Here is a 57,671-nt window from a genome sequence, read left to right as displayed (position 1 = left end):
GCCGATCCCTCCCCTGTGATGAACGATTCGGGTGTCGCACCCGTGGTGGCCGGGATCGGCGCCGAAGAACCGAGCAGTCCGGTCGATCTTTCCGCCGCCGTCGACGTGCTGGACACCGCGCGATCGGTCACGGTGCTCTGCCACGTCCAACCCGATGCCGACACCATCGGCAGCGGGCTGGCGCTGGCGCAGGTATTGCACCGGCGCGGGGTGCCGGTGCGAGTGTCCTTCGCGGAACCGGCGGAGGTGCCGGTCTCCATGCGCTCACTGCCTGGTATCGAACTCCTGGTGCCGCCGGATCGGGTGCCCGCCGAGGTCGACGTGCTGGTGGCCGTGGACTGCGGCAGCGTGGGTCGCCTCGGAACGTTGCGCGATCGCCTCGCCGGTGCCCGGGTGAGCCTGGTGCTCGATCACCACCGCTCCAACACCCGCTTCGGCACCGTCAATGTCATCGACGAATCCGCGGAATCCACAGCGGGTTTGGTGGTTCGTGTGCTGGATGCCTGGGGCGAATCCATCGATCGCCCCATCGCGCACTGTCTCTTCGCGGGACTGGTCACCGATACCGGTTCCTTCAAATGGCCGCGCCCCGGCTCGCATACCCTCGCCGAACGTCTGCTGGCCACCGGTATCGACGGCGCCGCCATCACCCGCACCCTGATGGACACCCATCCCTTCGCCTGGCTGCCCATGCTCTCCAAGGTCCTCGGTTCCGCCCGCCTGGAGCCCGCGGCCGCCGGTGGCGCGGGCCTGGTCTACGCCTTCGTCCGGCGCGACGACACCGCGGGCGTCCGCTCGGAGGAGGTGGAGAGCGTGGTCGATATCGTCCGTACCACCGCCGAGGCCGACATCGCCGCCGTCTTCAAGGAATCCCGCACCACCCCCGACCTCTGGACGGTCTCGCTGCGCTCGCATGCCCGCCCCGACGGCACCCCGGGCGTCGATGTCGCCCGCATCGCCACCACCCTCGGCGGCGGTGGTCACCGCTATGCGGCGGGCTACACCACCTCCGGCACCCCGGACCAACTCGTGGCCACCCTGCTCGCCGAACTCGGCTGATCCACACGACGATCCATGCCGTCGCGCCTGCCCGGTGGCGATGAGCCGGTTCGCCGACAGTGAGGATCGTCACTGCGTGTCGTGCCGCGGTGGCGCCCCCTGGATCCGCCGGGTGGGGAATATCGCCGTGATCGGGGGCGAGCGGCCGACCATCGCATCCGGTGTCCACTGTCGGGGAGCGCGCCGCGCGGCCACGTTGTTACCCGATGGTTCTTGACAGCGGCGGTCGTAAGGCGGACGCTGAGATAGTTACTAAAGCTAAGTTAATTGTGACATGTCCCGTCCGCCCCGTGCGGACGTACTGAATCCGGCAATTGTGCAGGAGGTTGGTCATGCTCGATGATGCACGCGTCGAACGGCGTGAACGGCGAATCGCGGACGCACTGGCCGATGATCAGGTGCGCGCGGCGGTGGCGGATGCCGCCGTGAGCGAGGCGGTGCGCCGGGTGGAGGTGCGACTCGCGAGGATCGTCGACGCGGTGATGTCGGGGTACGGGGACCGGGCGGCCCTGGCGTGGCGGCGGTCGGAGCTCGTCGACGGGGCGGTGCGGCTGCTGCCCGAATACTCGACCATGACCTATCGCGAACTGTGGCGACGAGCCGGCGCGGTCGCGGCCGAATGGGGCGCTGATGCCGAATCTCCGGTCCGCGCAGGTGATTTCGTATGCACGCTGGGCTTCACCAGCCCAGACTACACGGTGGTGGATCTGGCACTGGTCCGGCTGGCCGCGGTGGCGGTGCCGCTCCAGGCCAGCGCCTCGGTGGCTCAGTGGCGGTCGATCATGGCCGAGACCGAGCCGCGGATGCTGGCGACCAGTGCCGAAACGCTCCCGGCCGCGGTCGAAGCCGTCCTCGGCGGATTCGCGCCGCGCCGGGTACTCGTCTTCGACTACCGGCCCGAGCTCGAGGCGCACCGGTCGGCCGTCGACTCGGCGCGCGAGCGGCTGGCCGAGGTGGGCTGCCGGGTCGCCACCGTGGCCGATGCCGTCGACCGCGGGGCGAGTCTCCCCGCACCCCTGTGCATTCCGTCCGACCGTGACCGGCTCGCCCTGCTCATCTACACCTCCGGCAGCACCGGCGCGCCCAAAGGCGCCATGTACACCGACCGGCTCGCAGCAGGTTTGTGGTTGTCGGCGAACGACATTCGAGTACCTGCCCTCACCATGAACTACATGCCGCTCAGCCATGTCGCGGGCCGGATGTCCCTCTACGGCACGCTGATGCGCGGCGGCACGGCCTATTTCGCCGCCGCCAGCGATATGTCCACCCTCCTGGACGATTTCGGTCTGGCGCGGCCCACCGAACTGTTTCTGGTGCCGCGCGTGTGCGAGCTGCTCCATCAGCGCTATCAGAGCGAGTTGGACCGGCGGGTGCTCGCGGGCGACGATGCCGAGACCGCTGCCACCGACGTGAAAGCGGAACTGCGGGAACGAGTGCTGGGCGGGCGCTACCTCACGGCGCTGTCGGGGAGTGCGCCGCTGGCCGCCGAGATGAAGACCTTCATGGAATCGTTGCTGGACGATGAGCTGCACGATGGCTACGGCTCCACCGAGGCGGGTGGCAGCGTGCTGCTGGACAACCGCATCAAGCGGCCTCCCGTACTCGACTACCGGCTCGTCGACGTCCCCGAACTGGGCTACTTCCGCACCGACAAGCCGCACCCCCGTGGGGAATTGCTGCTGAAGACCGAAAGCATGTTTCCGGGCTACTACAAGCGCCCGGAGATCACCGCCGAGATGTTCGACGCGGACGGCTTCTACCGCACCGGTGACGTGGTGGCCGAACTCGGCCCGGATCAGCTGGTGTACGTGGACCGCCGCAACAATGTGCTGAAGCTGTCGCAGGGCGAGTTCGTCACCGTGGCCGCCCTGGAGGCCGTGTACGCGACGAGTCCGCTGATCCGGCAGATCTTCGTGTACGGCTCGAGCGAACGCGCGTACCTGCTGGCCGTGGTGGTGCCGACGGACGCGGTGCTGGCGCTGCCGCCCGCGCGGGCGCGCGCCGAGGTGAGCGAATCGCTACAGCGCATCGCCAAGGAATCCGGTTTGCGGCCGTACGAGATCCCGCGCGACGTCATCATCGAATCCGAGCCGTTCACCATCGACAACGGTTTGCTGTCGGGCATCGGAAAGCTGCTGCGGCCCAAGCTGAAAGAGCATTACGGCGAACGCCTGGAACAGCTGTACGCCGAGCTGGCCGAGCAGCGTGAGGACGAACTGACGGCCCTGCGGCGCGGGGCACACGACCGCCCGATCCTGGACACCGTGACCCGCGCCGCCGGAGCCGTGCTCGACCTCGCCGCCGGGGAGGTGTCGCCCGACGCCCACTTCGCCGACCTGGGCGGCGATTCCCTGTCCGCACTGTCCTTCTCGACTCTGCTGCGCGACATCTTCGGGGTGGAGGTGCCGGTCGGCTTCATCGTCGGCCCCGCCACCGATCTGGCCCGGATCGCCGAATACCTGGTAAGCGAACGCGATTCCGGCAGTCGTCCGACCGCCGCCACGGTGCACGGCGACGACGGCCTGCTGCGGGCCGACGATCTCGCCCTGGAGGCATTCCTCGATCCGGCGACCCTGGACGCGGCCGCGCATCTGCCGAGCGCGCTGGAGCCGCCGCGCACAGTTCTGCTGACCGGCGCCAACGGCTACCTCGGCCGCTTCCTCGCCCTGGAATGGCTACAGCGCCTGGACGCCTCGGGCGGTACTCTGATCTGCCTGATCCGCGGCAGCGACGCCGACAGCGCTCGGCGCCGTCTCGACGCGGTCTTCGCCACTGGTGATCCGGAGCTGGAAGCCCACTACCGCGAACTCGCCGAGCGGCGGCTGCGTGTCCTGCCCGGCGATATCGGAGAACCGAATCTCGGTCTGAGCGAACAGGAGTGGCGCGATCTGGCCGAGACAGTGGACCTGATCGTGCATCCGGCCGCCCTGGTCAACCACGTGCTGCCCTACGCCCAGTTGTTCGGCCCCAATGTGGTCGGTACCGCCGAGGTGATCCGTCTCGCGCTCACCTCCCGGCTGAAGCCGGTCACCTACCTGTCCACCGTGGCGGTGTCCGCCGGTATCGACCCGGAGACCTTCACCGAGGACGGCGATATCCGCGAGATCAGCCCCGTACGCCGGCTCGACGACGGCTACGCCAATGGTTACGGCAACAGCAAATGGGCCGGTGAGGTGCTGTTGCGCAATGCGCACGACCGCTTCGGTCTCCCGGTGGCGGTCTTCCGCTCCGACATGATCCTGGCCCACAGCCGCTACGCCGGACAACTCAACGTGCCCGACATGTTCACCCGCCTGCTGCTGAGCGTGCTGGCGACCGGCCTGGCCCCCGGCTCCTTCCACGATGCCCACGGCGAGCGCCACCGCGCCCACTACGACGGTCTCCCAGCCGATTTCACCGCCGCGGCCGTCACCACCCTGGGCAGCCGGGTGACCAGCGGCTACGAGACCTACGACGTGCTCAACCCGCACGACGACGGGATCTCCCTGGACACCTTCGTCGACTGGCTCATCGAGGCGGGCCACCCCATCGACCGCATCGACGACTACGCCGAGTGGTTCGCCCGCTTCGATACCGCCCTACGCGCCCTCCCCGAACCCCAACGCCAACACTCGCTGCTACCCCTGCTGCACGCCTACCGTCGCCCCACCCCGCCCCTGCGCGGAGCCGCCCTCCCCGCCAAGCACTTCCGCGCCGCCGTGCAGCAGGCGAAACTCGGCCCGGACGGGGATATCCCGCACCTCACGCGGGAGCTGATCGAGAAGTACGCGAGCGACCTGCGGTTACTGGGGTTGCTCGCTTGAGGCGGGGTCTCAGTCGCGTCCGGTGCGGGCCGCGAGTGCCTGCCGTATGAGGGCGCGGGCGGCGTCACCTGTTACCGACTGGCCCGCCAGCACGTCGAAGGCCCGGCCGTACTGGGCTATCTCACGGGGCTGGGTGATGGTCAGTTCGGCGGACACGGTTTCGACCATGACCCGGACGTTGTCGAACATGGCGAAGTTCGTCATCGACACCCGATAGGGCGAAGTGGCAGGCACGATGCCGAGTACGACCCTGGGCATACCGAGCACAGCCGACAATCGGTCGAGCTGGCCGATCATCGTCTGATCGGTGCCCACGGTCGTCCGTAGCGCCTGCTCCGCGATGACGAAATTGAATCTGTGTTTCCGGCGGTACAGGATCTGCTGGCGTTCCATTCGTTTGGCGACGCCTTCGTCGATATCGTCGGGTACCTGTTGGAATTCGACGACGCTCCGCAGTACCGCTTCGGCGTACTCCGCTGTTTGCAGCAGCCCCGGAACAAGGAATGGGTGGTAGACCCGAATGATCTCGGTCTCGGCTTCCAGCTTGATCGAAGCCTGTTGTCTGCGTCTGGTGCCGGTGCCGAGGACGCGTCTCCATTCGAGCCATGCGGCATCGATGTTCCGCAGGGTGGCTATCAGGTCAGGTATCTGCCCTTCCGCCCCGGTAAGAACGCACCACGTTCGGATGTCGTCGTCGGTGGGCTTGGTCTTGCCGTACTCGATCTTCGAGACCTTGGTCTGATGCCAGCCGGCTCGGCGGGCGAGTTCGGTGCCGGTGACACCCGCTTCCTGGCGAAGCTCCCGGAGCCGAACCCCGAGAGCTTCCTTTTCCTGTTCGAGCGAATCGGTCACGCCTCGACATACTCCGACAGGGGAACAGTCAGCGACCAGACCCGTTCTTTGACACCTCGGATGTAGGAGACGATCCGAGGATCGGTGGTCACGGCCCCACCGACCCAACGTCCGTTCGTGCCGGGCTCGAATACCGTGAACGCCACGACCGAGTCATCGAACATCCACCAATCGTCAATGGTCAGCTCGGCGGGAGCGATCAGATGCCGAGACAGGTAGCGAACGTCCTCGCCTGCCTCGACATTGAGACGGGCAACGTGTTTCGCGTACCGGGTGTAGTCGTTGTGTGGCACCGTGACCACCCGTGCGCGATTAATGGCCACCCCTCGACCGGTGGTCTCCCGCACGTGGCTCAACCACGGCTGGAACCATCCATAGTCGTCGGGTTCGCCGGTGAGGAACCGGACGAGTGGTGGATAGTCCGCAGGGTAGTAGTCGTCCCGCACCTCCAGGTGGAAGGCTTCCCGCTCGGTCCGCCGGAACAGGTCGTAGAACGCTTCACCTTGTGCCAGCAGCATTTCCGTAGAAAGTCCTTCCTAGCTTGGCGACCTCGACACAGGTCTCGTCGGGGTAGATGTTCAGCTGGCCCAGCACGTCTCGGTCGGTGACAGATGCGCCGGACAGCACGAAGGTCCCGCGACCGGTATCGGTCATGGTCGCCCCGAGGAACGTGTCCGGCAGTGCGAAGCCGAGCAGTAGATGCGGGATCTCGACGGTGCCCGGTGTGTCGGTCCGCCACCCTTGGACAACGTAGGTGCCCTCATCCGTGGCGTACAGCGAGGGACATCCGCCACCTTCGGTGCCGCCTTTGCCGAGAAACTGTAACCGCATGGGTGAACCCCCAATCCGTTGAGCGATTCATGCTCGTATCTGTTCGATGATCCCTCGGAAGTCTCGGCTTCGTAGCTGGATAGAAGATATGAGCATTTTCGAGCATGAAGCTGGACCTGCGTCGTCGACGGTTCCTAGCCTCGAGTCCGTCGATCACTAATCGGACAAGGGGAGCGCAATGGCGAGGCGGACGTGGCTCGGCGAGTTCCCTGGCGGCGTGCTCGAGATCAACGCCTACGACGATGACCCCGCCGATGGGCATCCGGGGGTGTATCCGGAGGTCTACGGCCCCGCCGACGACACCCAGCGGGGAGACGAGATGCGGTACCGGCCTACGGCAATCGGGTATCTGCGCACCGACGTGTCGGGGGCGGCGCGGTTCCAGGACGAAGCCCTGATCCGCGAGCTGGCCACCCGGCTCGGCTACGACTTCGCCGACATGATCGTCTACGACCCGAAGTTCGGCCGACCACCGCTGGCCCGGCTGAAGGCCCAAGCCGGGCGGGTGGGCGCGCGGGCCGTCATAGCGCCCGGTGTCGAGCATTTCGAGGGCGGGCAGGTGCCCGCATCGCTGACCGAACGATTGGACGTCATCACCGTATGGCCGGAGGCCAGGTACGAGCGTCGACCGGTACCACCGTTGCCGACACTGCCGCCAAGCAAGGTGAATGGGGCCTAGTGCGCATTCTCGCCCTGTGGGGGAGGGAATTCCGGCATTCGGGATCTGAATATTTGCAGTTCAGGGACACCGACACCGACACCGACACCGACACCGAGCCCGAGGGATTGCTCGCCGAGGGCGCGATCTCGGCCACCCACACCCGCGCGGTCATGCGGGTGATGAACCGGCTGCCCGACGCCATCGACACCGCCACCCGCGCCGTGGCCGAACAGCAGCTCGCCGACGCCACCCGCATGCTGGCCCCCGAACAGGTAACCCACGTCGGAGACCGGCTGCTGGGCTTCCTCGACCCCGACAATCCACACGGGTGGGCCACCGAGACAGTCCCGGCCGGATCCGCGTTGGCCGGACGCACCCAATGGCGGCCACCAGTCGAGATCGACCCGCACCGCACTCCCCAGGTCAACCACCTCCACCACCCCGAACACATCCTGGCCGAAAGCCTGAAACGCTACCGCGCCGAACTCACCCGCCTCCGCAACTAGCAGTCGCACCGCGGCGATGTGCGAACACCCACCATTTCGGAGCACCTTGCGGGCCCGCCGTAATACCCTGTGCTGCCCCGGGCGCTCGCACTCGTTCCCGACACTCGGGCAACCTCACTCACACTGTCGGCGCCGAGACTGTCCCTTCGCCCCACTGGGCAGGCTTCTGCCCGTAGTTGAGCGTGCCTGGTGTCGGGACGACGGCGTCGAGCAGCTCACCGTGCCATCGCTGTTCGGCGGCAGCGACTTTCGGCATGCCGGTCCGCCCGTGCCTCCCGGCGCGGGCTCCCGCACGGATTGTCGGTGCGCTTCGAGAGGATGCTCGCGAACGTTGTCGGACAAAGGAGATGGGATGACGGACAACACTTTACGAGCGATCGGCGAGCTCATGGGTTCGGTGCCGTCGGCGGGTTCATTCGCCGCGCAGCACACCGGGTCGGCGGAGAACCTCGTGATCGAGGTGGAGGGGGTGGGGCGGCTCGAGTTGCCGGTGACGCCGAACCAGGCGCGGCGACTGTGCGAGGTCGCGCGTCCGGCGCGGTACGGCCTGCGCGAGCAGACCCTGCTGGACGCGAATGTGCGTGACACATGGGAGGTTCCGCGGGAGCGGGTGGCGATCGACGAAGGGCGGTGGCACAAGACGTTGCTGCCCCTGCTGGCCACCCTGCGGGCCGAGCTGGGCCTGGTCCCGGACTGCGAGTTGGCTGCGGAACTGCATTCGATGCTGGTTTATGAACCGGGGCAGTTCTTTCAGCGTCACCAGGATTCGGAGAAGACCGAGGGCATGATCGGCACATTGGTGGTGACACTGCCTTCGGCGTTCACCGGAGGGGAACTCGTGATCGATCAGCAGGGGGCGCGGGTCGTCGACCGAGGTTCGCCGGAGCGACTGTCCGTCGTCGCGTTCTACAGCGACTGTGAGCACGAGGTGCTACCGGTAGCCGCCGGATACCGAATCACGTTGACCTACAACCTGATGGCGAAGGGACGTACCGGACCCGAAAGCACCGATTTCGCTCGGCATCCGTCGGTCGCGCTGCTGGCCGAGCAACTGCGCGCGCATTTCACCACACCGATCGAATCGGCGGCGAGTTCCTTCCGTCGGTCGACGCCACGGCCACCCCGTCAACTCGTCTATCTGATGGACCATCAGTACTCTCAGAACGGTTTCGGGTGGGACCGACTCAAGGGCAGCGACGTGGGCCGAACCGGAATGTTGCTCGCGGCGGCCGAGATCGCGGGATACGACACGGCGCTGGCGCTGGCGGAGGTCGAGGAATGTTATGAGGAAGAGGATTACACCACCTCGATGTTGATCTATCGGCAGCGCTGGGAACGCGTTGCCGACGGGTGGAAATGCGTCGAAAGTTCCGAGGTGGATTTCGATGACGAGGGGGAAATGATCGACCCGGTGCCCGACGATCCCGCGCGTATTCCGGTTCGTTCCGACCTGCCCTTGCAGCCGAACTCGGACGAGCTCGGTGAACTGCGTTTCTCCGACCTCAGGTTGACGTGGCTGATCGATCGGTCGGGAGCTGCCGGTAAGCCTGACGCGGCACGGGTCCAGGACGAGGAGTTGTGCACGGGCGCGACAACATCGGCGCTGGAGCCCTTCGCGTCGGAGTTGGAGGGGTACATGGGCAACGAAGGAAACAACGCTAATTTCTGGTATCGGCGCGCGGCGATCGTCGTCCGGCCGGGCAGGGCTGACCTGTAGTTCATACTGCCGGTGCCCGGTGACGAAGCTGTGGGACCCGGGGCGCCGGAATACCGCCAGGCGGTACGCGGTCTGCCGTTCCGCAAGCAGATGCTCGTGGGGTCGAACTTCATCGCCTTCTTCTTCGGGCCGATCTATTTCTTCGTTCTCGGTCTCTGGAGGAAGAACCTCTCGCTGCTCGGAATCTGGGTCGGGGTCGTTGTCGCGATCATCGCACTGGAAGCGATCATGGAGACAACGGTGCCCGACCTGGTTGCCCGAGGTGTCGGTTTCGGTATGGCCGCGCTGTACATGTCGACCGCGAACTACGCCTATTACCTGCAGCGCACGCGTGGGATCCAGGGGTGGAACCCCTTCGAGGGGATGGGCAAGCGCGCGCCGTAGCCGTTCGTCGGCCCGTCCACGTGCTCTTTTCCGGGTGCCGGTGAGACGGCATCAGAACCGCGCCTTGTCATCTCTCACCGGAGGTGCTGTTCTGTGGCAGTCTGGCCGCGTGCGTGAGAGTGAAAAGGCCGGGCATGAAAGCGGAGTCGCTGCGATCATCGAGAGGATCGCGGTCAACAACGGGGGAGCCTTCGGGGTGGAGGTTGCCGTCGGGAGAAGGGTTGAGGTTCGACCTTCGACGCAGCGGATGGCTCAGCCCGCCCGAGTATTCTTCCTCTGTTCGGTGTTCATCGCTGTTCTGCTGGCGGTCCTCCTATGCGTGGGAGTGACTTTCTTCGGGTTCCTGGTCTTCCTCTTCTAGCGGCACGGTTCGCCAGTTCCGGATCGGTACACGGGATACCGTTTCGGTCGGTGAATGGCCACACGGCACATCTCGCCAGGGTGGCTTCGAGCCGGGCCTGCGGGCTTGCCGCGGCCGTGCTCGGAGTGTGTCGGCGGCGTGTGCGATCGTGATCGAATGCGCGAGGGTGATGGCGAAGTGGCCGAGGAGTCGGAGACCGTGGCGCGGAGTGAGGCGAATACGGTGACGACCGCGTACCCGGATCGGGGCGCGGATGCCGTTGATGCGGGACCGCGGCGGATTCTCGGAATCGCCGTGCCGACGCTCGGGGTGCTGGCGGCGGAACCGCTGTACCTGCTGTTCGATATGGCCGTCGTGGGGCGGTTGGGGGCGTTGGCGTTGGCCGGGCTGGCGGTGGGCGGTCTGGTGCTGGCGCAGGTGTCGGCGCAGTTGACGTTTCTGAGTTACGGCACCACGGCGCGGGCGGCGCGGCGGCATGGTGCGGGGGATGAGCGCGGCGCCGTGGGGGAGGGGGTGCAGGCCAGTTGGGTCGCGGTCGGGGTGGGGTTGGCGATCGTCGTGGTCGTGCAGGCGCTGGCGGGGCCGGTGGCTCGCGTCATCGCGGGTGGGTCGGAGATCGCGGACGAGGCGCTGCCGTGGCTGCGCGTGGCCCTGTTCGGGGTGCCGTTGATCCTGCTCTCCATGGCGGGGAACGGATGGATGCGCGGGGTGCAGCAGACGCGGCGGCCGCTGCTGTATGTGGTTGCGGGGCTGGCATTGTCGGCCGTGCTGTGTCCGGTGCTGGTGCACGGGCTGCTGGGTGCGCCGCGCCTGGAGTTGACGGGTTCGGCCGTCGCCAATCTGCTCGGGCAGCTCGTGACCGGCGGGCTGTTCGTGCGCGCGCTGTTGCGCGCCCGGGTGCCGCTGGCCCCGCGGCCCGACATCATGAAGGCACAGCTGGTGCTGGGCCGCGACCTCATCGCCCGCAGCCTGGCCTTCCAAGCCTGCTTCGTCTCGGCGGCGGCGGTGGCGGCCCGGTTCGGCGCGGCCTCGGTGGCCGCGCACCAGCTGGTGCTGCAACTGTGGAATTTCCTGGCGCTGACCTTGGATTCCCTGGCCATCGCGGCACAGACGCTGGTGGGCGCGGCGCTGGGCGCGAACAATGCCCGGGGCGCGCAGGGCCTCGCGCGCCGGATCACCGGCTGGTCCACCATCTTCGCGGTGCTGCTGGCGGTGGTGTTCGCACTGGGGCACACCGTGATTCCACTGCTGTTCACCGATGATGCCGGCGTGCTCGACCGCACCCACGTGGTGTGGTGGTTCTTCGTCGCCATCATTCCGGTGGCGGGTGTGGTCTTCGCCCTGGACGGCGTGCTGTTGGGTGCGGGCGATGCCGCCTTCCTCCGCAATGCCACCCTCGGTTCGGCCCTGCTCGGCTTCCTGCCGGTCATCTGGCTGTCGCTGGCCTTCGATTGGGGGATCGCCGGAATCTGGTGGGGCCTGGTCGCTTTCATGGTGCTGCGCCTGATCGCGGTGTCGTGGCGGGCACTGTCGGGCCGGTGGGCGCGAACTGGCGCGGAGGTTCCGCACCGGTAGACATCCCCGAGCCGACGGCCGGTCAGCTCGGGGGTGCCTACCTGGGCGGGAAACGGCCCTACTGGCCGTCGAGTTGCTTCACTACGTCCCGGTAGGCGTTCGGTACCGTGACTTCGATCAGGTGATTCTGCGCCTGCTCAACCGTCCAGCCGAGCTCGCCGTCTTTCCGCTTGTCTTCCCGAGCGAGATCATTGTCCAGGTTGATGTCGAACATCATCATCAGATCGCGCTTCCTGTCGAGCACGAAGACCGTGATCATCCGACCGGCCACGTAGGCTTTGATGAACGTCGCCTCGTCCCAGGGGCCTTCGATCGTACGATCTTCCACGTCCTCGTCGTCGTCCCTGATCAGATTCCGGCGCAACTGGATCTGCTCGTCGTAGCGTCCGGTAGGGGTTTGGTATTCCCGGTCGGCATAACGTTCGTCGACCTGTGAGGCGGTGGCGAGCCCGAACGAGATGTCGCCGTCGATCTTGCGGGCATACGAGTCGTCCCCCTTGCCGTCGTCGACCCAGATGACCGACCCGGCGCACGGCCTGACGCCACCGGTCAGCTCACCACCGCGGCTGTTGGGTTCCTTTCGGAACCGGTCGTAGTCCAAGAACTCCACGAACTCCTGCAAATGCTCGCCGAGCACCTCACACGGGTCCAGGCTTTTCGGGCTCCGGGACGACGCGGTGCTCGGTCCGCCGCCGGGGATATTCGATCCATCGGCCACGACCTGCCTGTCGCCACAGGCCACCGTCGCCATGATCATGGCGGCAGCGAGCGGCACGACCCTGAGCTGCCGAAGTGTGGTCCGAGTTCCCCGCATGTCTGTCCTCCCATATCTGTGACACGTCGCCTGCGCGTTAGCTGTTCGCGCAGGCGGCGAGATCGTGACATGCGTTCCAGATATAGACAAAATGGACATTGTTGTGTGGGGTGCGGTGTGCCTCCGGTTAATCCCGCTGTTCCAGGTTGGCGGCCACCTCGGCCTGCCAGGCACGGTTGGCGTGCGTGGTGTCGACCTCGAATTCGAAGCGCTGCGTCATCTCCGGCGTCACATCGGCGACATCCACGTAGAACTGTTCGTACCAGCGGCGGTGCTGGTACACCGGCCCGTCCTCCTGGGTGAGCAGCGGGTTGTCGATGCGGGTCTTGTGTTTCCAGATCTCCACGTCCTGGAGGAAGCCGACGCCGAAGCTCTTGGCGAACGCCTTCGCCAGCTTGTCGGCCTTCTCCGGCGGCAGCCCAGGAATCCGCTGCACGCTCACCCCGTACTGGAGGACGAAGGAGTCCTGACTCACCGGATAGTGGCAGTTGATCAGCACCGCCTCGACGGTGTAGTCCTCGAAGTCGTTGTGCAGATAGTTGATCATGTACGCCGGCCCGTAATACGAAGCCTCCGAACGCAAGAGCGCCATCTGCGAGTAGTTCGATCCGGTGGCCATATCGGGCCGCCCCTTGGAGCGCAGAAACTGCGTCGCCACATGCCCTTCGAACACGTTCTTGAAGTACACCGGATACGCGTAGTGGATATAGAAGAAGTGCGCCATATCCACGTTGTTGTCGACGATTTCGCGGCAGTGCGAGCCCTCGATGAGCATGGAGTTCCAACTCCAGTCGCTCCACAGGTCGGACTCGATGCCCTCGATGTGGGGTATGGCGACCTCGGGCGGCGGCGGATTGCCCTCCGGGTCGTTCCACACGAACAGCTGCCCGTTCTCCTCGCAGGTGGTCCACGACCGCGTGCGCGCCAGCGGCGGTACCCGGCGCGCGTAAGGGATTGCGGCACAGCGCCCGTCGCCGCGCCAGCGCCAGTCGTGGAACGGGCAGGCGATATCGTCGCCCTTGACGCTGCCGTAGGAGAGGTCCGCGCCCATATGGCGGCAGTAGCCGTCCAGCACGTGCAGCTCACCCTTGCTGTCCGCCCAGACGACGAGCTTCCCGCCGAACGCCTGGATCGCGTGGGGTTGACCGTCGCGGAAGGTCTCCGCCAGTCCGAGGCAGTGCCATCCGCGCGCGTAGCGGGTCATCGGCTGCCCCACATCGATGGACCGATAGGTCTGGCTTCGAGTGTGCGCCATGAGCCGAGGTTAGGCGCCTCGGCGCAAAATTGCAACCTGTTCTAGTTTTGCGTCGTGGCTCCGGAGCGGTGCCGCCGCACCACCACCCGTGCCGGACGCACCGACCGCTCCGCCACCAGCAGCCCCGGCTGCACCACCGCGTCGACGGTGCGGTCCGCCGCCGGATCGTCGGTGGCCGTCACCTCGGCGGCCTCCATGGTCAGCGCGTCGAACACCGCCCCGGGTTCGGGCGCCACCAGCCGCCCACCGCGCCCGGTGAGCAGCCGCTCCACCCGCCCCGCGAAGGTCTCGAACGCGGCCCGCTCGGTCTCGGATCCCGCCGTGTCCGCGAGCGTCCGAGCGTCGCCGTAGAGCGCGAACAGCTCCACCACCAGCGGCAGATCCGCCCCGGCGCGCTCCCGCTGCGCCCTGGCCTTGGCCTCGTCGACCAATCGCTCGATGGTGCCCGCCTGTCGGGCGATCACCCGGGCGAGATCGTCCACGCGCTCGAGCACCCGCTCGGTCAGGTGGTCGGTCACCGGCGCGGACACGCCCGGTCCGGGTTCGGTATCGGTCGTCGCGTCGGTCTCGGATCGTCCAGCGGCTGCGGCGGATTCGGTCACCGGCAAACTGTATCGCCGCTGTCGGATTTCGGCTGCTACGATCGCCAGCCATGGGGGTCTTCGGCATAGACCTGGGCACGACGAATTCCGCTATCGCGCGTATCGACGCGGATGGTCGCCCAGAGGTTCTGGTTGGGTTGAACGGTGAACCGACGGTCCCCTCGGTGGTCCTGTTCGCCTCCGCCCACGACCACGTGGTCGGTGAGGGCGCGCGACGGCAGGCCCGACTGGATCCGGAGCATGTGTGCGCGCTGGTGAAGCGCCGGATGGGCGATGCGGACTGGCGGTTCATGGCGCACGGGCAGGCGTGGTCCGCGCCCGCGGTGTCCTCGCTGATCCTCAAGAGCCTCGCGGCCGACGCGGAATTCGCGGGGGCGCAGCCGGTGCAGCGGGTGGTCGTCACCGTGCCCGCGTACTTCGGCGACGAGGAACGCCGCGCCACCATGCAGGCCGGAAGTTACGCCGGATTCGACGTGGCGGGCGTGCTCTCCGAACCCATCGCGGCCGCACTGTCCTACGGTTTCGGGCGGCTCGACGGCAGCCTCGATGTCGGCAAGGGCGACACCCGCGAAACCGTCCTCGTCTACGACCTCGGCGGCGGCACCTTCGACGCCACCGTCATCGAACTGGCCGACCGGCGCATTTCCGTGCTCGCGGTGGAGGGCGACCATCAGCTGGGCGGCGCGGACTGGGACGAGCGCATCGCACTGCACCTGTCGCAGCGGTTCTGCGCGGAGCATCCGGAGGCCGAGGATCCCCTGGATGATTCGGCCGGATCGCAGATGCTGGTGCTGGCCGCCGAACGCGCCAAACACGAATTGAGCGAGGCCGAGAGCACCGAGGTGGTGGTCGCCCACGACGGGGTCCGCGCGGTCGTCACGCTCACCCGCGCCGAGATGGAGGCCATGACCGCCTCGCTCATGCGCCGCACCCTCGACCTCACCAAGGCGTGCCTGGCCGCGGCCGGGCAGCGCGGTGTGCACGCCGTGGACCGGGTGCTGCTGGTCGGCGGCTCCTCCCGCATGCCCATGGTGGCGCGGGAATTGCAGCGTGAACTGGGCCTGGTGGGCGAACTGCGCGACCCGGACCTGTCGGTGGCGCGCGGCGCGGCGCTGTACGGCGAGAAGCTGGAGATGGAACGCCTGGTGGTCGCCGATCTGGTGACTCGCGGGCGGCTGCGCGACGGAGCGGAACTGCGCGAGGCGTCCCCGGCCGATCTGGAGCAGTCCATCGCGCGGGTGGCCGATTCCTTCGGGCAGCCGGTGGGCCTGGTGCGCCGCATGCTCGAGATCCGGGTGGACACCGTGGTGTCGCGCGGATTCGGCGTGCTGGCGCTGGACCCCTACAGCGGCCTGGCCGCCAGCTGGCTGGTACACCGCAATCAGACCCTGCCGATTCGGGTGCGCCGCTCCTACGGCACCGTGCGCGCCGATCAGGATCAGATCGAGCTCACCATCGTCGAACAGCAGGGGCAGGCCGCCTCCGTCCGGCCCGAGGATACGAAAGTCTTGGTGGAGGGCCATATTCGCAATATTCCGCCCGGCTATTCGGCGGGCAGCGAAGTGCAGGTCACCTTCGAGATGGGGTTCGACGGGGTCTTGCACGTCACCGCCTATCACGTGGAGGCGCGCATGCCGCTGACCCTGTCGGTCCAGACCGGCGCGACCCTGTCGCAGGCGGATGTGGCGCGCGAACTGGACCAGTTGCAGCGCACCCGCCGCCGCCCCGCCTAGGCGAGAACAGATGCAGCCCTTCAGCCCCAACGACTATCGCAAACGCGTGCTCGCCGCCGTGGAGCGCCGCGGCGGCCTCGAGCATTCGGATGCCTTCGAGCTCTACGACATTCCGCTCGACGAGGCGACCACACTCACCGACAGCGAGGTGGAAGCGCGGATCGAGGAGGTGTGGGGCTTCTGGCAGAAGCAGCGTGACCATCCGAAGTATCGGGTGCTGGCCGGGCTGCTGGTGGACGGCCACGAAGAGCTGTCGTACCCCTTGCTTTCGGCGGCGTCGCGGCGGGTGGAGGCCGATCGGGTACGGCAGCTGCGGGCGCGGCGCGAGGGCGAGCGCTACGAGATGCTCGACACCGCCATCGAACGAATGGTGAACCGGCACGGCGGAATCCCCGCCGCGAAGCTCCCCGGTCTCGAGGATATCGGCAAGCTCAGCGGACTCGACGCCGACGAGATCGCCGCCCGGCTGCGCCGACACCGGATTCTCGACGAAACCCCCACCGCCGCAGCGCCGCCCACGACCGAGGTGACCGCGCAGCGGCGTCAGCAGATCCGCCAGCTGCTCACCGAATACGAGCGCCTGCTCCCCGGCGACCCCGTTCCGACCCTGCTGGTGCTGCTCGGCCTGGACTACGCCCGCGCCCACGAGACCGCCGAGATCCGGCTGCGCGCCGAAGCGCTGCGCGCCCGCACCCGCGAACTGCCTCCCGGTCGCGTCCGCGTGGTACTGGACGAACTGCTGGTACACGTCCAGGATCTGCTCGAACCCGGCGGCCACACCGTCGACGACTATCTGCGCGCCATCGCCGCCGATGTCGCCGACCAACTGCGCCCCCAGGTCCGCGCCGCCATCCTGGTGGAAGACCAACTGGTGGAAGCGGATTACGACTTCCTGGTGCACGAGGCCATCGCGGGCGGACTGGACCACTCGACGGCGCAGCAGGTGGTCATCGGGCTCGCGACCGAGCTGGGATCGACCGTGGAGGGCGTCACGGGCGGGCCGAACGCGGGTGCGCGCGGCGCGGCTCGGGGAACGTCGGCACCCGGTGTCGGGCAGAGCGGTGCGGGCCATGACGGGTCGCGGGGCGGACCGGCACCGGCAGGTTCGGCGCACGGGTCCACTCACGCAACCGAGGCGCCTGACGGTGCGGCGCAAGGATCCGGATACCGCACCGAGGGACAGGGCGGTTCGGCGCACGGTTTCTCGCGCGGCGGTGCGGCGCGGGACGCTTCGGGCCACGGCTCCGACCATCGCGGTCCCGGGGGCGGATACGGCACCCCGCCTGCGGGCCACGCGCACGGCGGCGGTACCTCGTCCGCGAGCCCGCACCCACGCGCCTGGGAGGAACCCCTGAAGGCCGCGCGGGCCGCGCTGCGCGCCGGGCATCCGCGCAAGGCCGCCCACCATGTGGAGCGGGCGCGTCGTGCGGTCGACGCCGACGGCACCGGTATGACCTCGGTGCGCCCGGTCGCCGAGGAGGTGGATCGGGTGCTCGCCGAGGCGGTCGTTCGCTGGCGTTCGGCCACCGTCGGCTGCGCGGGCAAGCGTTATGTCGAGGCCCTCGACCACCTGCAGTATCTGGAGCGCCATGCCTCCGACGTCCCCGATCCGCAAGGCGGCCGGGATCTCTCGCAGCTCCTCGCGGAGGCCCGCGCCGCCATTGCCGAGGCGGACCGCCTGCTCGCCGCCGCCCCCACCGGGCCCCTCGACACCCGCATGCGCGCCATGCGTGCCGTCCTCGACCTCTGCGCCGACCACACCGGTGCCCGTGCCGCCCTCGCCGCCGTCCCCATCGACCCGCCCGGTGCGCTCACCGCCATCCGCCAACCCAATGGCACCGTGACCCTCACCTGGGAACCCTCACCCACCGCGGATGTCGAATACCGCGTCGCCTGCAACCCGACGACTCCTGGCGGGTGGTCGGCCGCACCCGCGCCACCGAACTCGAGGACGGCGGCGCCCCCGACGGCCCGCTCCCGATCTACGGGGTGGTCGCCACCCTGTCCGGCCGCACCTCGGACATGAGCCGCACCGACGCCCCGAGCACCCCGCCGCCGACCCCCGCGCCGACCCCACCGACTCCCGGCCGCATCGACATCACCCGCCCGGACCGCCGTGCCGCCCGAGCCGCCGCCCGTGCGAACGCCAGCGAGGGTGCGGGCGCTGCCGCTGCTGCGTCGACCGCCGCTGGCTCAGGTACCTCCGGCGCGGGTGGCGCAGCGATCCCGGCCGCCGCGACCGATACGAGCACCGGAGCCGCCTCACCCGTCGCTCCCGGTGGGGCGGGCGCTGCCGCTGCCGCGACCGGTGCCGGCGCGGCTGATCCCTCCGGGGGTGCGCACGCGTCGACCGGTTCGAGCCCCCACCCGGGGGCTGCGCCATCGACCGATCCCGCACCCAGCGGCATCCCCGTGGTCGAGAATCTCGCGATACGCGGCGATGTGCTGACCTTCGACTGGCCACTCGGCGTCACCGAGGTCATGGTCGTGGTCCGCACCGATTCGCCGCCGGTCGCCCCCGACGATCCCGACGCCCGCGCCTGGAAGCTCACCAACACCCGCTACCAGATCGACGGCGGCGGCCGTCTGCCCGCAGATATCCCGCGTCCCTGCCATATCGCCATCGCTTCCACCCGGCGCGAGCCCAATGGAATGCTCACGGTGGCGGTCGGATTCGCGTCCTCGGCCCGCACTCGGTGGGAGGCTTGACCTCATACGGCTGTGGGTGGCGGCTCAGCACGGCCGTGGACAGATGATCACCACTGCCGTGGGCGGGTGATCGGCGTGCGATCGCGCATGGGAATCTGGTGGGAGCCGCCGCTGTTGCCGCAGGGAGTGCGTGCGGCGCGTGGTCGTGAGCAGAGAGGCGGAGCTGGGTGAATCCGAAGCTGATGGCGGTGAGCGACATCCATGTCGGTCATCAGGGCAACAAGCCGGTGGTGGAGCGGATCCGGCCGGACTCGCCCGAGGACTGGCTGATCCTGGCCGGTGACGTGGGCGAGAAGACCGACGACATCCGCTGGGCGCTGGAGACCCTGCGCGGCCGCTTCGCCAAGGTGATCTGGGTTCCCGGCAACCACGAATTGTGGACCACCGCAAAGGATCCCGTACAGATCCACGGCGCTCCCCGCTACGACTACCTGGTCTCGCTGTGCCGCGACCTGGATGTGATCACCCCGGAGGACCCGTTCCCGGTCTGGACCGGCGCGGGTGCGGAGGAGTACGGCGGCGCGGTCACCCTCGCACCGCTGTTCGTCCTCTACGACTATTCATGGATGCCCGACGGTGCGCTCACCAAGGCGCAGGGCCTGTCCATCGCCCGGGACCGCAATGTGGTCGCCACGGACGAGTTCCTGCTCTCCCCGCAGCCGTACGCCACCCGCGACGCCTGGTGTCACGCCCGCGTGCAATACACCCAGCGCCGCCTGGACGCGCTCGCCCCCGATACCCCGCTGGTGCTCATCAACCATTTCCCGCTGCTGCGCGACCCCACCAAGATGCTGTTCTACCCGGAGTTCGCGCTGTGGTGCGGCACCGAACTCACCGAGGACTGGCACATCCGTTACAACGTGGTCTGCTCGGTCTACGGCCACCTGCACATTCCGCGCACCACCTTCCACGAGGGCGTGCGCCACGAGGAGGTGTCGCTGGGCTACCCGCGTGAGTGGCAGCGGCGCGGGCTGCCGGACCAGCTGCTCCGCCAGATCCTGCCGACACCGCAGTACGGCCCGGACGATCTGAATGCCTGGGGTGGGCACTTCAAGATCACACCCGAGATGGAGAAGATGGCTGCGCAGATGCGGGCGCAGGCCGACAAGCGGCGCGGGTTGGCCTAGCGGAACCGGATCTTCACCGCTCAGAGCGCCGCATCTGGCGCCGATTCGTCAGTAGCTGAATATTCGCCACATCAGCGCTGCGGCGTGCATGCCGACCATCCCACTGTGATGATGGGGGAGTGCGCGAGCTGCTGCCAGAACTGCTCGACCAGGTCCGGCGCGGACCGGTCGCGCTCGCCCGCATTATCGACGTCACCGGCGCGGGACCGCGTGAGGTGGGTGCCGCCATGCTGGTCACCCCGGCGGGCGAGGTTCTCGGTTCCCTGTCCGGCGGCTGCGTCGAATCGGCCGTGGTGGACTCGGCGGCCACCGTCCTGCGCGGCGCGGATGCGGTGGTCGAACGCTTCGGCGTGGCCGACCCCGACGGTATCGCCGTCGGCCTGACCTGCGGCGGCGAGATGGAGATTTTCGTCGAGCGGGTCGACGCCGTACAGCTGCCGCTGCTCGAGGTGCTACATCGCGACATCTGTGCTGGTCACCCGGTCGCCCTGGTGACCAGCATCGACGCCACCCCGTCCTGGCAGCTGATCCACCCCGGCCCGGCCGATGCCCCGCCCCGAGCTGCCCTGTCCGGTGCCGCCCCGCCCCGCAACGCCCCACTCCGAGACGGACCGGCCCGAGCATCCTCGTCCCGAGGCGGCCCGGCTCCCTCCCGTGATGCCCTCGGCATGGCGCGGGCGGGGCGCACCGGTTCGATCGGCTCCGACGCATGCGAGGGTTCCGACTTCCCATCGCGCGCCTTCGTGCAGAGCTTCGGCCCGCCCGCCCGCATGATCCTGGCCGGAGCCAACGATTTCGTCCGCGCCCTCAGCCGCACGGCCGCCCAGCTCGGCTACCGCGTCACCGTCGTCGACGCCCGGGAAACCTTCACCACCCCAAGCCGTTTCCCCGCCGCCCAGGAGGTGGTCGTGGACTGGCCGCACCGCTACCTGCGGCGCGAACACGACGCGGGCCGCCTCGACTCCCGCACCGTGGTCTGCGTCCTCACCCACGACCCCAAATTCGACGTCCCCCTGCTCGCCGAGGCGCTCGCCATTCCCACCCTGGCCTTCGTCGGTGCGCTCGGCTCCCGCCAGACCCACTCCGACCGCCGCACTCGCCTCATCGAGGCGGGCCTCACCACGGATCACCTGCGCCGCCTGCGCAGCCCCCTCGGTCTCGACCTCAATGCTCGTACCCCGGAGGAAACCGCCATCTCCATCGCCGCCCAGATCATCGCCGAGACCGGCCGCGCCTCGGCTCGCCCGCTGTCCACCCTGGACGGCCCGATCCACTACTGAGGCAACAGCTTTCGCAGCGGCCGTGAGCGATGTCGGCGGAGGTCCACCCTAGCCGATCGCCCGGTCGACGAGTAGCAGGGCGGCGACGAATCCGGCCGCCACCACCAGGGGATAGTTTCCGGATGCCGTGGTGTAGTCGAGTATCGACGCCACCAGGAGAATTGCGAGGATGAGGAAGAGAAGCCGCTTCACTGGGATGCCCCCTTGGCCGGCTTCCAGCATAAAGAGTGCGGATTCCTCAGTGCCACAGGTGAACTCGGTCGTGGCAGTGTCCGGACATCGATGGGGCGGCGGAGGGGCGGTATGCCCACCGGAATGGCCGTCCGGCAGCTGAATTACGCTGCCGGACGGCCGGTTCGGTGTGTCAGTCGCGGGTGACGGCGGGCGGGTTCCAGCTACCGTCGATAATCGCCTGATCGGGCCAGTAGAGCCGCAGCAGCATATTGAAGTCTCCGCCGGCGGGGGTGGGTAGCCAGTTGGATTCCTTGTCCGCGCCGGGGTTTTCGCGCTGAATATAGATGTCGACCGACCCGTCGGGATTCTTGGTCAGCCGCTCGCCCCGCACGGCGTAGCGGTTGTCCGGATTGTCGACGAAGAATCCTTGTTCGTCGTACATGGTGAGCGACCAGAATCCTTGGACGGGCGGAAGCTGGTCGGCGTCGAAGTGCAGCACGTAGGAGTGCTCGGAGTTGAGCTGAGTGTTGCTCGCGTCGACGCGGGTGGCCGGATAGATCGCGTCCTGCGGCAGATTCGCGCCCAGACCGGCATAGGCGACGACCGCGCGGGCGGCGTAGTTGGTGCCGTAGTCGCCGATATCGCTGCGCGCGATCCGCCAGCCGTTGACCTCGTCGTTGCCGAGATCGACCTCGATCTGCGCCAGCGCCTTCGGCCACGCCTGCTCCCATCGGTTGCGCTCGGCGTCCGGGAGCGTGTTCGGATCGAGCTTCGTCCTCGGGGACCAGCCGATGGAGGCCAACTGATCGAGCAGGGCTTCGTCGCCGGGGCGGGTCTGGGAGTGCGACAGGCTCGAGTAGTACAGCTCCCAGTACTGCTGCGGGGTCAGATCGTGGATGTACTTGGCGACCTCCCGACCCCGGGGCCAGTCCGGATGCAGGTCGGTATTCGCCGGGGGCGTGTAGGGCGTGCCGTACGCACTGAGCGGGACCGCGGTCATCCGGTCCTGGATGGCGATCACATTCGGTACGTCGTCGGGGCCCTCCACCTGGATGCGGCCGATCATCCAGCCGGAATCGGTGGCGAGCCGGTATTCACGCACCCCCTCGGGCAGACTGCCCCGCCAGTCGGGACCGACCAGTGCGAATTCGTAACCCGACACGTCGCCGAGGGTCCTCGAACCCGGGGAGGCGTCGATATCGGTCCACATGTCCATGATCGGGAACAGGTGGTAGCGGTCGCCCATATCGGGAACGCTGACGATCAGCGGCTCCTGTGCGACATCGAAGAACATCGACGTATAGAGGGTGTCGACATTGGGCCGCACGACGTTCTTGAACGTCGCATCCGGGAGGAAGTGCAGTGGCGCGAGCTGATTCATCGGGGCCGCACCGATCAATGGATCCCGGGCCGGATAGTTGGTCGACTGCCGCCGCGTCACCTCCACCGCCACCAGCGGATAGGTGTACACGTACGCCTGCACCGCCAGATCATCGGCGGTCGGAGCGGAGGCCCCGGTCGGCTCCGATGATTCCGAGGAATTCGACGAGCAGGCCGCCGCCAGCGCGATCACCGCCACCATCCCCATCGCGACCGCCGCCCTGCCGCGTCCAGATTTCGAACTGCTGATCACCGCATCCTCCTGTGTGGATCCGCCGAGCACAGTTGCGAGTGAGCCAGGCTGCTCACTCCTCGCGAGCGTAACCGCTTCCTGCGTGCGGAGTTGGAACGACGAGACCCTCGCGGCATTTCATGGCCTCCAGCGGTCAGCCCGCACACCTCCAGATGCCGTGCGGCGCATCAGCGATCTCGCCCCACCTCAGTCCGGAGGTGTCACGGCGATTACCGTGGACGTCGGTACCGACTTCTTCAGGGTGACCAGCAGCGGGCAGTCTCGAGCCGCTGCCGTCCGCGCGGTTGTCGACGCGGCCGATTACGAGCTGGCCGGTTCCTGATTCCGCTCGTGCCGAATCGGCCGGGGCGTTCAGCTCTCGTCGTCGAAGGTCAGGACGACCAGCGGTATCGGTCGGTCGACCTTGGACTGGAAGTCCGCCAGCAGTGGGTTCTCGGCCAGTACCCAGGCCGCGAACTCGTCGTATTCCGCGCCTTCCAGCGCCTTTCCGGTCGCCCGGTAGGTCTTGTCCCGGAGCTCGACGGTGACCTGCGGATTCGCCTTGATGTTGTACCACCAGGCCGGGTACTTGTCCTCGATGAACGAGCTCACGTACATGACGTCGCCCCGGTGCAGCGGGCCCAGCGGAGTCGTGTGCCGCTTACCGCTCTTGGCTCCCGTGGTGGTGAGCAGGATGAGATCCCCACCGGCGTATGCCCCGCCCACCTTGCCCGAGTTGTTCCGGAACTCCTCGATCACATCGGCGTTCCAGTTGGCGATGCCGCCTTCTTGGTCCCACGCCTGGTTCCACGGCGCGTTCGGGTCGTCGTAGTCGGTGATCGTGGGCTGATCCGGTTGTTCCGCAGTCGATTCGAAGTCGCTCATGATTCGATTGTGGCGCAGGGATAGGACAGATGCTGTCCTAGTTCGGCGCGGGGCTCGCGATTTCCTCGGTCGATGACATGAGAGAAGTACGTCACGCAGGACCGTTCACGGCCAGCAGGAAGCTGACGACCCCCAGACCGATCAGCAGTGGAATCGCCAGCAGTGGCCATATCAGCAAGGAACGCTTACGCGACCAACTCCGCACCATCAGCACCAGTGCGACGCACCCGACACCGAGCGTTCCGAAATTCATCAGGCCAGCGCCTACGTCCACGTAGGTGCGGCACCGGTCGGTGCATGCGCTGGACTCACCCCCGGGGGCACCGATGAAGCCGATCATCAGCGTCGCGGTCATTCCAGCGAATACCACGAATGCGAGCAGGACCACCGCTGCGGTCAGGTCAGCGGCACGCAAACCCGGTTTGTTGTCAAACTCCACGGCCGCAGGATAATCCGAAACACGGGCCGGGGGAGTGCGGATCTTCGGCACCATCGGCGGCCCGAATGTCGGTGACTCATTATGCGCCCCATGACAATCAACTCGTCCAGATGGAGGTTGTTGCGGCGGTGGTGGACGGCGGATCGGGGGACAATCGATACCAGGAACATCTGTGGCCGATGGCGATGACAGCGCAGCTAGGACGGGTGACATGGCCGATACCTTGGTGTTGGACGAGTTTCTTCCCACTTACGACCACGTCGTCTCCGTTTCGCGGGTTTTCCGAGCGCCGCCCGGGGAGGTTTTCGAGGCGGCGGTGACCATTGATCTGTATCGACTTCCGCTCGCGCGATTGCTGATCGCGGCCCGTGGGCTACCGGCGCGGATCTCCGATGTGCGGGCGCGGCGGCGGGGCGAGGCGGTGCCGCCGGAACCGCCGACGTTTCGGGTGCGGGACCTACCGGAGCACGGGTGGATGCTGTTGGGTGAGCGCCCGCATTCCGAACTCGTCTTCGGCACCGTGACCAAACCCTGGCGCGCGCTCGGTGGTGAACCCGAGAAGCCTGTTACCGCGGAGAACTTCGCCGGTTTCGACGAGCCGGGGTTCGCCAAGATGGCCGAGAGCACCAGGGTCAGCCCCTATGGCGCCCACGCGTGCATCCTCACCCTGGAAACCCGCGTGGCGGCGACGGACGAGGACAGTCGGCGGCGATTCCAACGCTATTGGCGGTTGACCGGACCATTCATCGAACTGATCCGCCCGGCCGTGATGCGTGCCCTCGAACGGAAGCTTTCGCAGCCTGTCGCCCGGTGAGGATCGATTTCGCGGCACTACGCGTCACGAAGATCACGCCGTGAATGTCCGGCGGTCATACAGACCGGATCGTCATGGGCATGGTCACCGTCGTCATCGGGCGGATGTATTGTGGACAGTTCCCGCAGCTCAGCGACTTCCGCTGTGCCCGAGTCGTTTCCGGATCGAGGGCGGGGAGCCGCGCGGGCGTCGGGATGCCGGGCGGAGCACGCCGATCAGCACCGCGATACCTCCGATCGCGAACAGCAGGCCGAGCACCAGACAGAATCCGCCGATGAAGATGGTGACGATCAGGTTTCCCGCCCAGCCCGCACCACGTTCATACGCCTGATTCACCCGGCTCGCCGAGTTCCAGCTGTCCGGGCTGCCGCGCACGAGTTCGACGGCGACCCGGTCGCCCGGTGTGCAGGAGTGGACGTGTACACGGAGTCCGGTGCGGACCGGCCCGGCGTGTTCCGGAGTGAAATCGCCCCAGCAGGTGAATCCGGAGCTGCGCCCGCTCGTACGCGTCTTCCCGGTAATGGTCACCATGCCCGCACCGTCGCCCCGCCCGGCCCAGGACGCGGCCAGCGCGCGCGTGGTATGTCCGGCCACATCGACCAGAACGTGCAGGAAGAAGTAGCCGACGGCCAGGCACACCAGCGCGAGTATCAGCGCGGCGCGCCGTTCGCCAGGTGTGTGTACCGTCGCCCGGCTCCGCGCCCGCCAGCGCCTGTTCCGCATGAATCGAACCCTTGTCATTGGCTTGCGCGTCCGGTCTTCTGGTGGCATCGATGCATCGTCCGGCGTGCGACATGATGGCCACATGCCCGAACACATCACCCTAATCCGCTCCGGCATTCTTTCCGACACGGCCGAATATGCCTACGCCGCGACGGCTCCCGCTGGCGCGCGATTGATCTTCATGGCCGGAGCCTGCCCGCTCGAGGCCGACGGTTCCACCGCCGCGGTCGGTGACTACGTCGGTCAGGCGCGGAAGGTCGTGGCGAACCTGCGCGTCGCCCTTTCCGATGCTGGTGCCTGTCTCGACGACGTGGTCAGTACCCGCGTCTATGTTGCCTCCTCGAACCAAGCCGACCTGGTAGCGGTCTGGGAGGTGGTGAGAGACGCCTTCACCCCTCATGATCCACCGAGCACGTTGCTCGGCGTCACCGTGCTCGGGTACGACAATCAACTCGTCGAGGTGGAGGCTGTTGCGGCGGTGGTGGACGGCTGATCCACGGATTGCTCGGCCGCCGGGCCGACCTACGGCTCGGGCTGCTCGGCGAATGCGGCGATGGCCCGCATCATCGCCTGGATCATCGCGGGACCACCGTGCCCTTCGTCGTCGATCAGGACGAAGCGGGATCCCGGCCAGGCCTTGTGCAATTCCCACGCCGTCGCCGCCGGTCCGCTGACGTCGAGCTTGCCCTGGATCAGCACTGCGGGAATGTGATGCAGCGCGGGCAGGCCATCCCACAGCGCTGACGGCGGCAGGAAGGCCGCATGCTTCCAGTAGTGCACCACGAGCGTGGCGAACACCCGTCGCCACACCGGATCCTGCTCGTCGGCAGCCGGTTTCGCGCCGAGTGAGACGTGCGCGTCCTCCCATGCCATCCAGGAGTCCACCGCTCGCGTCCGAACCTGTTCATCGGTGTCGGTGAGCAGGTCGCTCGGATAGCCCGCGTGCACGATGGTCCGCTGAAGGAATCTCGATTCGACTGTCAGAGATCGCGAGTAGTGGTGTCCGCGCGATTGCTTCGCATCGCTATGTGCTCGACGGGCTCCCTACCGCTTCCACGCGGCGTCGCAGGAGGCAGAATTCGTTGCCCTCCGGGTCTGCCAGGACGTGCCAGGAGACGTCGGGGCCCTGGCCGATGTCGATCGGGCGGGCGCCGGCGGCCAGTAGGCGGTCGAGTTCGGTGTGTTGGTCGCGGTCGGTGGGGTTGAGGTCGAAGTGCAGGCGGAGTTTGGTGCGTTTCGGTTCGGGGTTGGGGAGGAACATGAGGGTGGGTTGGGGGCCGCCGAAACCGGTGTCGGGCGGGCCTATTTCGAGGGCGCCGTCTTCCCTGCCGAGTTCCACGTAGCCGAGGACCTCGCACCAGAAGTCGCCCAGTCGTTGCGGGTCGGCGCAGTCGATGAGGAGTTGGGTGATTCGGCAGGCCATGGAGGTGACGGTACCTGCGCGGGATCGTCCCGGGTAGTCGTTTTCGGTGCTGGTCGGCGCGTTCGGGGGGATGCTTCGTAGTGGGCCACGATCGCGGCGGCGCGGTCGCGTAGCGAGGTGCGCAGCCATTGCGGCGCAAGAACTTCCGCATTGGCGCCGAGCTGCCACAGCGCCCATTCGGCATGTCTCGAATCCTGGAAGGTCACTTCCAGCCGGACCCAGCCGTCCGGGTCGTCGGTCTCGGTGCCGACCGACAGTGCGGTGCCCACCAGTTCCGCCCGCTGCGCCGGATGCACCCGGGCCAGCACGGTGACCTGCTCGCCGCCGGTGCGGAAGCGGGTGGCGCGCTCCTCCCAGGCCCGCGCCAAATCGACGCGGTCCGGGCGCTGCGCGGGTTCGGGGAGCGCTTCCGCGGCCCGGATCCGGGACAGCCGATAGGTGCGCTCCGCCCCGGACCGCGTGGCCATCAGATACCCCTGGCCGCGCACGGTGACCAGGCCGATCGGGTCCACCGTCCGCCACTGCGGGGTCTGGTCCACGGCGGCGTAGTGGATGCGCAGCCGATACCCGGCGAATACCGCCCGCCGGACCTCGGCCCCGATCGCGTCGGGTACGTCCTCGGCGATCAGACGGCGGGCGAGCAGGTCGGTCTCCGGTTCGATGAGCAGCCGCTGCGCCGCGCCGGTCGCGGTGGCGCGATTGCTGTCCGGAAGCGCGTCGACCACCTTGCGCATGGCCGAGGACAGCGCCGTGCCGAGGCCGAAAGCCAGTGCGCCGCGCCGTGATCCGGCGACCAGCAGAGCGAGCGCCTCGTCGTGGTTGAGCCCGGTGAGCTCGGTGCGGAAGCCGGGCAGCAGAGCGAAACCACCCCGCCGTCCGCGTTCGGCGTACACCGGGACCCCGGCCGCGGACAGCGCCTCGATATCGCGCAGCACCGTGCGGGTGGACACCTCGAGTTCGCGGGCGAGCGCGGTGGCGGACAGTCGACCGTGCTGGCGCAGCAGCAGCACCAGCGAGACCAATCGGTCGGCGCGCATGCCGAGAACTCTATCGGAAATACCTGACAGAGGATGTCGTGTTTCGTTGGCAGGGTTGTCGGCATGACAAACAACGACAAGGCCACCGACCCCAACGACCTGGGCAAGTACTTCATCGAACGCGCCAATGCGGGCGACGTCGACGGACTGGTGGCGCTGTACGAGCCGAATGCCGTCCTGGCCTTCCCACCCGGCAGCCTCGCCACCGGGCACGCGGAGATCCGCAAGGTCTACGAGCAGTTCGTCGCGGCCGCGCCGGTGCTCACCCCGGGACGGCAGCATCCGGTGCTGGTGAGCGGCGACCTGGCGCTGACCGCGTCCACCCTCACCACCGGTGAGATCACCGTCGAGATCGCCCGGCGACAACCGGACGGATCCTGGCTGTGGGCCGTCGACCAGCCGGCACTGGAGGCGTAACGCGACGGCGGTGGGCCGGTACGGCTCGGCCCACCGCCGCACGGCGGGCCCGCGAACAACCGACGCGGGCGAACGGCAATCCGAACGAACAGCAATCCGAACGAACGGTTCGACGGCACCCGACCGGGTATCGACCAATCGTGACCTTCGATCTGACACCGACGGCGGCGCAGCACGAGCTGGCCGAGCGGGCACACGAGTTCGCTCGCGACCACATCAGACCGGTGGCCGCCCACTACGACCGGGCCCAGGAGTTCCCGTGGCCGGTCCTGGAGGAGGCCGCCGCGCGCGGGTTCTACAGTCCGCTGTTCTATCGCGACCTCATCGGGGACCCGACCGGACTGTCGCTGCCGATGTTCATGGAGGAGCTGTTCTGGGGCTGCGCCGGAATCGGTTTGGCCATCGTGATGCCTGCCTTGGCGCTGTCGGCGATCGGCCGCGCCGCGACACCCGAGCAGATGATCCACTGGGCGCCGGAATGTTTCGGTACGCCGGGCGACCTGAAGCTCGCGGCACTCGCGATCTCGGAACCCGAAGGCGGCAGTGATGTGCGCAACCTGCGCACCCGGGCCGTCCGCGACGGCGACGACTGGATCATCGACGGCCACAAGATGTGGATCGGCAATGGCGGCATCGCGCACGTGCACGTGGTGAACGCGGTGGTGGACGAACAGTTGGGCCATCGTGGCCAGGCGCTGTTCGTGGTGCCCGGCGGCACACCGGGATTGCAGCTGGTGCGCAAGCTCGACAAACTGGGCTGCCGCGCCTCGCACACCGCCGAGTTGACGTTCGACGGCGTGCGGGTGCCGATGGAGAATCTGCTCGGCGGGCCGGAACGGCTGGAGCGGATGCTGGCCGAGCGGCGCGAGGCGCGCGGCAACGGCCGCTCCGGTTCGGCGACCCTGGGCACCTTCGAGCAGACGCGTCCGATGGTCGCCGCGCAGGCGCTCGGAATCGCCAGGGCCGCGCTCGAATACATGACGTCCTACGCGAATCGGCGCGAAGCCTTCGGTGCGCCGATCATCGACAATCAGGGCATCTCGTTCCCCATCGCGGACCTGGCCACCCAGATCGACGCCGCGCGGCTGCTGACCTGGCGCGCATCCTGGATGGCCGCGCGCGGAGTCCCCTTCGAACGTGGCGAGGGGTCGATGGCCAAACTGGCGGCCAGCGAAATCGCCGTGCGGGCAACCGAACGCGCGATCCAGACGCTCGGCGGATGGGGGTACATCACCGACCACCCGGTGGAGAAGTGGTATCGAGACGCGAAGCTGTACACCATTTTCGAGGGCACCAGCGAGATCCAGCGCATTGTCGTCGCCCAGGCGATGGGAGCCGCCGCGGGCCGCCCGCCCCTGCATATCGACCTCGAACCGTCGGGCGGGCCGCTGAACCGGATGTTCGGCCGCGGCACCCCGGCGCGCGGGCGGGCGGCCGCGGCGGCGCTCGGTATGCGCGACCGCGTGCCCGCTCCGGTCGTGCGGGCCGCGATGAAGGTGCTGCGGCCACCACGCTGAACCGCACCTAGGTGGCGATTCGCTCCACCCTGGGCGGCGACGCCCACCCCTCGGTGGGCTGATGTCGGCGGCCACTCCGGCGGACAGTGGAACATATCCCGTCCAGGAACCGGAGCCACCGATGTCGATCTCGCGCACCACCGCCAGCACGGCGCACCGCCGTGCCACGGTCCGGACAGCGGACGGCATCGCCCTGGCGGTGCGGGAGTACGGCCCGCACGACGCGGAGTCGACCGTGGTGCTGCTGCACGGGCACTGCCTGCGCGCCGAGTCCTGGACCTATGTCCGCGACGCCATGGCGCGGTATCCGGGCGCGCGCATCGTCTGCTACGACCATCGCGGGCACGGCGCGTCCGCCGCCGCGCCCCGGCGCACCTACCACCTCGAACAGCTCGGCCGCGATCTGCGCGATGTTCTCGACGCGGTCGCTCCCACCGGACCGGTGGTCCTGGTCGGGCACTCCATGGGCGGCATGACCGTGCTCACCTACGTCAGCCAGCACCCGTACGAGATCGGCACCCGCATCGTCGGTGTCGGCCTCATCGCCACCGCCGCGAGCGGTCTGGCCGACGCCGGATTCGGCCGCCTGCTGCACAACCCGCTCATCTCCCTGTTCCAGACCGCCGTCCGTGTCGCACCCACGCTGATGCAGCGGGCGAAACTCCTGGCGTGCAAGGTTTTCGCGCCCATCGTGCGGGCCGCCGAATTCGGTGACCGCAAGGTCAGCCCGCGCGTACTCGCACTCGCCAACGCCATGCACAACCAGACCTCGATCGTCACCATGGCCGGCTTCCTGAGTTCCTTCGCGACCTACGACCAGACCGCCGCCCTCGGCGTGCTGTCGAAGATCCCCACCCTGGTCGTGTGCGGCGCGGCCGACCTGATGACGCCGCCCGCCCACTCCGTCGCCATCGCCGCCGCCGTCGACTACGCCGATCTCGTCCTGATCGACACCGCCGGTCACTCGGTGATCCTCGAACAGCCGGTGCCGGTGGCCGAGGCGATCGGCCGCCTCCTCACGCGCGTGTCCGGCACGCGCACCCACCCGCGCCGACTCTCGCTCGCCGCGTGATTCGTGCACTCGGGGGCGGTCGCCACGCACGGGTCAGCTGTCGTGGGCGGCCGGGGAGCCGGCATCGCCAGCCGTGCGGGATTGCCGCCAGAGCCGGTAGCCGCGATGGGCGGTGAACGCGCCGAGGATCGCGACCACGCACCAGACCGCGACGGCGGCGAAGGCGAGCGGTGCCGATAGGTCGCCGATCGACGCGCCGAGGGCGGTGTAGACGAAGGCGCGCGGGGTCGAGCCGATGAGAGCGCCGACCGCCATCTGCCACAGCGGGATTCCGAGCGCCCCGAACAGATAGGCCGCCATGGCGTCGGAGACACCGGGGATGAAACGCTGGCCGACGACCGCCCAGAGGCCGCGTCGGCGGATCTGCGCGTCCAGCAGGTCGGCGCGCGCGGGGCCGAGCAGTTCGCGGGCGCTCGCATGACCGGCCCGCCGCCCGAGGAAGGCACAGAGGGTGGCCGTTCCGGCGGTGCCGCCCAGCGTCACGAACGTCCCGACCAGAGGGCCGAACAGCAGGCCGCTGCCCGCGGCCAGAATCGGCCCCGGAACGAAGGTCGCGCCGAGCAGTGCCGCGGCCGCCGCATAGGCCAGCGGTGCGGCGGGACCGGTCGCGGCGACCAGGTCGCGCACCCCGTCGACATCGACAACACGCGCGATGGCCACGAGATAGAACAGCGTCGACAGGAACACCACGCACAGCGCGAGGCGCAGGATGTGCCGCCGTCGGCTGGTCGGCGGACCGTCGATCGCTGTCATGGTGCATCACCCTGCCGCATCCGAGGGCGAGCCCGCGACCCGGGCGCTCAGCCGATGCCGTCGCCGGGTGTGAGCGGCCGGATCACGCGGGGGCCGGCCGCCACGCTCGGTGGTACCGGACGCAGTCGTGCATCCGGTACCACGTGGCCCCACCCCCGATCAGCGCGCCGCCGGAAGGCGCGCCCGCCGTGTCGGCAGCCGAGCTGGGCGCGAGGAGCGGCGGCGTTCCGGCGTGGCGGGAGCGGGTAGGTCCCCGAGGGCCTCGAACAGCTCGCGCCGCCGGGCCGCGGAGACGCTACGGCGGTCGCGATAGGTGAGCGCGGCCTCCATCGCCCACAGCATGTCGAGGGTCAGACCCCGTACCCGTGCGGCGTGCAGGCGGCGATACGCCTCGACCGGGCCGACGGCCGCCAGTCCGTCGAGGGTGTTCACGTCGGCGTGAACCAGTACCGCCGCGGCCTCGCGGCCGAGTTCCCAGCCGCCGCTGCGCCATTCGCGGATCCTGAGATGGGCGTCGCCCCTGACCGATTCGGCCTCGCGCCACACCGCGCAGCGCAGGGATTCGGGGTCTGCCGGTGCGTCGTCACGCGAGAGCACCTGGGCGCGGGCCTGGTTGGCCACGCTCACCATCGGGTGGAAGCGTCGGAATATCTGGATCTCGCCGTCGTACCCGTAGTCCCAGGGGCCGAGATAGGTGTAATCGCTGCCGTACCCACCCGTCGTGTCGAGACCGGCCGCGTCCAGCGCCCATGCGCGGGCCTCATCCGGAGTGCGCGGACGAAGGACGAGCAGGCCGCTGCGACGCCTGACGCTGCCCCGGTCCTCGCGTCGGCGAGAGTGGTCCCACCAGGTCTCGCGCACCGCCGGCCGCAGCGTCCGATCGAGGCCGAAGGTGTGCCAGCGCACGGTACCGTCCGGATTCGACAGCGGCAGTCGGTTCTTCAAGCTTCGGGCGATGCGGTCGTCGAAGGGCGTGCACCAGCCCGGCACCAGCACGATCGGATCGGCCGGGTCCGCGTCGAACGGGTTCGGGCGCAGGAACGGCCGGTCGACGAGCACGACCGTGTGCGGACGTGCCTGATACGACAGGCCCCACAGCAGCCGAGCCAGCAACCGTGCGCCGTGGTCGTCGGACAGTACATGCCAGGTGTCGTGGAATCGGTTCGTGCTGAACCCGGCACGGGTGCCCGGCCGCAAGGTGATCACGGTGTGGACGCGACCGGGCGACCGCACCAGATGCCGGTGCAGTTTGAGGCCGTCGGAAACGGATCGGGCGGTGGCCGGACGTTGCTGCTTCATCGTGATCCATGACGCCACAACGGTGTTCGCCGCACAACCGAATTTCGCCCTACGGCCGTTGCGTGGCCAGCCCGCCGAGCAGCTCGTGCACCAGCCTGGCGCTCAGCGTCCGGGCGTGTGCGGGGTCGTCGGTCTCGGTGATGGTCAGCGGCAATTCCGTGAGCGCGCCGTAGAAGGCGCTCGCGATGAGTTCGGCCGGATAGGGCCGGATGAGTTCGGCGGCCAGCAGCTCGCGGATCGCCTCCAGGAGCAGACCGCCGAGATGCCGCTGGTCGAGTTCGCGCCAGCGCCGCCAGCCCAGCGCGATCGGGCCCTGCTGCAGCACGATCTGCCGGTAGTCGGGTTCGGCGCAGATCTCGAGGAATTCCGCGATGCCGCGGTCGATCCGCTCGAAGGGGTCCGACACCGCGGCGACGGCACGCCGGATGCGTTGTGCCGCTCGGTCTTCGAGCAGTACGACGACCGCCTCGAACAGGCCGCGCTTGCCGTCGAAGTGGTGGTAGAGCGCCCCTCGGGTGAGGCCCGCGGTGCGCACCAGTTCCTCGGCCGAGAGGTTCGCGTACTCGCGTTCGGCGAACAGGCGCGCGGCGGTGTCGATCAGCGTCTGGCGGGTGTTCTCGGCGTACTTCTCCCGCAGGGATTCCATACGCCATGGATATCACATACAGTGCGAATGTCAGATACATGATGTATGAAAGCAGGTGGTCATGGATAGGTCGGTGGGTGTCGTGGTCGTCGGGGCTGGGATCGCGGGACTGGTCGCGGCTCGCGATCTGGTGCGCGGCGGGGCCGATGTGCTGGTGCTGGAGGCGCGCGATCGGGTCGGTGGGCGACTGCTGAACGGCGAACTGCCCGGCGGGGCGCCCATCGAGGTGGGCGGCCAGTGGGTCGGGCCCGGACAGCATCGGATCCTGGCATTGCTCGCGGAACTGCGCCTGGACACCTATCCGACGCATACCGCCGGGCGGAGTATCGCCGAAATCGGTTCGGCCCGATCGGAGTACACCGGTCGTATCCCGAAGCTGAACCCGCTGGCGCTGGCCGATGTCGCCCAGGCGCAGTGGCGGCTGGACCGGATCGCGCGTCGCGTCGCGGCGGGGGAGCCCTGGCTCGCGGCGGAGGCCGAAACGCTGGACGGGCAGACCTTCGCGACCTGGCTGCGGCGCACCGCCCGCACCCCCGGTGGCCGGTCCTTCTTCCGGATCATCACCGAGGCGGTGTTCTCCGCCGAACCCGAGGACATGTCGGCGCTGTGGGCGGCCTTCTACGTCGGCGCGGCGGGTGGTCTGGACGCCTTGATCAGCACGGCGGGCGGGGCGCAGCAGGACCGTGTCGTCGGCGGTTCGCAGAGCATCGCCACGGTGCTGGCCGAGGGCCTGGGGGAGCGGATCGTCCTCGGCGCGCCGGTGCGCGATATCGAATGGGACGCCGCAGGGGTCCGGGTCCGCGCGGGCCGGACCGTGGTGCGGGCCCGGCGTGCGGTGGTGGCGGTGCCGCCGCCACTGGCGGCGCGCATCCGCTTTACGCCGGGACTGCCCGGTGATCGCGACCAACTCGTACAGCGGATGCCGATGGGCCGGGTGATCAAGGTCAATGTCGCCTATGACGAACCCTTCTGGCGGCGAGCCGGTTTCAGCGGTCAGGCCAACAGTGATCGACGTGCGCTGGGCACCGTCTTCGACAACACCCCGCGCGACGGCGCACCCGGCGTGCTCGTCGGATTCCTGGAGGGACGACACGCCGATACCGCGGCACGCCTGGATCTCGCCGACCGTCGCGCCCGGGTCATCGACGACCTCGTCGGCTACTTCGGCCCGCGTGCCCGCACGCCCATCGACTACCTCGAACGTGACTGGGCCGAAGAGGAATTCAGCCGCGGCTGCTACGGCGCCTTCACCCCACCCGGCGCACTCACCCGCTTCGGCCCCGCCCTGCGCGCCCCGATCGGCCCCCTGCATTGGGCGGGCACCGAAACCGCCACCCGCTGGGCCGGATATATGGACGGCGCGGCCGAATCGGGCCACCGGGCCGCACGGGAAGTCGCCGCTGCCTTGGCCGCCGCTCCGCGCCTGACCGTGTGAGCCTGCCCGGAAGCCGTGGCCCCCGCATGTGATCGCGTGCGGGAACGGTTGTTCGCTCCGCGGATGGATGGGTCGGAACAAGTTGTGCGCGAACAGCATACGAGCCACCGCGGTGCATCGCTCGGCGGCTCGGTGCTGGTTCAGCGGGCGCTGGTACGGAACGGTTCGGCCGGCGCGCCGAGATTCGGTGTGCCCAACAGGTCCTGGGACGACAGCGCGTAGATGCCGTCATTGGTCAGCAGCCAGACGATCTTGCGGTCGTACTCCACGTACACGCCGTGGGTCGGATTGCTCCGCGCCCAGTCCTCGGTCTCCGAACCGAAGGTGGGTGGTGCGAAGTATCCGGCGATGCGCGGTCGCCGCGGATCGGAGACGTCGAAGAACTGCGCTCCCGCGTTGTAGAAGTCGTAGACGAGCAGCCCGTCCTTCGGGTCGCCGGGGGAGGTGTAGTACCCGCTGCGCTTGGGCCCGAAGCTGCCGCCGCGCTGGCAGAAGTCGGTCACCACGGCCTCTTTCGGCGGTGTCGGGCGGGGCAGCCGCCCGACGATGCGCGGATGCGCCGGATCGCGGGCGTCCACCTGGAAGATGTCCTTGTAGGGCTCGTAGCAGTCCTCGGACAGCGGATATCCGCTCAGATAGACCATGCCCGTCCGTTCGAACTGCGAGACGTCGATATTGTCGGCCTCGGTTCCGGCGACCGACATCGGGACGTCGAGATGGCCGATCTCGCGCAGATTCGCCGGATCGGAGATGTCGAGGATCGACATGCCGAGACCGCCCAGGGCCGCGAATCCGTACCTGCCGCCCTCCTCGATCGGCGTAGGAATGTAGAGCGGATTGCGCGAACCCATCCACGAGGTGCGGTTGCCGCAGCGGGGATTGGTCCGGTAGGCGTCCTCCTCACCGCGCACCGTGCCCTCGCGATGCCAGGTGTCGAGCAGTCGGGGCCGGGCGGGGTCGGTCATATCCCACGCCTGGAATCCGTTGGCGTACAGGTACGTCGGATACTCCTGCAACGACCAGTCGTCGCTGGGCGCGGTCGCGATGAACATGTAGCGGCCACCGTCCCACTGCGGGACGTCGAGGGATCCGGAGCCCTGCTGCGGTGCACCGAGATCGGGTGCGAGCGGATCCCGCTGGTGTTCGTCGGTGCTCACCGTCGCCAGCAACTGCCAGTCCCGTTTCCGGGGGCCGTTCAACTTGTAGACCTTGAATCCCTTGAGTTGGATGTCGGCCCGGGCGGCGGCCACCCCGGCGGGCGCGGCGTATTTGCTGTGCTCGGGGGAGTCGCCCATCCAGAACGGCACCTGGCGGCGCATCTCGAAGCTCTGCACCATGATGTAGCCGTCGTACCGGTCGCTCCACTGGATGGTGGAAGCACCCCAGAAATCACCGGCGGCCCAATCCTGCCCGGCGACGGCCTCGTCATTCCCGTCGACACCCGCCACATCGTCGCGCGACAGCGATTCGACCACCCGCACATCGGTGACATCGGTGATGTCGTAGACGCGGGCCTCGCTGCGGTCGTACTGGAACATGTAGCGCCGACCGTCGAAATCGACGATGTTCTGCCAGGAGTGGAAGGGATCCGGGGTGAAGCGCGCGCCCGGATAGTGCGCTTCCACGGTCACATTGTCGCTGCGGTAGGTGTTCGGGTCGTAGCCGCCGGTCTCGGGGAACAGATCCTCGCCGCCGCCCGGGAACGGATGCTGCTCCTCCTCGTTCACGTAGGTCAGCGACGGATGCAGAAACGACCCGTCGTGCTGCATGCCGTAGCCGCCCGGGTCGATCGCCGCCGGACGCCTGTCCTCGCACACCAGCGGGATATCGGGATCCGCCCGGGCGACGCCGGCACCTTCGTCGTCCACGATCCGGGTGACCAGCACCCCACCCGCCACGGCGACGACCGCCAGCCCGGCGGCCCATCTCATTCGCGATTTCACGGCACCGAGTCTGGTCAGCGTGGGCCTTCGGCGGTTCCTCCGCGCGGGCGGCTCCCGGCCGCCGGATTCCGCCCCGGCGGCTCTTGTGCCAGCGGAAGTGATGTGATAGCTGGTCGGACCGACGCCGCTGCGGCGTGCGGACGACGGTCAGGGCGTCATCGGCTCGGTGAGCAGATGTTCGATGCGGAGTGGGATCTCCCGGATGGTTCGGCCGGTGGCGTGGCGCACCGCATTGACGATCGCCGCCGCCGCGCCGACCATGCCGAGCTCGCCGAGCCCTTTGACCCCCAGGGGATTCACCACGGGATCGGCGACCTCGACGAAGGAGATGTCCACCTCCGGGGCATCGGCGTTGACCGGCAGCAGGTACTCCAACAGGGAGGAATTCGCCCAGCGACCGTCGCGGGTATCGGGCAGGCTGGCCTCCATGAGGGCCTGCGACAGCCCCCAGTTCATCCCGCCGAGCACCTGGCTGCGGGCCAGCTTGGCATTGAGGACGCGGCCGGGGGCGAACGCGCCGACCATGCGCCGCACCCGCACCAGGCCCAGATCCGCGTCCACGGCGACCTCGGCGAATTGCGCGCCGAAGCTCATCCGGCCGTAGGGCAGATCCTGCGCCGGGGGATGCCAGGTGCCGATGGTCTCCACATCGGTGAGATGGTTGCGGGACAGCAGATCCGAATATGCCTCGGCCACACTGGGATCGGACTTCAGGCGCAGCATGCCGCCCCCGCCCTCGATGGCGTGCGCGGGCAGGCCGTGCAGGACCGACTCGGCATCCGCCACGGCCAGCGCGATCAACTGGGCCAGCAGTTCGATGCAGGCGGTGTGCACCGCCGCGCTGATCATGCCCGCGCCCATGGAGCCCACGGCCGCAGCGATATTCGGATAGTCGGTATCGCCGATATCGACCCGCACCCGCGCCCAGGGCACGCCGAGCGCATCGCCCGCCACCTGCGCCATGGTGGTCGCCACCCCGGTCCCGAAATCCTGGGTGCCCGCCTGCACGATCAGGGAGCCGTCGGCGAGCAGGCGGGCGTGCGCGCGCTGCGGCTGACCGGGCAGGAAGACCGGGTACCCGGCGGTGGCCACACCCCAGCCGATGAGCCAGTCGCCGTCGCGGCGCATCCTGGCGCGGCGGTCGCTCGCCGACCAGCCGAAGCGTTCGGCGGCCAGGTGCAGGCATTCCGCGTAGCCGTCCGAGGACCACGGATGCCCGCTCTCCGGATCGAGCGCGGCGTGATTGCGCAGCCGCAGTTCCACCGGATCGATCTCGATGGCGTCGGCCAGCTCGTCGATGGCGCACTCCATGGCCACCATGCCGGAGGTCTCCCCGGGACCGCGCATGAAGGTGGGCGTCATGGTGTTGCCGCGCACCAGCCGATAGCGCCCCTCCCAGTTCGGGATTCCGTACGCCTGCCCGGCCACGCCCAGCGACAGTTCGGCCCACTCGTCGAACGGGGAGGTGACCGACAACTTGTGGTGCCGCAGCCCGGTGAACATGCCCTCGTTGTCGCAGACCAGCGTGATCCGCTGCTCCTGTTCCTCGCGTAAACCGGTGCCGTAGAACATCTGCTCGCGGGTGAGCACCAGTTTGACCGGCCGCCCCAGTTCCCGCGCGATCATGGGTGCGAGCGTCACATGCGGCCACATCATGGCCTTGGCCCCGAAACCTCCGCCCACGTAGTGCGCGATCACCCGCACGTTGCTCGGTGAGATGCCGAGATAGGCGGCGATGGTGGCCTGGGTGGCGCTCACCCCCTGGGTGGCGTCGTACACCGTGACGGTATCGCCGTCCCAGACCGCCGCCGTCGCCGAGCATTCGATCGGATTGTGGTGGTTGGCGGCGAAATGGTAGGTGGCGTCGACGGTGTGGGCGGCGCCGGCGGCAGCCGCGGCGACATCGCCGCGCGACTGCACGGCGGGCACCAGCCCGCAGAAGACCGTGTCCGGCTGGTACTGCCGATCGCGGCCGTCGTCGAGGCGTACCAGCGCCGGACGCTCGTCGTAGTGGGCGTCCACCAACTCGGCCGCCTGCTGCGCCGCCTCGAAGGTGTCGGCCACGACCACCGCGATGGGCTGGCCGAAGTAGTGAATCGCGGTGTCCTGCATGGGGAAGAAGGTCTGCCCGGGTGCGGGGCCGCCGAATCCGGAGGGGAAGACCGGCGGCACCGCCGCCACCCGGGGCAGGTTCTCGTGGGTGAACACCGCGACCGCGCCCGCGGCCATGGCCCGGCGGGTGTCGATGGATCGCACCGCGCCGCTGCCGATCCTGGCTCCAACGATCACCGCGTGCGCCACTCCGGGCAGCGGGATCTCGGCGGTGTAGTGCGCGGCCCCGGTCACCTTGGCGCGGCCGTCGAGCCGATCGAATCCCTGTCCGACGAGTGGTCCTGAAACGGTGGCGGTCATCGCTGGCCCCCCAGCGGATTCGTCTGCGGTCGAACGGCTTCCAAGGCTCGCACCAGGGTGCGCGCGCCGAGTTCGATCTTGAATCGATTCATCGGGTGGGTATCGTCGGCCGCCTCCAGCTCCGCCGCCGCGGCCAGCGCGAAATTCGGTGTGGTGGCGGGCTTGCCGAGGAGCAGCTCCTCGGCGACCCGTGCCCGCCAGGGTTTCGTCGCCACCCCGCCGAGACCGATGCGCACATCCACCACGGTCCCGTCGGCCACATTCATGGCCACCGCCGCCGAGGCGAGGGCGAATTCGTAGGATTCGCGGTCGCGCACCTTGAGGTAGTGCGAATTCCGCGCGAAGGGCAGTGCGGGCACGTCGACGCGGGTGATCAGTTCGTCGTCGGCCAGCGGGTGTTCGAGGTGCGGGGTCTCACCCGGTTCCGGGAAGAAGTCGTCGAAGGCGATGCTCCGCTCCCCGCGCGGCCCCCACACCGTCACCGTCGCGTCCAGGGCGACCAGCGGAATCGCCACATCGGAGGGATGGGTGGCGAAGCACAGGGGACTGGTGCCGAGCACGGCGTGCCCCCGGTGGATGCCGTCGATCGCCGCGCAGCCCGATCCCGGATCGCGCTTGTTGCAGGCGGTTCCGGGCTCGCGGAAGTACGCGCAGCGGACCTTCTGCATGAGGTTACCGCCGAGGGTGGCCATATTCCGCAGCTGTGCCGACGCACCCTTCCAGAGCGCCACCGAGAGGAACGGGAAGCGTTCCACCACACCGGGATCCGCGGCGATCTCGCTCAACCTGGCGAGTGCGCCGATGCGCAGCCCGCCCTCGGTGGTGTGCTCGATGCCGCCGAGCGGCAGCCAGGTGATGTCGACGACATTGTCCGGCTCCATGGCTCCGGTGCGCAGCAGGTCCACCAGAGTCGTTCCGCCCGCGAGGAATACGGTGTTCGGCCGGGAGGTGACGGTGGTGACGGCCTGCTCCAGGCTGTGCGGGCGGGCATAGGCGATCGGTTTCACCGCGCACCCCCGCGCATGGCGTCGCGGCCGATGCGCACCGCGTCGCGAATGTTCTGGTAGGCCGCGCAGCGGCAGATATTGCCGCTCATCCACTCCGCGATCTCGGTATCGGATTCGGCGTGGCCCTCCTCGATGCATTTGATGGCCGACATGATCTGCCCGGGAGTGCAGTACCCGCACTGGAATCCGTCGGCCGCCAGGAAGGCCCGCTGCACCGGATGCAGGTTCTCGCCGTCGGCGACGCCCTCGATGGTGGTGATCTCGCGGCCCTCCGCCGCCAGCGCCAGGGTGAGGCAGGCCAGCACCCGGCGATTGTCGATCCACACCGTGCACGCCCCGCAGCCGCCCTGATCGCAGCCCTTCTTGGTGCCGGTGAGCTGGAGGTGCTCGCGCAGCGCGTCCAGCAGGCTGGTGCGCGGCTCCAGCACCGCGTAGCAGTCGTGCCCATTGATGTGCAGCGTGGTCATGATGCGGGACGGCCCGATGAATTCGGCCGGTTCCGCGGTGGACCGGCTGGTCGACGGCTCGACGGTCATACCTCACCCTCCTGCCCCGCGGTCGCGTGGACGCGCCGCGGAAAGTGCTGGACTGCGTGCGGATATGAATCAGCAACATCGTAGCAACCAATGGGTGTCGGTGTGCCGAACGGATCGCCCGGTCGCGCGCCCGGGGCGGCGGGATAGGCTCGTGACGCAACGATCACGAGCAGGAGGCGGTCATCGAACACCGGGCAGCAGCGACCGAGGGGTCGGCGCGTTTGATCGGCAGAATTCTGCCCACCGGGGTCGCCGCGGCCGAACTGCTGGCGTACCCGCCGGAGTTGAAGGCGCACCCCGGCGAGGAGCATCTCATCGCCAAGGCGGTGGAGAAGCGGCGGCGCGATTTCATCGGCGCCCGCCACTGTGCCCGCCAAGCCCTGGCCGCACTCGGCGAACCCGCCGTCGCCATCGGCAAGGGGGAGATGGGCGCGCCCATCTGGCCGCGCGGCGTCGTCGGCAGCCTCACCCACTGCGACGGCTACCGCGCCGCGGCGCTCGCGCACAAACTGCGCTTCCGCTCGGTCGGCATCGACGCCGAACCGCACGGCGCACTGCCCGACGGCGTCCTGGACTCGGTCAGCCTGCCCGCGGAACGCTCCTGGCTGGCCGCCGCGCTGCCCGGCACGGACCTGCACCTGGACCGCCTGCTGTTCTGTGCCAAGGAGGCCACCTACAAGGTCTGGTACCCGCTCACCGCGCGCTGGCTGGGCTTCGAGGACGCACACATCACCTTCACCGTGGACGAGGAGTCCGACGGCGGCGGGGCGGGCACCTTCCGCAGCGAACTGCTGGTCCCCGGCCACACCACCGACGGCGGATCGCCGCTGACCTCGTTCGACGGCCGCTGGCTCATCGCCGACGGCCTCATCCTGACCGCGATCGTGGAGGGCTGAGACCGTATGGGTGAGAAGCGAACCCCGGTCGTGGACGCGCTCGGCGGCCTGCTGATCGTGGACAAGGACGGCGGCTGGACCAGTCACGACGTGGTCGCCAAGGCCCGACGGCTGCTGCGCACCAAGAAGGTCGGGCACGCGGGCACCCTCGACCCGATGGCCACCGGGGTGCTGGTGCTCGGCGTGGAACGGGCCACCAAGATGCTGGGCCTGCTCACCCTGACCACCAAGGCCTACACCGCCACCATCCGGCTCGGGCAGTCCACCGTCACCGACGACGCCGAGGGCGAGGTCACCGCGACCACCGCCGCCGGACATCTCACCGATGCCGAAATCGCCTCCGGCGTGGCGGCATTGACCGGCGACATCCAGCAGGTGCCTGCCACCGTGAGCGCCATCAAGGTCAATGGCGAACGCGCCTACGCCCGCGCCCGCGCGGGGGAGGACGTCCAGTTGGCCGCGCGTCCGGTCACCGTCAGCCGGTTCGACGTGCTGGCGCGCCGGGAGGTCGACGGCGAGGGCGGGCGGTTCGTGGACCTGGACGTCGAGGTCGAATGCTCCTCGGGCACCTATGTGCGGGCGCTGGCTCGCGATCTCGGCGCGCGGCTGGGCGTGGGCGGGCATCTGACCGCGCTGCGCCGCACCCGCGTCGGGCCGTTCACCCTCGAACACGCGCGCACCCTGGCGGAGTTGACCGCGGCGGCCGAGGCGGAGGAGCCGTTGCTGAGCCTGGATGTCGATGCCGCCGCCCGGACCGCGTTCCCGGTGCGTGCGATCGACGAACGGCAGGCTGAGGATCTGCGCAATGGCCGCTGGCTCGAACCGGTCGGTCTCTCAGGTGTTTACGCCGCCATCGACCCCTCCGGTCGGGCCATCGCCCTGCTTCAGGAAAGCGGCAAACGCGCCTCTTCGGTCATGGTCGTGCGACCGGCTAACCTTTGAATCCGGCCCGCCACCTCGTAGAGGTTTGAGTTCCGCGCATTGGTGGAATGTGCTACGCGGAGTCATTCACCTCAATGAGGAGGCTTGGAATGAGTTTCGAGGAGCCGGAATCCGACGAGGATTATCCCGCCACCATTTTCGATTTCGTACGTTCGGCCAGGGCGGTTTCGCCCGGTTCGGGCACCGGCCCGGACAGGCCGTTGAATATCGTCATGGTGGCTCCGCCGTATTTCGATATCCCACCGGCAGGGTATGGCGGCGTCGAGGCGATAGTGGCGACACTGGCCGATGAACTCGTGGATCGTGGACATCGAGTGACCCTCATCGGTGCAGGTCGGCCAGGTACCAAGGCCCGATTCATCCCGGTTTGGAATGAAATTCAGGCGCATCGGCTCGGCGAGCCGTATCCTGAGATCGTGCATGCCATGAAGGCTTTACGCGTCATCATGGAATTGAACGGAGAAGACTCCGTCGATATCGTGCACGACCACACTTTCGCCGGTCCGCTGAACGCCGCGGCGTATCGCACGCTCGGTATTCCGACGGTGGTCACCGTGCACGGTCCGGTCGACCCGGACATGCACGAGTACTATCGGTCCTTCGACCAGGACGTGCAGTTGGTCGCCATCAGCGACCGGCAGCGCGAATTGGTGCCGGATCTGAATTGGATTGCCCGCGTACACAATGCGATTCGGCCGGAAGAATGGCCGTTCCGCACCGAGAAGCAGGATTACGCGCTGTTCCTCGGCCGGTACGCGCCGTACAAGGGACCGCATCTGGCGCTCGATGCCGCACACGCGGCCGGACTGCGCCTGGTGCTGGCGGGCAAGTGCAACGAGCCGCCCGAGAAGAAGTATTTCGAGGAGGCCGTCCGACCACTGCTCGCCGACGGCGACGACGTCTTCGGTGAGGCGGACGCGGTCGCCAAGCGGCATCTGCTGGCGGGCGCGCGCTGCCTGCTCTTCCCGATCCGCTGGGAGGAGCCCTTCGGCATCGTCATGATCGAGGCCATGGTGTGCGGCACCCCCGTCATCGCGCTGCGCGGCGGCGCGGTCGACGAGGTGATCGAACACGGTGTCACCGGCTTCATCTGCGACGATCCGGAGCAGCTGCCCGAATTCATCGCGCGGGCCGACGAAATCGACCCCTACGCCTGCCGGGAGCGGGTGGAGCGGCTGTTCGCCTCCGACCGGCTCGCGTCCGGCTACGAGACGGCCTACCGCCGTGCCGTGGCCGCACGGGTCGCGGCTGAGCGGGTCGCGGCCGGGCGTCGGGTCGAGGCCGAAGCCATGCCGATCCTCGTACCCGAACAGCGGTTGGCGACCCCGACCGTGCTGGGTACGGCGGCGGTCAGCGGGGCGGTGCGCAGCCCGCAATGAGTATCTTCAACGCCGGTCAGCCCCCGATCGCCGATGGTCACGGCGGCATCGTGACCATGGTCGAGGCGAGCACCTTCTGTCTGTCGGACCAACTCGGCGATATCCACGCGGGCACTTCGCAGGGCCTGTTCTACCGGGACGCCCGCGTCCTGGCCCGCTGGGAGCTCCGGCTCGACGGCCATGCCCCGGAACAGCTTTCGGTCATGATGCCGGAAGCGTTCCGGGCACGGTTCGTCGCGCGGAAACAGCCGCGGCCCGGCGTGGCCGACGCCACCGTGCTGGTACTGCGCAAGCGGATGATCGGTGACGGCATGCGCGAGAAGATCGTGGTGCACAACCTCGGCGACGAGGACACCGCCATGACCCTCACGCTCACCGCCGACTCCGATTTCGCGGATCTGTTCGCGGTCAAGGCGGGGCGGGTCGATGGCGGCGGATGTGAACTCAACATCTCCGACAGCGCCCTGCACCTCACCGATCGCAAGGACTCCGGTCGCGGTCTCACGGTGACCGCGACCGGAGACCCGGTCGTCCAGCTCGGCACCATGAGCTGGCGGATCGTCGTACCCCGCCGCGGCACCTGGCAGACGGTGGTGCTGTGCCAGCCGATCCTGGAGCACCGCGCGGTGCCGATGAACCTCACCGCGGACGACGAGGACAGCCCCACCAACAAGATTCGCCAGTGGCGGGCCACCGCCACCCGGCTCACCACCGGTGACGTCGGCCTGACCGCCGTCCTGCAGCGCACCGAGAGCGATCTCGGTGCGCTGCGGATGGACGATCCGGCCGACGGCACCGCGTACGTGGCGGCGGGCGCGCCGTGGTTCATGGCGCTGTTCGGCCGCGACAGTCTGCTCACCTCCTGGATGGCGTTGCTGCTGGACTCCGACCTGGCGCTGGGCACCCTGCGCCAGCTCGCGAAACTGCAAGGCACCCAGGTGGATCCGGTCACCGAGGAGGAGCCCGGCCGCATCATGCACGAGATGCGGCACGGACCCGGCGGCGACCAGGTGCTCGGCGGCACCGTGTACTTCGGTACCGCCGACGCCACCCCGCTGTTCGTCATGCTGCTCGCCGAATGCTGGCGCTGGGGCGTGGAGGAGTCCGCCATCCGCGAACTGCTGCCCGCCGCCGACGCCGCCCTGGAATGGATCGACCGCTTCGGCGACAGCGACGGCGACGGGTTTGTCGAGTACCGCCGCAAAACCGATCGGGGCCTGGCCAACCAGGGCTGGAAGGACAGCTGGGACTCGATCAGTTTCGCCGACGGACACCTCGCCGAACCGCCCATCGCGCTGTGCGAGGTGCAGGCCTACACCTACGCCGCCAAGCTCGGCCGCGCCGAACTGGCCGAAGCCTTCGGCGAGAAGGGGCGGGCCGCGCGGCTGCGGGCCGAGGCAGAGAAGCTGCGCGAGCGGTTCGACGATGCGTTCTGGCTGCCCCGATCCGGTTGGTACGCCATGGCACTCGACGGCGGCAAACGTCAGGTCGACGCGCTCGGCAGCAATGTGGCGCACTGTCTGTGGACCGGAATCGTGCCCGATGAACGCGCCGCGCAGCTCATCGAACATCTCGGAAACGCCGATATGGACAGCGGTTTCGGGCTGCGCACGCTGTCCTCGTCCATGCGGCGGTTCAATCCCATGGGCTACCACAATGGTTCGGTGTGGCCGCACGACACCGCCATCGCCGTCGCGGGACTGCTGCGCTACCGGCACCTGCCCGGAGCATGGGAGTTGGCCGAGCGGCTGGCGGGCGGACTCACCGAGGCCGTCATGAGCTTCGGCGCGCGGCCGCCGGAGCTGTACTGCGGCTTCGGACGCTCCGAATTCCGTTCTCCGGTGCCCTATCCCACCTCCTGCTCCCCGCAGGCGTGGGCCAGCGCCGCGCCACTGCTGCTCATGCGCTCCTTCCTCGGGCTCACACCCAATGTGCCGCGTCGCACCCTCACCGTCACCCCGCGCCTGCCCGAGCGGGCCGGGCGGGTACGGCTGGCGGATCTGCGCCTGGGCGCGGCGACGGTGACCATCGAGGCCGAGGGAACCTCGGTCACAGTGGAAGGGCTGCCGGGGGACTGGGAACTGATCCAGGACGGGGCCGCTCCTGTCACGCCCCAGGAACTAGGGGATGAGCAGCGGTAATCGCAGCCGGTCCGGAGCCGATATCCCCGATGTCGGGATGATGCGACCGGAGGTCTACGACTATGCGAACGCGGCGAATCCTACAGGCGGTACTGCTGGGCGGGGCGTTGGTGGCGGTGACGGCATGTGAGAACGCCGAACCGGATCCACCGCCCGGCACCACCGCCCCCACGGTGACGGTGACAGCGCCGCCGTCCGGCGGGCCGACAGTCGTTCCGGGCGTGACGAATCCGAGCGCGCCCGCAGCGACGCGGACCGATCCGAGGACCACCGTCACGCCGTCCCAGGATTCGGAGCCGCCGCGCGGCAGCGGCACGGTCGTGATCCGGACCGCCAGCCTCTCCGGCACCGCGATTCCGTATGTTCCGGTGGAACTGGCGCTGTTCCGGCCCTGTGATCCACTCGCCCACGATCTGCCGGAGGGCACACCCGAGGCCGAGCGGTGGACCGCGACCACCGGAATCGACGGGCAGGCCGCCTTCTCGGTTCCGGTGGGGTGCTACCGGTTCGGCATGAATCCACCACCCGGAACCGACCCGGTGCCCGAGGGGATGCACACGCTGTTCGTGGAGTCCGACGGCCAGACCGTGTTCGGCAGCTTGCGATTCCAGGATCCGGCGCCCGAACCGGTCTGCGCCGCACAGACCATCGTGCACGATCTCGGTGCGGGGCCGCCGTTCACCACCGCCACGCCCAGCGTGGCGTACTGTGACCGGTCCTGGGCGGTCATCGCCTGGGATATCCCGGGCGACAGTCAGCGGATGGTGCGCCGGGTGGATGGTGCGCCGTGGACCACCTACGTGTACTTCCCCAACGACGTGTGCCGGGCGCAGGCGCGGGCCGACGGGGTGCCGGTCGGACTCGAGGAGTACTTCCCCGTCTGCTGAGCGGCGGGTGGCATCCGTCACACGACCGCGCGGACCCGCTGCTTGTGGCCTCGGCCCGATTCGTCGCCGGTTCACCTCCTGCGACGGGGTGGCTAGGGTTCGGGTGTGGTGGAGTTGCGGCAGTTACGGTATTTCGTCGCCGTGGCGGAGGAGTTGCATTTTCGGCGGGCGGCGGAGCGGTTGTTCATCTCGACGCCGACGCTGAGCCAGCAGATCCGGGCCATCGAGCGCGAGGTCGGCGGGCTGCTGCTGGTGCGCGGGCCGCAGGGGGTCGAGCTCACCGCCGCCGGGGCGGTGCTGTTGGCCTCGGCGCGCGAGGTACTGGCGGCGGCCGACGGCGCGGTGCGCCGCACCCGCGCGGCCGTGCGGGCGGACGCGGCCTTCCGGCTCGGCGTGGTCAACGGTGCGCCGTTCGGACTGTCGGCTCGCATGGAGGCGTTGCTGCGTGCCCACAAACCAGGCCTGCGAGTGGCATTGACCACGGGGACCTCCGCCGAACAGGTGCGCCTGGTCGATCAGGACGAGGTGGATCTGGCGGTGCTGCGCGGCCCGGCGTCGCTGCCACCGCACCTCACCCAGGCGCACGTCATCGAGGAGGAACTCGGCGTGCTCATGTCCGCCGCCCACCCCCTCGCCGCCCACGACGCCATCGACCCCACCGCCCTGTCCGGCTTCGAACTGATCCTGTTCGCCCGCGCCTCCGCCCCCGAACTGCACGACGACCTGCTGCGCCAACTGCGCGAGCGCGGCGCGGACGTGGTGCTCAGCGACAGCGCCCTCAGTCACGCCCAAATGCTGTCCCTGCTCCCACTGCGCCCCGACGCCATCGGCCTCGGCTCCGGCCGCACCGCCGGAACCCCCGGATTGGCCTGGCGCCCACTGCGTTCCGGCCCCCTGCGCATCACCTACCTCGCCGCCTGGCGCACCGCCACCCGCGACCCCCTGGTCCGTGAGATAGCCGACATCCTCACCACCGGCCCCCTCCCGGACCGGCCCCATTAGCCCACCCCTCACACGCCTTCGCCCTCACGATATGGACCCCCGCCGCCACCCCTGGTCGGCTGGAATCCATGACAGCGAACAAGAACCCCTCGACCGGTATCCCGACACCCACCTCCGCGTCGGCCCGTGACATCGCCACCAGCGGGCAGGCGACCGCTGCGGCGGAGCAGGCTGTGCCGAGCTGGGACGATATCGGGCGGGCGGTGGTGATCGGTGGTGGGTCCGGGATGGGGCGCGCCATTGCCGCGGCTCTGGTCGCGGCGGGGAGCAGGGTGACCATTGTCGGCCGCTCGGAGGAGCGGCTCGCGCGGGCCGTGCGGGAATTGCGCTCGGCCGCGGTCGGTGCCGCGGCTTCGGCCGATGCCGATGCCGCGTCCGGTCACACGGTGGTTCACTCCGCTGCTGCGGTGCCCGCCGGGCCGACAACCGGTGGCGGCGAGGTGGATTGGATGGTCGCCGATATCGGGGACGAGGTGCGGGCGGCGCGGTTGTTCGAGCAGATCGGCCCGGTCGATCATGTGATCAGCACGGCCGCGGATGTGGGTGGGGCGTACGGGCCGATCGGGGAGTTCGACTTCGCGGCGGGGCGTGGCTTTCTCGATACCAAGTTGATCGGGTCCATGCTGGTGGCCAAGTACGCCCGGGTGCGGGCCGGGGGTTCGCTCACCTTCACCTCCGGGATCGCGGCCTACCGCCCGGCGGCCGGGGGAGCCATGGTGGCGGCGGTGAACGGGGCGCTGGAGTCGCTGGCCTACGCGCTGGCCGTGGAGTTGGGGCCGACCCGGGTGAACGTGGTGTCGCCGGGCTGGGTGCGGACCTCGATCTGGGATCGGCTCGGCTGGCCCGACAAGGAACAGCGGCTGGCCGCCATGGCGGGGCGGCTGCCCGCCGGACGCCTCGGCACACCGGAGGACATCGCGGCGGCCGTGCTCTCGCTGCTGCGCAACCCGTTCGTGACCGGTACGGTTCTGCACGTCGACGGCGGGCACCGACTGGTCTGAACCCGCCGGGGGACTAGGCCGTCAGCCAGATGGCCTCGGCGGCGATACCGCCCAGGTCGATGGTGCGGTCGTCCACGCGAATGGCGATGGTGCCCGCGAAGTCCCGCCGCTCCACCACCGCGATCGGGGTGTCCAGCGCGATGCCGAGCGAATCGAAGTAGCGCAGCATGGCCGGATCGGAATCGGAGATCCGCGCGACCCGCCCGGATTCGCCGTCGTGGAAATCGGAGAGCTGCCGGGCCGGGGGCGTGGGCACCGCGCCGTCCGCCGAGGGAATCGGATCGCCGTGCGGATCGCGGTCCGGATGCCCCAGCTTGGCGTCGATGCGCGCCATGAGGGTCTCCGAGACCGCGTGCTCGAGCACCTCCGCCTCGTCGTGCACCTCGTCCCACCCGTAGCCGAGCTCCTGCACCAGGAAGGTCTCGATGAGCCGGTGTCGCCGCACCATGGCGACGGCCGCCCGGCGGCCCTCCTCGGTCAGCGTGATGGCCCCGTAGCGGGCGTGCTCGACCAGGCCCTGGTCGGCGAGTTTGCGCACGGCTTCCGACACCGTCGAGGCCGACACTCCGATCCGCTCGGCCAACAGCTTGGTCGACACCTTCTCCTGCGACCACTCCTGCGCGGTCCAGATCACCTTCAGATAGTCCTGCGCGACCGACGACAGCACCGGTGCGACACTCGTGCTCGAACTCACCGCGGTGGTGGCGACATCTCCGAGGGGTGCGGATGCGGACGGATCGGCCAGCTCGCGGCGCGTGGCGATGTCTCGTTTTCCTGGCACGTCCCCGAGCTTAGGCATACCTCGCCCGGTTTCCCACATCGGCGCGCCTGCTGGTCGAGCCGGTGCGCGACTGTTCGAACGGTGTGGTGACGGGTGGTGGCGCGCACCCGGCGCGGGGGTGAATCGGGGGTGGCGGGGGTCGGTCCGGCGGTGAACATCACCACGGCCGAATATTGTCTGTGACGCGCTTTCCGTAAGCTGCGCTTGTGCAGAGATGGCGAAGTCTCGATGAGATGCCCGCGGAGTGGGGCCGGTGCGTGCTCACGATCGGGGTGTTCGACGGCGTGCACCGGGGTCACGCTCAGCTCATCAGCCGCGCGGTGAAATCCGCTGCGGCACGGGGCGTTCCCGCGGTGCTCATGACCTTCGACCCGCATCCGCTCGAGGTGGTGCGGCCCGGTTCGCATCCCGCGCAGCTGACCACACTGGACCGCCGCGCCGAACTGGTGGCCGAACTCGGCATCGACGTCATGGTGGTGATGCCGTTCACCCAGGAGTTCATGAAGCTGACCCCCGAGCGCTACGTGCAGGAGCTGCTCGTGGACAAGCTGCAGGTGGCCGAGGTGGTGGTGGGCGACAACTTCACCTTCGGCAAGCAGGCCGCCGGCACCGTGGACACCATGCGCGAGCTGGGCGGCCGCTACGGCTTCGACACCGACGGGGTGCAGCTGCTCGGCGAGCACGCGGTGACCTTCTCCTCCACCTACATCCGCTCCTGCGTGGTCGCCGGTGACATGGCCGCCGCCGCGGAGGCGCTGGGCCGCCCGCATCGAGTGGAGGGCATCGTGGTGCGCGGGGACGGGCGCGGCAAGGGCCTCGGTTTCCCGACCGCCAATGTGGCCCCGCACCTGCATGCCGCCGTCCCCGCCGACGGCGTGTACGCGGGCTGGTTCACCGTGCTGGACTCCGGCGATCCGGTCCGGCGCATGGCCGCCGTCTCGGTGGGCACCAACCCCACCTTCGACGGTCGCAACCGCACCGTGGAACCGCATGTGCTGGACTTCGACGGCGATCTCTACGGCAAGCGGGTGGCGGTGGACTTCGTCGAACAGCTGCGCGGGATGCGCAAGTTCGACTCCATCGACGAACTGGTGGAGGCCATGGGCCGCGATGTGAAGCAGGCCCGCGAAATCCTCGCCTGAGGGTTCGTGTACTCTGGTCCGCTGGGTTTGCTGCGGTCCGCGGCGGCACCCACCCGGGGCGACCTGGCACTTCGAGCGCGGACTGGAAATTACAGGAGAAATTCTGTGGCTCTGACCACCGAGCAGAAGAAGGCGATCCTCGCCGAGTACGGCGTCCACGAGAAGGACACCGGTTCCCCGGAGGCGCAGATCGCGCTGCTGTCGAAGCGGATCGCCGATATCACCGAGCACCTCAAGAAGCACAAGCACGACCACCACACCCGCCACGGTCTGATGGCGCTCATCGGTCGTCGCAAGCGTCTCTCGAAGTACCTGCAGGACAAGGACATCGAGCGCTACCGTGCCCTGATCGAGCGGCTCGGCCTGCGTCGCTGATCATCGCGACACAACTCCGGGTTCCCGGAGCCTGTTGACGAAGCAGCCAACGGGGAGGCTTAGAATCTCCTCGTTGGCTATTCGTGCATGCGGCCAGTGGTGCATGCACGACCAACGCACAGCCGTATGCACCCGTCGCGTGGCGTCGGTCTTCGGTAGTGGCTTTTCGGTGCGCCGCACTCGCGCGGCCCGGAGGGCTTCGATCGATGACCGCCTCCGCGTCGCTGTATCCAAGGGGATATCGGCACGGGTGTGCGCGCTGCCGCCAGGAGGGCTGTGGCGTGTCCACGCCGGGTACGGCTGACGATGCCGGATCGCGCGCTGACCTAGCGCACGCGGGTCCGGCGAGACGAGAGGTTGAGAGAAGAACAATGACAGAGACTGTGACGACCGGTTCCGCCGCCGAGGTCGAGCCCGGCGTTTTCGAATCCGTAGCGCTCATCGACAACGGTGACCTCGGAACCCGCACCATCCGCTTCGAGACCGGCCGCCTGGCCAAGCAGGCCGCCGGCTCCGTCGTCGCCTACCTGGACGACGAGACCATGCTGCTGTCGGCCACCACCGCGGGCAAGCAGCCCAAGGACCAGTTCGACTTCTTCCCGCTGACGGTCGACGTCGAGGAGCGGATGTACGCCGCGGGCCGCATCCCCGGCTCGTTCTTCCGCCGTGAGGGCCGTCCCTCCACCGACGCCATCCTGACCTGCCGCCTGATCGACCGCCCGCTGCGCCCGTCCTTCGTCGACGGTCTGCGCAACGAGATCCAGGTCGTGGTGACCGTCATGTCGCTGGATCCCAAGGATCTGTACGACGTGGTGGCCATCAATGCCGCGTCGGCGTCCACCCAGCTCGCCGGTCTGCCGTTCTCCGGCCCGGTCGGCGGCGTGCGCGTGGCGCTCATCGACGGGCAGTGGGTCGCCTTCCCGACCGTGGAGCAGCTCGAGGACGCCGTCTTCGACATGGTGGTCGCCGGTCGCGTGGTCGACGGTGACGTCGCCATCATGATGGTCGAGGCCGAGGCCACCGAGAAGGTCATCGAACTGGTCGCCGGTGGCGCGCAGGCGCCCACCGAGGCCGTGGTGGCCCAGGGCCTGGAGGCCGCCAAGCCGTTCATCGCCCGCCTGTGCAAGGCGCAGCAGGATCTGGCCACCCTGGCCGCCAAGGAGACCGAGGAGTTCCCGCTCTTCCTGCCCTACCAGCAGGATGTCTTCGAGGCCGTGGAGGGCACCGCCAAGCGTCCGCTGAACGAGGCGCTGTCCATCGCGGGCAAGCAGGAGCGCGAGGAGAAGATCGACGAGATCAAGCTCGAGGTGCTCTCCAGCCTGGCCGAGGACTTCGAGGGCCGCGAGAAGGAGATCGGCGCGGCGTTCCGCTCGGTCACCAAGAAGCTGGTGCGCCAGCGCATCCTGTCCGACGGCTTCCGCATCGACGGTCGCGGTCTGGCCGATATCCGTGCCCTGTCCGCCGAGGTCGCCGTGGTGCCCCGCGCGCACGGTTCGGCGCTGTTCGAGCGCGGCGAGACCCAGATCATGGGTGTCACCACCCTCGACATGGTGAAGATGGCGCAGCAGGTCGACTCGCTCGGCCCGGAGACCTCCAAGCGCTACATGCACCACTACAACTTCCCGCCGTTCTCCACCGGTGAGACCGGTCGCGTGGGTTCGCCCAAGCGCCGCGAGATCGGCCACGGCGCGCTCGCCGAGCGGGCGCTGGTGCCGGTGCTGCCCTCGCAGGAGGACTTCCCGTACGCCATCCGCCAGGTGTCGGAGGCGCTGGGCTCCAACGGCTCCACCTCCATGGGTTCGGTGTGCGCCTCCACCCTGTCGCTGCTGAACGCCGGTGTGCCGCTGAAGGCCCCGGTCGCCGGTATCGCCATGGGTCTGGTGTCGGACACGATCAAGAACGACAAGGGTGAGGACGAGGTCCGCTACGTGGCCCTCACCGACATCCTGGGCGCCGAGGATGCCTTCGGCGACATGGACTTCAAGGTCGCCGGTACCCCCGACTTCGTGACCGCCCTGCAGCTGGACACCAAGCTGGACGGCATCCCGTCGCAGGTGCTCGCCGGTGCGCTGAACCAGGCCAAGGACGCTCGCCTCACCATCCTGGACGTGATGGCCGAGGCCATCGCCACCCCGGACGAGATGAGCCCCTACGCCCCGCGCGTCACCGCCATCAAGATCCCGGTGGACAAGATCGGCGAGGTGATCGGACCCAAGGGCAAGGTCATCAACCAGATCACCGAGGACACCGGCGCGAACATCTCCATCGAGGACGACGGCACCGTGTTCGTCGGCGCGACCGACGGCCCGTCCGCGCAGGCCGCCATCGACGCCATCAACGCCATCGCCAACCCGCAGCTGCCGAAGGTCGGCGAGCGCTTCCTGGGCACGGTCGTGAAGACCACCGCCTTCGGCGCGTTCGTCTCGCTGCTGCCGGGCCGTGACGGTCTGGTGCACATCTCCAAGCTGGGCAACGGCAAGCGGGTCGCGAAGGTCGAGGACGTGGTGAACGTCGGCGACAAGATCCGCGTGGAGATCGCCGATATCGACAACCGCGGCAAGATCTCCCTGGTGCCGGTCGAGGAGGAGTCCGAGGCGGCGGCTCCGGCCGACGCGGAGTAACCTTCGGCCGTCCGTAACGCGCGGTGGCCCCTCACCCCGATAATCGGGTGAGGGGCCACCGGATTTTCATTGCCGGGTTTCGTTGCCTCGGATGCCATCGTGTGGTCAACATGCTGTGTGGGAAACATGGTTCGGAAGAAGGACACTCCACTGTCGGGTAGCAAAGCCCCTTCGTTGAGGCTCTCCACCACCGAAGCGACGCTGGCCGATACCGGTGTGCGCAAGACCGTACTGCCCGGCGGGCTGCGGGTCGTCACCGAACACGTGCCCGGGGTGCGGTCGGCCTCCATCGGCGTGTGGGTCGGCGTCGGCTCGCGCGACGAGGGGCCCACCGTGGCCGGGGCGGCGCACTTCCTCGAACATCTGCTGTTCAAGGCGACGCCCACCCGCTCGGCCCTCGATATCGCGCAGGCCATGGATGCGGTCGGCGGCGAACTCAATGCGTTCACCGCCAAGGAGCAGACCTGCTACTACGCGCACGTCATCGACGAGGATCTGCCGCTGGCGGTGGATCTGGTGTCCGATGTGGTGCTGCGCGGGTTGTGCCGGGCCGAGGACGTGGCCGTCGAGCGGCAGGTGGTGCTCGAGGAGATCGCCATGCGCGACGACGATCCCGAGGACATCGTGGGCGACACCTTCCTGTCGGCGCTGTTCGGTGATCACCCCGTGGGCCGCCCGGTCATCGGATCCATCGAGACCATCGAAGCCATGCAGGCGCACCAGCTGCACTCGTTCCACCTGCGCCGCTATCGGCCGGACCGGATGGTGGTCGCGGTGGCGGGCAATGTCGAACACGAGCACACCGTCGAGCTGGTGCACCGCGCCTTCGCCGACCGGCTCGAACCCGGCCGGGAACCGGCCCCGCGCCGCGAGGGCCGATTCCGGCCGCGCGGCGCCCCCGAACTGCACCGCATGTTCCGCGACAGCGAACAGGCGCATCTGGTGTTCGGCACCCGGGCATTCGGTCGGCACGAGGGTGAGAAGCGCTGGCCGCTGTCGGTGCTCAACACGGTGCTCGGCGGTGGGCTGAGTTCGCGGCTGTTCCAGCGCATTCGCGAGGAGCGCGGGCTGGCGTACTCGGTGTACTCGAGCGTGGACACCTTCGCCGACACCGGGGCCTTCTCGGTGTATCTCGGCTGCCAGCCCGAAAACCTCGGCAAGGTGGCGGCTTTGGCGCGCGGCGTGCTCGAGGAGGTGGCCGCCGACGGCATCACCGACGCCGAATGCGCCCGCGCCAAGGGTTCGCTACGGGGCGGGCTGGTGCTCGGTCTGGAGGACTCCGGCTCGCGCATGAACCGCATCGGCCGCAGCGAACTCAGCTACGGCAATCACCGCAGCGTCTCCGAAACCCTCGCCCGCATAGACGAAGTCACCACCGACGAGGTGTCCGCCATCGCCCGCACCCTGCTCTCCCGCCCGTTCGGGGCGGCGGTGGCGGGGCCCTACCGCCGCACCCGCGATCTGCCCGCGGCGGTGCGCCGCCTGGTCGGCTAGCCCGCCCCGAATCGGTTCGGCTACCTTCCGGCGGCCCGCGTGCGAGACTGTCGGCGGCTGTCGGCCGGGTGCCGCTGCCCGCCGGTCGCTGACAGGCTAGTCTCAGCGTCCGGAGTGCTTTGATCGGGAGAGGGATGAACGACACCTCGCAGGTGCTGGAAAGCGCGCGTGCCGCAAGTGATCTCGGACGGCTGGAAGAGGCTCGGCGGATAGTCGGGGACGCGTTGGAGGACGCACCGCACGATCCGGAACTGTTGAATTCGATGGCCGATATCGCCTATCGGCTGGACCGGGTGGACGAGGCGCTACGGATGGTCGGATTGGCCATCGCGGCCGACCCCGATCGGGTGGAGCCGCATCTGACCGCGGCGCTGGCGTTCGAGGCGTCGGCGCGGTGGGAGGAGGCGATTCGGCATGCGCGGGTTGCCGTTTCGCTCGCGCCGGAGAATCCGAACGCGCTGCTCACCGTGGCGGGGGTGATCGCGCGGAAATTCGGCCCCAGTGAAGCCGAACGTTCCGAGGCGCGCACCGCCGTGGTGCGGGCGCTGCGGATCGCGCCGACCGCCGACACCCATGCCGCGGCGGCCGAGGTGGAACTCGAGTTCTCCGACCGCATCGCGGCGGCGAAGCACGTCGAGGACGGGCTCGCGCTGAACTCGCTGCACCCGGAACTGCTTGTGCTGCAAGCGCGCCTGCAGGCGTGGCGCGGGGGACCGGTGGGTGTGCTGCGCGGGCTGCTCGCCTCCCGGCCGGACCATCTGCCCGCGCGGCAGACGCTGTCGGCCCGCACCTGGCGGGGACTGCTGCGGCTGGCCGAATGGGTGTGGGCCGGTGCGGGAATCGCCGCGCTGGCGTCGGTGTGGCTGCCCCCGGCGGGCTTGCTCGGCCTGCTGCCCGTGCTGCTCGCGGTGATTCCGGTGGCCTGGTTCGTGGTGTACCGGATGCTGCGGCGACAGCTGCCCGAGGGGTATCCGAGGCGGCGGATCGGCGCCCGGCCCGGAGCGCTCGCCGGACTCGCGACCCTGGTGGTGACCGCGCTCATGGCCGGGTACGGGGCCGTGCTGCTGGCCACCGGCCACGAGGCGGCCGAGGTGCACGACGCCCAGGTGCTGCTGGTGGCCGCGGCCGTCGGCGCCGGGGTCGGCCACGTGCTGATCTTCCTGGCGTGGTTGCGGCGCAAGGGCGGCGAGGAAGACGCACTGGGCAGCTACCCCTACGCGGCCAAGGGTTTCCTCGGCGTGCTCGTCGGCGGCCTGGTAGGCGTCGGCGCGGTCGCGGCCCTGGCCCAGTGGTCGCGGCAACCCGACGCCGCCTGGGCGCTGGCCGCCGTGGTCAGCGCGGCGGCGTTCACCCTCGCCGTGGAAACCCTTGTCACCCTGCTGGTTCAGGCCCGCCGTCGCCGCCTGCGCCGTCTCGCGGCCATGCTGGCGGCCCTCATCGCCCCGGTGATCGTGGCGGCGGGCGCGGCCTTCTGGTGGACCGCCGGACACACCGCCACCGCCGACTACCGCGGCACCGACCCGGACCCGGTCCCGGTCACCCCGGCGGTGACCCCCGCGCCGACGACCACCACCTCGGCCACCCCGACGACCGACCA

General features: G+C 68.8%; 52 protein-coding genes and 1 pseudogene. 31 read left to right on the top strand and 22 right to left on the bottom strand.

What is annotated here, in order from left to right:
* The first annotated feature begins 18 nt into the window (after nucleotides 1-18).
* Both ON31_RS20645 and car read left to right on the top strand, forming a co-directional pair.
* Nucleotides 19-1,059: a DHH family phosphoesterase gene (locus ON31_RS20645; protein WP_051037542.1), complete on the top strand. Its 1,041-nt coding sequence runs from the start codon at nucleotides 19-21 to the stop codon at nucleotides 1,057-1,059.
* 332 nt (nucleotides 1,060-1,391) lie between these two features.
* Complete coding sequence (gene car / locus ON31_RS20640) at nucleotides 1,392-4,862, top strand: carboxylic acid reductase (protein ID WP_039815974.1); 3,471 nt, start codon at nucleotides 1,392-1,394, stop codon at nucleotides 4,860-4,862.
* Nucleotides 4,863-4,871: 9 nt separating this feature from the next.
* Here car and ON31_RS20635 read toward each other — a convergent pair whose 3' ends face one another.
* From ON31_RS20635 to ON31_RS20625, 3 genes are read right to left on the bottom strand one after another with little or no spacing between them, the layout of a single operon-like run.
* Entirely contained in the window at nucleotides 4,872-5,714 is an 843-nt protein-coding gene (locus tag ON31_RS20635) for a helix-turn-helix domain-containing protein (protein ID WP_039815973.1), read from the bottom strand.
* Nucleotides 5,711-6,232: a DUF6879 family protein gene (locus tag ON31_RS20630; protein ID WP_039815972.1), complete on the bottom strand. Its 522-nt coding sequence runs from the start codon at nucleotides 6,230-6,232 to the stop codon at nucleotides 5,711-5,713. The genes ON31_RS20635 and ON31_RS20630 overlap by 4 nt, the downstream gene beginning before the upstream one ends.
* Nucleotides 6,213-6,545 (bottom strand): hypothetical protein, encoded by a 333-nt coding sequence (locus ON31_RS20625; RefSeq protein WP_039815971.1) that lies wholly within the window; start codon nucleotides 6,543-6,545, stop codon nucleotides 6,213-6,215. Before ON31_RS20625 ends, ON31_RS20630 begins: the two co-directional genes overlap by 20 nt.
* Nucleotides 6,546-6,723: 178 nt before the next feature.
* Between ON31_RS20625 and ON31_RS37440 the strand changes: the two genes are divergently transcribed.
* The 6 genes from ON31_RS37440 to ON31_RS20600 all read left to right on the top strand — a co-directional run bounded on the left by ON31_RS37440 (nucleotide 6,724) and on the right by ON31_RS20600 (nucleotide 11,749).
* On the top strand, nucleotides 6,724-7,224 hold the full coding sequence (locus ON31_RS37440) for a hypothetical protein (protein WP_174385111.1): 501 nt from the start codon (nucleotides 6,724-6,726) through the stop codon (nucleotides 7,222-7,224).
* 53 nt (nucleotides 7,225-7,277) lie between these two features.
* Complete coding sequence (locus ON31_RS20615) at nucleotides 7,278-7,712, top strand: DUF222 domain-containing protein (protein WP_039815970.1); 435 nt, start codon at nucleotides 7,278-7,280, stop codon at nucleotides 7,710-7,712.
* Nucleotides 7,713-7,932: 220 nt separating this feature from the next.
* Nucleotides 7,933-9,429, top strand: coding sequence for a 2OG-Fe(II) oxygenase (locus tag ON31_RS20610; protein ID WP_169335028.1), 1,497 nt, complete (start codon nucleotides 7,933-7,935; stop codon nucleotides 9,427-9,429).
* A gap of 12 nt (nucleotides 9,430-9,441) precedes the next feature.
* Nucleotides 9,442-9,813: a DUF2628 domain-containing protein gene (locus tag ON31_RS20605; RefSeq protein WP_051037536.1), complete on the top strand. Its 372-nt coding sequence runs from the start codon at nucleotides 9,442-9,444 to the stop codon at nucleotides 9,811-9,813.
* 109 nt (nucleotides 9,814-9,922) lie between these two features.
* Entirely contained in the window at nucleotides 9,923-10,174 is a 252-nt protein-coding gene (locus ON31_RS36825) for a hypothetical protein (RefSeq protein ID WP_115061549.1), read from the top strand.
* Nucleotides 10,175-10,330: 156 nt separating this feature from the next.
* A complete protein-coding gene (locus ON31_RS20600; protein WP_081592607.1) occupies nucleotides 10,331-11,749 on the top strand; it encodes an MATE family efflux transporter in 1,419 nt (472 codons plus the stop codon).
* Between the two features lie 58 nt (nucleotides 11,750-11,807).
* Here the strand turns inward: ON31_RS20600 and ON31_RS20595 are convergent, their stop codons facing one another.
* The 3 genes from ON31_RS20595 to grpE all read right to left on the bottom strand — a co-directional run bounded on the left by ON31_RS20595 (nucleotide 11,808) and on the right by grpE (nucleotide 14,420).
* On the bottom strand, nucleotides 11,808-12,506 hold the full coding sequence (locus ON31_RS20595) for a hypothetical protein (RefSeq protein WP_039815968.1): 699 nt from the start codon (nucleotides 12,504-12,506) through the stop codon (nucleotides 11,808-11,810).
* 184 nt (nucleotides 12,507-12,690) lie between these two features.
* The gene (locus ON31_RS20590) at nucleotides 12,691-13,818 is read right to left on the bottom strand and encodes a 3-ketosteroid-9-alpha-monooxygenase, oxygenase component (protein WP_039815966.1); all 1,128 of its coding nucleotides are present in this window, start codon (nucleotides 13,816-13,818) and stop codon (nucleotides 12,691-12,693) included.
* Nucleotides 13,819-13,859: 41 nt separating this feature from the next.
* On the bottom strand, nucleotides 13,860-14,420 hold the full coding sequence (gene grpE / locus ON31_RS20585; protein ID WP_255222185.1) for a nucleotide exchange factor GrpE: 561 nt from the start codon (nucleotides 14,418-14,420) through the stop codon (nucleotides 13,860-13,862).
* A 50-nt stretch (nucleotides 14,421-14,470) separates the two neighbouring features.
* On the opposite strand from grpE, the gene ON31_RS20580 reads away from it, so the two are divergent.
* The 5 genes from ON31_RS20580 to ON31_RS20560 all read left to right on the top strand — a co-directional run bounded on the left by ON31_RS20580 (nucleotide 14,471) and on the right by ON31_RS20560 (nucleotide 21,269).
* A complete protein-coding gene (locus ON31_RS20580) occupies nucleotides 14,471-16,153 on the top strand; it encodes an Hsp70 family protein (protein WP_029928047.1) in 1,683 nt (560 codons plus the stop codon).
* 10 nt (nucleotides 16,154-16,163) lie between these two features.
* Nucleotides 16,164-18,179: a hypothetical protein gene (locus tag ON31_RS34775; protein ID WP_051037535.1), complete on the top strand. Its 2,016-nt coding sequence runs from the start codon at nucleotides 16,164-16,166 to the stop codon at nucleotides 18,177-18,179.
* Nucleotides 18,071-18,862: a SaeA-related protein gene (locus tag ON31_RS20570; protein ID WP_039815964.1), complete on the top strand. Its 792-nt coding sequence runs from the start codon at nucleotides 18,071-18,073 to the stop codon at nucleotides 18,860-18,862. The genes ON31_RS34775 and ON31_RS20570 overlap by 109 nt, the downstream gene beginning before the upstream one ends.
* A 182-nt stretch (nucleotides 18,863-19,044) precedes the next feature.
* Complete coding sequence (locus ON31_RS20565) at nucleotides 19,045-19,989, top strand: metallophosphoesterase family protein (protein WP_029928051.1); 945 nt, start codon at nucleotides 19,045-19,047, stop codon at nucleotides 19,987-19,989.
* 119 nt (nucleotides 19,990-20,108) lie between these two features.
* A complete protein-coding gene (locus ON31_RS20560) occupies nucleotides 20,109-21,269 on the top strand; it encodes an XdhC family protein (RefSeq protein WP_039815962.1) in 1,161 nt (386 codons plus the stop codon).
* 48 nt (nucleotides 21,270-21,317) lie between these two features.
* On the opposite strand, the gene ON31_RS36820 is transcribed toward ON31_RS20560, so the two are convergent.
* The 4 genes from ON31_RS36820 to ON31_RS20545 all read right to left on the bottom strand — a co-directional run bounded on the left by ON31_RS36820 (nucleotide 21,318) and on the right by ON31_RS20545 (nucleotide 24,379).
* A complete protein-coding gene (locus ON31_RS36820) occupies nucleotides 21,318-21,461 on the bottom strand; it encodes a hypothetical protein (protein ID WP_157533737.1) in 144 nt (47 codons plus the stop codon).
* 172 nt (nucleotides 21,462-21,633) lie between these two features.
* On the bottom strand, nucleotides 21,634-23,076 hold the full coding sequence (locus tag ON31_RS20555; RefSeq protein WP_147287096.1) for a DUF1254 domain-containing protein: 1,443 nt from the start codon (nucleotides 23,074-23,076) through the stop codon (nucleotides 21,634-21,636).
* 351 nt (nucleotides 23,077-23,427) lie between these two features.
* Complete coding sequence (locus ON31_RS20550) at nucleotides 23,428-23,940, bottom strand: nitroreductase/quinone reductase family protein (RefSeq protein WP_039815958.1); 513 nt, start codon at nucleotides 23,938-23,940, stop codon at nucleotides 23,428-23,430.
* A 91-nt stretch (nucleotides 23,941-24,031) separates the two neighbouring features.
* Nucleotides 24,032-24,379: a hypothetical protein gene (locus ON31_RS20545; RefSeq protein WP_039815956.1), complete on the bottom strand. Its 348-nt coding sequence runs from the start codon at nucleotides 24,377-24,379 to the stop codon at nucleotides 24,032-24,034.
* A 211-nt stretch (nucleotides 24,380-24,590) separates the two neighbouring features.
* On the opposite strand from ON31_RS20545, the gene ON31_RS20540 reads away from it, so the two are divergent.
* Nucleotides 24,591-25,193, top strand: a complete 603-nt coding sequence (locus ON31_RS20540; protein ID WP_051037534.1) for a hypothetical protein — start codon at nucleotides 24,591-24,593, stop codon at nucleotides 25,191-25,193.
* Nucleotides 25,194-25,322: 129 nt separating this feature from the next.
* Here the strand turns inward: ON31_RS20540 and ON31_RS20535 are convergent, their stop codons facing one another.
* Complete coding sequence (locus tag ON31_RS20535) at nucleotides 25,323-25,916, bottom strand: hypothetical protein (protein ID WP_039815954.1); 594 nt, start codon at nucleotides 25,914-25,916, stop codon at nucleotides 25,323-25,325.
* A gap of 82 nt (nucleotides 25,917-25,998) precedes the next feature.
* On the opposite strand from ON31_RS20535, the gene ON31_RS20530 reads away from it, so the two are divergent.
* The gene (locus ON31_RS20530) at nucleotides 25,999-26,409 is read left to right on the top strand and encodes a RidA family protein (RefSeq protein WP_039815952.1); all 411 of its coding nucleotides are present in this window, start codon (nucleotides 25,999-26,001) and stop codon (nucleotides 26,407-26,409) included.
* 29 nt (nucleotides 26,410-26,438) lie between these two features.
* Here ON31_RS20530 and ON31_RS20525 read toward each other — a convergent pair whose 3' ends face one another.
* The 3 genes and pseudogenes from ON31_RS20525 to ON31_RS20515 form a co-directional block, all read right to left on the bottom strand.
* Entirely contained in the window at nucleotides 26,439-26,864 is a 426-nt protein-coding gene (locus tag ON31_RS20525; RefSeq protein WP_051037533.1) for an alpha/beta fold hydrolase, read from the bottom strand.
* A 76-nt stretch (nucleotides 26,865-26,940) separates the two neighbouring features.
* A complete protein-coding gene (locus ON31_RS20520; protein ID WP_039815948.1) occupies nucleotides 26,941-27,339 on the bottom strand; it encodes a VOC family protein in 399 nt (132 codons plus the stop codon).
* A gap of 74 nt (nucleotides 27,340-27,413) precedes the next feature.
* Nucleotides 27,414-28,376: pseudogene (locus tag ON31_RS20515) on the bottom strand (helix-turn-helix transcriptional regulator); the annotation flags it as partial.
* A 63-nt stretch (nucleotides 28,377-28,439) separates the two neighbouring features.
* Between ON31_RS20515 and ON31_RS20510 the strand changes: the two are divergent.
* From ON31_RS20510 to ON31_RS20500, 3 genes are all read left to right on the top strand, one after another.
* Nucleotides 28,440-28,793 (top strand): YybH family protein, encoded by a 354-nt coding sequence (locus ON31_RS20510; RefSeq protein WP_039815945.1) that lies wholly within the window; start codon nucleotides 28,440-28,442, stop codon nucleotides 28,791-28,793.
* A gap of 140 nt (nucleotides 28,794-28,933) precedes the next feature.
* Nucleotides 28,934-30,310, top strand: coding sequence for an acyl-CoA dehydrogenase family protein (locus ON31_RS20505; protein WP_039815943.1), 1,377 nt, complete (start codon nucleotides 28,934-28,936; stop codon nucleotides 30,308-30,310).
* Nucleotides 30,311-30,431: 121 nt separating this feature from the next.
* Nucleotides 30,432-31,382 carry an alpha/beta fold hydrolase gene (locus tag ON31_RS20500; protein ID WP_039815941.1) on the top strand — a complete coding sequence of 317 codons (951 nt, stop codon included), beginning with the start codon at nucleotides 30,432-30,434 and terminating at the stop codon, nucleotides 31,380-31,382.
* A 33-nt stretch (nucleotides 31,383-31,415) separates the two neighbouring features.
* Here the strand turns inward: ON31_RS20500 and ON31_RS20495 are convergent, their stop codons facing one another.
* The 3 genes from ON31_RS20495 to ON31_RS20485 form a co-directional block, all read right to left on the bottom strand.
* Complete coding sequence (locus ON31_RS20495) at nucleotides 31,416-32,135, bottom strand: TVP38/TMEM64 family protein (protein ID WP_039815939.1); 720 nt, start codon at nucleotides 32,133-32,135, stop codon at nucleotides 31,416-31,418.
* A gap of 159 nt (nucleotides 32,136-32,294) precedes the next feature.
* A complete protein-coding gene (locus tag ON31_RS20490) occupies nucleotides 32,295-33,434 on the bottom strand; it encodes a TfoX/Sxy family DNA transformation protein (RefSeq protein WP_115061551.1) in 1,140 nt (379 codons plus the stop codon).
* A gap of 49 nt (nucleotides 33,435-33,483) precedes the next feature.
* Nucleotides 33,484-34,080, bottom strand: a complete 597-nt coding sequence (locus ON31_RS20485; protein WP_039815937.1) for a TetR/AcrR family transcriptional regulator — start codon at nucleotides 34,078-34,080, stop codon at nucleotides 33,484-33,486.
* Between the two features lie 61 nt (nucleotides 34,081-34,141).
* Between ON31_RS20485 and ON31_RS20480 the strand changes: the two genes are divergently transcribed.
* The gene (locus ON31_RS20480) at nucleotides 34,142-35,515 is read left to right on the top strand and encodes a flavin monoamine oxidase family protein (protein WP_039815936.1); all 1,374 of its coding nucleotides are present in this window, start codon (nucleotides 34,142-34,144) and stop codon (nucleotides 35,513-35,515) included.
* A 140-nt stretch (nucleotides 35,516-35,655) separates the two neighbouring features.
* Here the strand turns inward: ON31_RS20480 and ON31_RS20475 are convergent, their stop codons facing one another.
* From ON31_RS20475 to ON31_RS20460, 4 genes are all read right to left on the bottom strand, one after another.
* Nucleotides 35,656-37,458 (bottom strand): LVIVD repeat-containing protein, encoded by a 1,803-nt coding sequence (locus tag ON31_RS20475; RefSeq protein ID WP_147287098.1) that lies wholly within the window; start codon nucleotides 37,456-37,458, stop codon nucleotides 35,656-35,658.
* A 147-nt stretch (nucleotides 37,459-37,605) separates the two neighbouring features.
* Nucleotides 37,606-39,870 (bottom strand): xanthine dehydrogenase family protein molybdopterin-binding subunit, encoded by a 2,265-nt coding sequence (locus ON31_RS20470; protein WP_039815932.1) that lies wholly within the window; start codon nucleotides 39,868-39,870, stop codon nucleotides 37,606-37,608.
* The gene (locus ON31_RS20465; RefSeq protein WP_039815930.1) at nucleotides 39,867-40,877 is read right to left on the bottom strand and encodes an FAD binding domain-containing protein; all 1,011 of its coding nucleotides are present in this window, start codon (nucleotides 40,875-40,877) and stop codon (nucleotides 39,867-39,869) included. The genes ON31_RS20470 and ON31_RS20465 overlap by 4 nt, the downstream gene beginning before the upstream one ends.
* Complete coding sequence (locus ON31_RS20460; protein ID WP_039815929.1) at nucleotides 40,874-41,413, bottom strand: (2Fe-2S)-binding protein; 540 nt, start codon at nucleotides 41,411-41,413, stop codon at nucleotides 40,874-40,876. Before ON31_RS20460 ends, ON31_RS20465 begins: the two co-directional genes overlap by 4 nt.
* A gap of 221 nt (nucleotides 41,414-41,634) precedes the next feature.
* On the opposite strand from ON31_RS20460, the gene npt reads away from it, so the two are divergent.
* The 7 genes from npt to ON31_RS20425 all read left to right on the top strand — a co-directional run bounded on the left by npt (nucleotide 41,635) and on the right by ON31_RS20425 (nucleotide 49,661).
* Nucleotides 41,635-42,309, top strand: coding sequence for a 4'-phosphopantetheinyl transferase Npt (gene npt, locus ON31_RS20455; protein WP_039815927.1), 675 nt, complete (start codon nucleotides 41,635-41,637; stop codon nucleotides 42,307-42,309).
* A gap of 6 nt (nucleotides 42,310-42,315) precedes the next feature.
* Complete coding sequence (gene truB, locus ON31_RS20450; RefSeq protein WP_039815925.1) at nucleotides 42,316-43,251, top strand: tRNA pseudouridine(55) synthase TruB; 936 nt, start codon at nucleotides 42,316-42,318, stop codon at nucleotides 43,249-43,251.
* Between the two features lie 212 nt (nucleotides 43,252-43,463).
* Nucleotides 43,464-44,630 carry a glycosyltransferase family 4 protein gene (locus tag ON31_RS20445; protein ID WP_255222186.1) on the top strand — a complete coding sequence of 389 codons (1,167 nt, stop codon included), beginning with the start codon at nucleotides 43,464-43,466 and terminating at the stop codon, nucleotides 44,628-44,630.
* Nucleotides 44,627-46,771 (top strand): amylo-alpha-1,6-glucosidase, encoded by a 2,145-nt coding sequence (locus ON31_RS20440; protein WP_051037531.1) that lies wholly within the window; start codon nucleotides 44,627-44,629, stop codon nucleotides 46,769-46,771. The genes ON31_RS20445 and ON31_RS20440 overlap by 4 nt, the downstream gene beginning before the upstream one ends.
* A 62-nt stretch (nucleotides 46,772-46,833) precedes the next feature.
* Nucleotides 46,834-47,658, top strand: a complete 825-nt coding sequence (locus tag ON31_RS20435) for a hypothetical protein (protein WP_039815922.1) — start codon at nucleotides 46,834-46,836, stop codon at nucleotides 47,656-47,658.
* Nucleotides 47,659-47,763: 105 nt separating this feature from the next.
* Nucleotides 47,764-48,660: a LysR substrate-binding domain-containing protein gene (locus ON31_RS20430; protein WP_051037530.1), complete on the top strand. Its 897-nt coding sequence runs from the start codon at nucleotides 47,764-47,766 to the stop codon at nucleotides 48,658-48,660.
* 68 nt (nucleotides 48,661-48,728) lie between these two features.
* Nucleotides 48,729-49,661 (top strand): SDR family oxidoreductase, encoded by a 933-nt coding sequence (locus ON31_RS20425; protein WP_081592606.1) that lies wholly within the window; start codon nucleotides 48,729-48,731, stop codon nucleotides 49,659-49,661.
* A 13-nt stretch (nucleotides 49,662-49,674) separates the two neighbouring features.
* Here the strand turns inward: ON31_RS20425 and ON31_RS20420 are convergent, their stop codons facing one another.
* A complete protein-coding gene (locus ON31_RS20420) occupies nucleotides 49,675-50,460 on the bottom strand; it encodes a metal-dependent transcriptional regulator (protein WP_081592605.1) in 786 nt (261 codons plus the stop codon).
* A gap of 188 nt (nucleotides 50,461-50,648) precedes the next feature.
* Here ON31_RS20420 and ON31_RS20415 point away from each other — a divergent pair, with 188 nt between their 5' ends.
* From ON31_RS20415 to ON31_RS20395, 5 genes are all read left to right on the top strand, one after another.
* Nucleotides 50,649-51,584, top strand: a complete 936-nt coding sequence (locus tag ON31_RS20415; protein ID WP_051037529.1) for a bifunctional riboflavin kinase/FAD synthetase — start codon at nucleotides 50,649-50,651, stop codon at nucleotides 51,582-51,584.
* A 105-nt stretch (nucleotides 51,585-51,689) separates the two neighbouring features.
* Nucleotides 51,690-51,959, top strand: coding sequence for a 30S ribosomal protein S15 (rpsO, locus tag ON31_RS20410; protein WP_029928108.1), 270 nt, complete (start codon nucleotides 51,690-51,692; stop codon nucleotides 51,957-51,959).
* Nucleotides 51,960-52,330: 371 nt separating this feature from the next.
* Nucleotides 52,331-54,580, top strand: a complete 2,250-nt coding sequence (locus ON31_RS20405; RefSeq protein ID WP_029928110.1) for a polyribonucleotide nucleotidyltransferase — start codon at nucleotides 52,331-52,333, stop codon at nucleotides 54,578-54,580.
* A 126-nt stretch (nucleotides 54,581-54,706) separates the two neighbouring features.
* The gene (locus ON31_RS20400) at nucleotides 54,707-56,074 is read left to right on the top strand and encodes a M16 family metallopeptidase (protein ID WP_081592604.1); all 1,368 of its coding nucleotides are present in this window, start codon (nucleotides 54,707-54,709) and stop codon (nucleotides 56,072-56,074) included.
* A gap of 134 nt (nucleotides 56,075-56,208) precedes the next feature.
* Nucleotides 56,209-57,671: tetratricopeptide repeat protein (locus ON31_RS20395; RefSeq protein WP_039815915.1), on the top strand; the 1,463-nt coding region annotated here is incomplete at its 3' end.

It is taken from the genome of Nocardia otitidiscaviarum NBRC 14405 (assembly GCF_000308635.1).
Classification (GTDB): domain Bacteria; phylum Actinomycetota; class Actinomycetes; order Mycobacteriales; family Mycobacteriaceae; genus Nocardia; species Nocardia otitidiscaviarum.
The sequence above is the reverse complement of the archived record's forward strand: the minus strand, read 5'-3'. Positions and strand labels throughout refer to the sequence as shown.

Coding starts and splice junctions, on each gene's coding strand:
- ON31_RS20550 (WP_039815958.1), bottom strand. CDS start 23,940: ATGAGCGACTTCGAATCGACTGCGGAACAACCGGATCAGCCCACGATC.
- ON31_RS20645 (WP_051037542.1), top strand. CDS start 19: ATGAACGATTCGGGTGTCGCACCCGTGGTGGCCGGGATCGGCGCCGAA.
- ON31_RS34775 (WP_051037535.1), top strand. CDS start 16,164: ATGCAGCCCTTCAGCCCCAACGACTATCGCAAACGCGTGCTCGCCGCC.
- ON31_RS20445 (WP_255222186.1), top strand. CDS start 43,464: ATGGTGGCTCCGCCGTATTTCGATATCCCACCGGCAGGGTATGGCGGC.
- ON31_RS20600 (WP_081592607.1), top strand. CDS start 10,331: ATGCGCGAGGGTGATGGCGAAGTGGCCGAGGAGTCGGAGACCGTGGCG.
- ON31_RS20435 (WP_039815922.1), top strand. CDS start 46,834: ATGCGAACGCGGCGAATCCTACAGGCGGTACTGCTGGGCGGGGCGTTG.
- ON31_RS20420 (WP_081592605.1), bottom strand. CDS start 50,460: ATGCCTAAGCTCGGGGACGTGCCAGGAAAACGAGACATCGCCACGCGC.
- ON31_RS20580 (WP_029928047.1), top strand. CDS start 14,471: ATGGGGGTCTTCGGCATAGACCTGGGCACGACGAATTCCGCTATCGCG.
- car (WP_039815974.1), top strand. CDS start 1,392: ATGCTCGATGATGCACGCGTCGAACGGCGTGAACGGCGAATCGCGGAC.
- ON31_RS20460 (WP_039815929.1), bottom strand. CDS start 41,413: ATGACCGTCGAGCCGTCGACCAGCCGGTCCACCGCGGAACCGGCCGAA.
- ON31_RS20405 (WP_029928110.1), top strand. CDS start 52,331: ATGACAGAGACTGTGACGACCGGTTCCGCCGCCGAGGTCGAGCCCGGC.
- ON31_RS20530 (WP_039815952.1), top strand. CDS start 25,999: ATGCCCGAACACATCACCCTAATCCGCTCCGGCATTCTTTCCGACACG.
- ON31_RS20425 (WP_081592606.1), top strand. CDS start 48,729: ATGACAGCGAACAAGAACCCCTCGACCGGTATCCCGACACCCACCTCC.
- ON31_RS20480 (WP_039815936.1), top strand. CDS start 34,142: ATGGATAGGTCGGTGGGTGTCGTGGTCGTCGGGGCTGGGATCGCGGGA.
- ON31_RS20440 (WP_051037531.1), top strand. CDS start 44,627: ATGAGTATCTTCAACGCCGGTCAGCCCCCGATCGCCGATGGTCACGGC.
- ON31_RS20470 (WP_039815932.1), bottom strand. CDS start 39,870: ATGACCGCCACCGTTTCAGGACCACTCGTCGGACAGGGATTCGATCGG.
- ON31_RS37440 (WP_174385111.1), top strand. CDS start 6,724: ATGGCGAGGCGGACGTGGCTCGGCGAGTTCCCTGGCGGCGTGCTCGAG.
- ON31_RS20535 (WP_039815954.1), bottom strand. CDS start 25,916: ATGCGGAACAGGCGCTGGCGGGCGCGGAGCCGGGCGACGGTACACACA.
- ON31_RS20520 (WP_039815948.1), bottom strand. CDS start 27,339: ATGGCCTGCCGAATCACCCAACTCCTCATCGACTGCGCCGACCCGCAA.
- ON31_RS20590 (WP_039815966.1), bottom strand. CDS start 13,818: ATGGCGCACACTCGAAGCCAGACCTATCGGTCCATCGATGTGGGGCAG.
- ON31_RS20625 (WP_039815971.1), bottom strand. CDS start 6,545: ATGCGGTTACAGTTTCTCGGCAAAGGCGGCACCGAAGGTGGCGGATGT.
- ON31_RS20495 (WP_039815939.1), bottom strand. CDS start 32,135: ATGACAGCGATCGACGGTCCGCCGACCAGCCGACGGCGGCACATCCTG.
- ON31_RS20485 (WP_039815937.1), bottom strand. CDS start 34,080: ATGGAATCCCTGCGGGAGAAGTACGCCGAGAACACCCGCCAGACGCTG.
- ON31_RS20500 (WP_039815941.1), top strand. CDS start 30,432: ATGTCGATCTCGCGCACCACCGCCAGCACGGCGCACCGCCGTGCCACG.
- ON31_RS20490 (WP_115061551.1), bottom strand. CDS start 33,434: ATGAAGCAGCAACGTCCGGCCACCGCCCGATCCGTTTCCGACGGCCTC.
- ON31_RS20510 (WP_039815945.1), top strand. CDS start 28,440: ATGACAAACAACGACAAGGCCACCGACCCCAACGACCTGGGCAAGTAC.
- ON31_RS20540 (WP_051037534.1), top strand. CDS start 24,591: ATGGCCGATACCTTGGTGTTGGACGAGTTTCTTCCCACTTACGACCAC.
- ON31_RS20400 (WP_081592604.1), top strand. CDS start 54,707: ATGGTTCGGAAGAAGGACACTCCACTGTCGGGTAGCAAAGCCCCTTCG.
- ON31_RS20595 (WP_039815968.1), bottom strand. CDS start 12,506: ATGATCATGGCGACGGTGGCCTGTGGCGACAGGCAGGTCGTGGCCGAT.
- ON31_RS20630 (WP_039815972.1), bottom strand. CDS start 6,232: ATGCTGCTGGCACAAGGTGAAGCGTTCTACGACCTGTTCCGGCGGACC.
- ON31_RS20565 (WP_029928051.1), top strand. CDS start 19,045: ATGGCGGTGAGCGACATCCATGTCGGTCATCAGGGCAACAAGCCGGTG.
- truB (WP_039815925.1), top strand. CDS start 42,316: ATGGGTGAGAAGCGAACCCCGGTCGTGGACGCGCTCGGCGGCCTGCTG.